The organism is Occallatibacter sp. (assembly GCF_049582745.1).
Taxonomy (GTDB): domain Bacteria; phylum Acidobacteriota; class Terriglobia; order Terriglobales; family Acidobacteriaceae; genus Telmatobacter.
The window spans coordinates 1-57,671 of sequence record NZ_JBAUUO010000181.1 but is presented as its reverse complement, the minus strand read 5'-3'; the positions used below and the strand labels follow the sequence as shown (position 1 = coordinate 57,671).

The 57,671-nt window shown below is 55.8% G+C and carries 49 protein-coding genes and 2 pseudogenes (1 of these 51 running past the window's edge); 33 read left to right on the top strand and 18 right to left on the bottom strand.

Annotated elements, in window-relative coordinates; all coding sequences use genetic code 11:
• Positions 1-83 carry the beginning of a hypothetical protein gene (locus WCA10_RS26805; protein WP_472825624.1) on the bottom strand. Its footprint begins 760 nt before the window's first position, so 83 of the gene's 843 nt are visible here — the first part of the coding sequence; it begins with the start codon at positions 81-83; its stop codon lies off the left edge, out of view.
• Positions 84-517: 434 nt separating this feature from the next.
• Here WCA10_RS26805 and WCA10_RS26800 point away from each other — a divergent pair, with 434 nt between their 5' ends.
• On the top strand, positions 518-1,330 hold the full coding sequence (locus WCA10_RS26800) for a Crp/Fnr family transcriptional regulator (RefSeq protein WP_472825623.1): 813 nt from the start codon (positions 518-520) through the stop codon (positions 1,328-1,330).
• Positions 1,331-1,475: 145 nt separating this feature from the next.
• On the opposite strand, the gene WCA10_RS26795 is transcribed toward WCA10_RS26800, so the two are convergent.
• Both WCA10_RS26795 and WCA10_RS26790 read right to left on the bottom strand, forming a co-directional pair.
• Entirely contained in the window at positions 1,476-2,153 is a 678-nt protein-coding gene (locus WCA10_RS26795) for a MarC family protein (protein WP_472825622.1), read from the bottom strand.
• 86 nt (positions 2,154-2,239) lie between these two features.
• Positions 2,240-3,468, bottom strand: a pseudogene (locus WCA10_RS26790) (oleate hydratase).
• 18 nt (positions 3,469-3,486) lie between these two features.
• Here WCA10_RS26790 and WCA10_RS26785 point away from each other — a divergent pair.
• Positions 3,487-3,687, top strand: a pseudogene (locus WCA10_RS26785) (peptidoglycan-binding protein); the annotation flags it as partial.
• 345 nt (positions 3,688-4,032) lie between these two features.
• Here WCA10_RS26785 and WCA10_RS26780 read toward each other — a convergent pair.
• Positions 4,033-4,470, bottom strand: a complete 438-nt coding sequence (locus WCA10_RS26780; protein WP_472825650.1) for a universal stress protein — start codon at positions 4,468-4,470, stop codon at positions 4,033-4,035.
• A 650-nt stretch (positions 4,471-5,120) separates the two neighbouring features.
• Between WCA10_RS26780 and WCA10_RS26775 the strand changes: the two genes are divergently transcribed.
• From WCA10_RS26775 to glgP, 5 genes are all read left to right on the top strand, one after another.
• Positions 5,121-5,285, top strand: a complete 165-nt coding sequence (locus tag WCA10_RS26775) for a hypothetical protein (protein WP_472825621.1) — start codon at positions 5,121-5,123, stop codon at positions 5,283-5,285.
• A 255-nt stretch (positions 5,286-5,540) separates the two neighbouring features.
• Positions 5,541-8,159, top strand: a complete 2,619-nt coding sequence (locus WCA10_RS26770) for a plasma-membrane proton-efflux P-type ATPase (RefSeq protein ID WP_472825620.1) — start codon at positions 5,541-5,543, stop codon at positions 8,157-8,159.
• Positions 8,160-8,178: 19 nt separating this feature from the next.
• Positions 8,179-9,048: an ADP-polyphosphate phosphotransferase gene (locus WCA10_RS26765; protein ID WP_472825619.1), complete on the top strand. Its 870-nt coding sequence runs from the start codon at positions 8,179-8,181 to the stop codon at positions 9,046-9,048.
• A 92-nt stretch (positions 9,049-9,140) separates the two neighbouring features.
• Positions 9,141-11,729, top strand: a complete 2,589-nt coding sequence (locus WCA10_RS26760) for a phosphoketolase family protein (protein WP_472825618.1) — start codon at positions 9,141-9,143, stop codon at positions 11,727-11,729.
• A 92-nt stretch (positions 11,730-11,821) separates the two neighbouring features.
• The gene (glgP, locus tag WCA10_RS26755; RefSeq protein WP_472825617.1) at positions 11,822-14,338 is read left to right on the top strand and encodes an alpha-glucan family phosphorylase; all 2,517 of its coding nucleotides are present in this window, start codon (positions 11,822-11,824) and stop codon (positions 14,336-14,338) included.
• A 4-nt stretch (positions 14,339-14,342) separates the two neighbouring features.
• Here the strand turns inward: glgP and WCA10_RS26750 are convergent, their stop codons facing one another.
• From WCA10_RS26750 to WCA10_RS26730, 5 genes are all read right to left on the bottom strand, one after another.
• A complete protein-coding gene (locus tag WCA10_RS26750; RefSeq protein ID WP_472825616.1) occupies positions 14,343-15,446 on the bottom strand; it encodes a glycoside hydrolase family 130 protein in 1,104 nt (367 codons plus the stop codon).
• 35 nt (positions 15,447-15,481) lie between these two features.
• Positions 15,482-16,231 carry an HAD-IIB family hydrolase gene (locus tag WCA10_RS26745; RefSeq protein WP_472825615.1) on the bottom strand — a complete coding sequence of 250 codons (750 nt, stop codon included), beginning with the start codon at positions 16,229-16,231 and terminating at the stop codon, positions 15,482-15,484.
• Between the two features lie 46 nt (positions 16,232-16,277).
• Positions 16,278-17,267 carry a type I phosphomannose isomerase catalytic subunit gene (locus WCA10_RS26740; protein ID WP_472825614.1) on the bottom strand — a complete coding sequence of 330 codons (990 nt, stop codon included), beginning with the start codon at positions 17,265-17,267 and terminating at the stop codon, positions 16,278-16,280.
• Between the two features lie 110 nt (positions 17,268-17,377).
• Positions 17,378-17,593, bottom strand: coding sequence for a hypothetical protein (locus WCA10_RS26735; protein ID WP_472825613.1), 216 nt, complete (start codon positions 17,591-17,593; stop codon positions 17,378-17,380).
• Complete coding sequence (locus tag WCA10_RS26730; protein ID WP_472825612.1) at positions 17,590-18,612, bottom strand: class I fructose-bisphosphate aldolase; 1,023 nt, start codon at positions 18,610-18,612, stop codon at positions 17,590-17,592. Before WCA10_RS26730 ends, WCA10_RS26735 begins: the two co-directional genes overlap by 4 nt.
• A gap of 462 nt (positions 18,613-19,074) precedes the next feature.
• Here WCA10_RS26730 and WCA10_RS26725 point away from each other — a divergent pair, with 462 nt between their 5' ends.
• The 3 genes from WCA10_RS26725 to WCA10_RS26715 all read left to right on the top strand — a co-directional run bounded on the left by WCA10_RS26725 (position 19,075) and on the right by WCA10_RS26715 (position 21,460).
• Positions 19,075-20,412 (top strand): glycosyltransferase family 4 protein, encoded by a 1,338-nt coding sequence (locus WCA10_RS26725; protein ID WP_472825611.1) that lies wholly within the window; start codon positions 19,075-19,077, stop codon positions 20,410-20,412.
• Positions 20,413-20,698: 286 nt separating this feature from the next.
• Positions 20,699-21,112, top strand: coding sequence for a Crp/Fnr family transcriptional regulator (locus WCA10_RS26720; RefSeq protein ID WP_472825610.1), 414 nt, complete (start codon positions 20,699-20,701; stop codon positions 21,110-21,112).
• A 42-nt stretch (positions 21,113-21,154) separates the two neighbouring features.
• Positions 21,155-21,460: a helix-turn-helix domain-containing protein gene (locus WCA10_RS26715; protein ID WP_472825649.1), complete on the top strand. Its 306-nt coding sequence runs from the start codon at positions 21,155-21,157 to the stop codon at positions 21,458-21,460.
• Between the two features lie 433 nt (positions 21,461-21,893).
• Here WCA10_RS26715 and WCA10_RS26710 read toward each other — a convergent pair whose 3' ends face one another.
• The 4 genes from WCA10_RS26710 to WCA10_RS26695 all read right to left on the bottom strand — a co-directional run bounded on the left by WCA10_RS26710 (position 21,894) and on the right by WCA10_RS26695 (position 25,221).
• Entirely contained in the window at positions 21,894-22,403 is a 510-nt protein-coding gene (locus WCA10_RS26710) for a response regulator (RefSeq protein WP_472825609.1), read from the bottom strand.
• Positions 22,404-22,445: 42 nt separating this feature from the next.
• Positions 22,446-23,219 carry a Crp/Fnr family transcriptional regulator gene (locus WCA10_RS26705; RefSeq protein ID WP_472825608.1) on the bottom strand — a complete coding sequence of 258 codons (774 nt, stop codon included), beginning with the start codon at positions 23,217-23,219 and terminating at the stop codon, positions 22,446-22,448.
• 825 nt (positions 23,220-24,044) lie between these two features.
• Positions 24,045-24,446, bottom strand: a complete 402-nt coding sequence (locus WCA10_RS26700; protein ID WP_472825607.1) for a hypothetical protein — start codon at positions 24,444-24,446, stop codon at positions 24,045-24,047.
• A gap of 595 nt (positions 24,447-25,041) precedes the next feature.
• A complete protein-coding gene (locus WCA10_RS26695; RefSeq protein ID WP_472825606.1) occupies positions 25,042-25,221 on the bottom strand; it encodes a hypothetical protein in 180 nt (59 codons plus the stop codon).
• A gap of 191 nt (positions 25,222-25,412) precedes the next feature.
• Here WCA10_RS26695 and WCA10_RS26690 point away from each other — a divergent pair, with 191 nt between their 5' ends.
• From WCA10_RS26690 to WCA10_RS26660, 7 genes are all read left to right on the top strand, one after another.
• The gene (locus WCA10_RS26690; RefSeq protein WP_472825605.1) at positions 25,413-25,703 is read left to right on the top strand and encodes a hypothetical protein; all 291 of its coding nucleotides are present in this window, start codon (positions 25,413-25,415) and stop codon (positions 25,701-25,703) included.
• Positions 25,704-25,836: 133 nt separating this feature from the next.
• Entirely contained in the window at positions 25,837-26,784 is a 948-nt protein-coding gene (locus WCA10_RS26685; protein WP_472825604.1) for a P-type ATPase actuator domain-containing protein, read from the top strand.
• Positions 26,781-27,131: an IS66 family insertion sequence element accessory protein TnpA gene (gene tnpA, locus WCA10_RS26680; RefSeq protein ID WP_472825603.1), complete on the top strand. Its 351-nt coding sequence runs from the start codon at positions 26,781-26,783 to the stop codon at positions 27,129-27,131. Before WCA10_RS26685 ends, tnpA (WCA10_RS26680) begins: the two co-directional genes overlap by 4 nt.
• Positions 27,132-27,134: 3 nt before the next feature.
• A complete protein-coding gene (tnpB, locus tag WCA10_RS26675; protein ID WP_472825602.1) occupies positions 27,135-27,521 on the top strand; it encodes an IS66 family insertion sequence element accessory protein TnpB in 387 nt (128 codons plus the stop codon).
• A gap of 103 nt (positions 27,522-27,624) precedes the next feature.
• Positions 27,625-29,151 (top strand): IS66 family transposase, encoded by a 1,527-nt coding sequence (tnpC, locus tag WCA10_RS26670; protein ID WP_472825601.1) that lies wholly within the window; start codon positions 27,625-27,627, stop codon positions 29,149-29,151.
• Between the two features lie 8 nt (positions 29,152-29,159).
• The gene (mgtA, locus tag WCA10_RS26665) at positions 29,160-30,974 is read left to right on the top strand and encodes a magnesium-translocating P-type ATPase (RefSeq protein WP_472825600.1); all 1,815 of its coding nucleotides are present in this window, start codon (positions 29,160-29,162) and stop codon (positions 30,972-30,974) included.
• Positions 30,965-31,783, top strand: coding sequence for a VIT1/CCC1 transporter family protein (locus WCA10_RS26660; protein ID WP_472825599.1), 819 nt, complete (start codon positions 30,965-30,967; stop codon positions 31,781-31,783). The genes mgtA and WCA10_RS26660 overlap by 10 nt, the downstream gene beginning before the upstream one ends.
• Before the next feature lie 165 nt (positions 31,784-31,948).
• On the opposite strand, the gene WCA10_RS26655 is transcribed toward WCA10_RS26660, so the two are convergent.
• On the bottom strand, positions 31,949-32,695 hold the full coding sequence (locus tag WCA10_RS26655; RefSeq protein WP_472825598.1) for a hypothetical protein: 747 nt from the start codon (positions 32,693-32,695) through the stop codon (positions 31,949-31,951).
• Positions 32,696-32,974: 279 nt separating this feature from the next.
• Here WCA10_RS26655 and WCA10_RS26650 point away from each other — a divergent pair, with 279 nt between their 5' ends.
• The 3 genes from WCA10_RS26650 to WCA10_RS26640 all read left to right on the top strand — a co-directional run bounded on the left by WCA10_RS26650 (position 32,975) and on the right by WCA10_RS26640 (position 34,470).
• The gene (locus tag WCA10_RS26650; protein WP_472825597.1) at positions 32,975-33,304 is read left to right on the top strand and encodes a hypothetical protein; all 330 of its coding nucleotides are present in this window, start codon (positions 32,975-32,977) and stop codon (positions 33,302-33,304) included.
• 202 nt (positions 33,305-33,506) lie between these two features.
• Complete coding sequence (locus WCA10_RS26645; RefSeq protein ID WP_472825596.1) at positions 33,507-34,229, top strand: hypothetical protein; 723 nt, start codon at positions 33,507-33,509, stop codon at positions 34,227-34,229.
• Positions 34,230-34,314: 85 nt separating this feature from the next.
• Positions 34,315-34,470, top strand: a complete 156-nt coding sequence (locus WCA10_RS26640; RefSeq protein ID WP_472825595.1) for a hypothetical protein — start codon at positions 34,315-34,317, stop codon at positions 34,468-34,470.
• 32 nt (positions 34,471-34,502) lie between these two features.
• On the opposite strand, the gene WCA10_RS26635 is transcribed toward WCA10_RS26640, so the two are convergent.
• Positions 34,503-35,750 carry a S41 family peptidase gene (locus WCA10_RS26635; RefSeq protein ID WP_472825594.1) on the bottom strand — a complete coding sequence of 416 codons (1,248 nt, stop codon included), beginning with the start codon at positions 35,748-35,750 and terminating at the stop codon, positions 34,503-34,505.
• A gap of 17 nt (positions 35,751-35,767) precedes the next feature.
• Entirely contained in the window at positions 35,768-38,374 is a 2,607-nt protein-coding gene (locus tag WCA10_RS26630; RefSeq protein ID WP_472825593.1) for a CHAT domain-containing protein, read from the bottom strand.
• 833 nt (positions 38,375-39,207) lie between these two features.
• Here WCA10_RS26630 and WCA10_RS26625 point away from each other — a divergent pair.
• From WCA10_RS26625 to WCA10_RS26610, 4 genes are all read left to right on the top strand, one after another.
• Complete coding sequence (locus WCA10_RS26625) at positions 39,208-39,426, top strand: hypothetical protein (protein WP_472825592.1); 219 nt, start codon at positions 39,208-39,210, stop codon at positions 39,424-39,426.
• Positions 39,427-39,812: 386 nt separating this feature from the next.
• Positions 39,813-42,821: a tellurite resistance TerB family protein gene (locus tag WCA10_RS26620; protein WP_472825591.1), complete on the top strand. Its 3,009-nt coding sequence runs from the start codon at positions 39,813-39,815 to the stop codon at positions 42,819-42,821.
• Entirely contained in the window at positions 42,818-44,149 is a 1,332-nt protein-coding gene (locus WCA10_RS26615) for an ATP-binding protein (RefSeq protein WP_472825590.1), read from the top strand. The genes WCA10_RS26620 and WCA10_RS26615 overlap by 4 nt, the downstream gene beginning before the upstream one ends.
• On the top strand, positions 44,124-46,331 hold the full coding sequence (locus tag WCA10_RS26610; protein ID WP_472825589.1) for a DEAD/DEAH box helicase: 2,208 nt from the start codon (positions 44,124-44,126) through the stop codon (positions 46,329-46,331). Before WCA10_RS26615 ends, WCA10_RS26610 begins: the two co-directional genes overlap by 26 nt.
• Positions 46,332-46,528: 197 nt before the next feature.
• Here WCA10_RS26610 and WCA10_RS26605 read toward each other — a convergent pair whose 3' ends face one another.
• Together WCA10_RS26605 and WCA10_RS26600 are read right to left on the bottom strand one after the other, a co-directional pair.
• Complete coding sequence (locus tag WCA10_RS26605; RefSeq protein ID WP_472825588.1) at positions 46,529-49,963, bottom strand: TM0106 family RecB-like putative nuclease; 3,435 nt, start codon at positions 49,961-49,963, stop codon at positions 46,529-46,531.
• Between the two features lie 348 nt (positions 49,964-50,311).
• Positions 50,312-50,515 (bottom strand): HNH endonuclease, encoded by a 204-nt coding sequence (locus tag WCA10_RS26600; RefSeq protein ID WP_472825587.1) that lies wholly within the window; start codon positions 50,513-50,515, stop codon positions 50,312-50,314.
• A gap of 303 nt (positions 50,516-50,818) precedes the next feature.
• Between WCA10_RS26600 and WCA10_RS26595 the strand changes: the two genes are divergently transcribed.
• The 9 genes from WCA10_RS26595 to tnpC (WCA10_RS26555) all read left to right on the top strand — a co-directional run.
• A complete protein-coding gene (locus WCA10_RS26595) occupies positions 50,819-51,103 on the top strand; it encodes a hypothetical protein (protein WP_472825586.1) in 285 nt (94 codons plus the stop codon).
• The gene (locus WCA10_RS26590) at positions 51,100-51,435 is read left to right on the top strand and encodes a helix-turn-helix domain-containing protein (protein WP_472825585.1); all 336 of its coding nucleotides are present in this window, start codon (positions 51,100-51,102) and stop codon (positions 51,433-51,435) included. The genes WCA10_RS26595 and WCA10_RS26590 overlap by 4 nt, the downstream gene beginning before the upstream one ends.
• Positions 51,432-52,292, top strand: a complete 861-nt coding sequence (locus WCA10_RS26585) for an ImmA/IrrE family metallo-endopeptidase (protein ID WP_472825584.1) — start codon at positions 51,432-51,434, stop codon at positions 52,290-52,292. The genes WCA10_RS26590 and WCA10_RS26585 overlap by 4 nt, the downstream gene beginning before the upstream one ends.
• A complete protein-coding gene (locus tag WCA10_RS26580) occupies positions 52,285-53,079 on the top strand; it encodes a hypothetical protein (RefSeq protein WP_472825583.1) in 795 nt (264 codons plus the stop codon). Before WCA10_RS26585 ends, WCA10_RS26580 begins: the two co-directional genes overlap by 8 nt.
• Position 53,080: 1 nt before the next feature.
• A complete protein-coding gene (locus tag WCA10_RS26575; RefSeq protein WP_472825582.1) occupies positions 53,081-54,775 on the top strand; it encodes a nucleotide kinase domain-containing protein in 1,695 nt (564 codons plus the stop codon).
• Positions 54,762-55,802, top strand: coding sequence for a thymidylate synthase (locus tag WCA10_RS26570; RefSeq protein WP_472825581.1), 1,041 nt, complete (start codon positions 54,762-54,764; stop codon positions 55,800-55,802). Before WCA10_RS26575 ends, WCA10_RS26570 begins: the two co-directional genes overlap by 14 nt.
• A 93-nt stretch (positions 55,803-55,895) precedes the next feature.
• Positions 55,896-56,231, top strand: a complete 336-nt coding sequence (gene tnpA / locus WCA10_RS26565; protein WP_472825580.1) for an IS66 family insertion sequence element accessory protein TnpA — start codon at positions 55,896-55,898, stop codon at positions 56,229-56,231.
• Positions 56,232-56,234: 3 nt separating this feature from the next.
• Positions 56,235-56,621 carry an IS66 family insertion sequence element accessory protein TnpB gene (gene tnpB, locus WCA10_RS26560; RefSeq protein WP_472825579.1) on the top strand — a complete coding sequence of 129 codons (387 nt, stop codon included), beginning with the start codon at positions 56,235-56,237 and terminating at the stop codon, positions 56,619-56,621.
• Between the two features lie 103 nt (positions 56,622-56,724).
• A partial coding sequence (tnpC, locus tag WCA10_RS26555; RefSeq protein ID WP_472825578.1) for an IS66 family transposase occupies positions 56,725-57,671 on the top strand: 947 nt, incomplete at its 3' end.

Here is a 57,671-nt window from a genome sequence, read left to right as displayed (position 1 = left end):
TCGCCAAAATACTTTCGATCGCGCGCGAGCCGGTCCTGCGACCGCCGCACCCACAACTCCAGTCTCTCTACAGATGATGTCAACACTTGCTCCATTGGGAATCCCTTCTCCCAAAAACTGCGGGCCGCGATTCGGGACTTTAGTCAATCCCTAAAGAGAGGATGGCAGTTCGGGAGCGCAATAGATGGTCACATTTGCTCCACATGCAGACCCGAAGGGCAGTCTGAGCACTATTGACCAGACGTCAACCTCCTGCGAAGGCGCATAATAGAAAGGTATTCGGTATAACTACGCTGGGAGCACGGGGTATTCTCCCAAAGCGCGACGCTTTTCTTTTTGAGCCGCTCGAGACCGCTTGCCGATGCTTTACCAAAGTTTGCCCGTGATCGCCTTTTCTAAAGCGATCATCGTGCGATCTTTCCTGGATTCGCCACAAGTTTCTAAGATTCCCAATTCGATGTGACTGTCTAGTCCTTCATCCAGCACACCGGCAAACCGTTTTGAACGGAACTGCATATTGAACAGTCAAATCACTAAGGGTAGTTTCGATTGCGCCGCTTTTCTCGCGAAGGCCGGCCTTGGTCGCAAGATTGTTGAACTGGAACCCAAAGAAACCTTCTTTTCCCAGGGACACCCGGCAGACACTGTCTTTTATCTCCAAAGAGGACGTGCGAGGCTGACCGTCGTCTCGCAAAACGGGAAAGAGGCTACAATCACTCTTCTGTCCGATGGCGATTTCGTTGGAGAGGAGTCGTTGGCGTCGATTCCTGGACTGCGGCTGGCAACAGCTTCAGCAGTCAACTCTTGCGTTGCGCTCAAAATCACACGGGAAGAGATGGCGCGCGTGATGCATGACGAGCCGAAGTTCGCCGATCTCTTCTTCAAATTCCTCCTGGCCCGCAGCATGCGCACTCAGGCAGACCTGGTTGATCAACTCTTTAATTCAAGCGAGAAGCGTCTGGCGCGGATTCTCCTTCTTATGGCGGAGTTTGGCAAGCCAGGAGAACGAGACACCTTCATTCCTCCAGTTTCCCAGGAAACATTGGCGGAAATGATCGGCACGACTCGCTCCCGTGTCAGCTTCTTTATGAACCGCTTCCGCAAACTTGGCTTCATTAATTACAACGGTCGCATTCAGGTTAATAAGTCATTGCTCAACGTTGTACTTCTCGATCAGTTGTCCGAGCATAACGCTCAGAAACCGCTCATTCCATTCCTTGGGCCAATCCTTAAGCCGGTGATTCCAATTATTGAAACGGTCCTGAAGCCGGTGGTCCCTATAGTCGGGGCGATTAAACGAAAGCTAGCAATTGGGGCATCGAGGAGTTAGTTCACCACTCGGCATGCACGTAGACCGGGGCATCGTTCTGCTTGAACTCGCATGCGGCACTTCCGACCGCTATTGCACATCACCGACAGATGCGCGGCAACGTGCGATTGAGATCGCCACTCTCCTTTGCTCATTCTGTCCGTCTTCAAGGTCTGATAACCGCGGCAATCAGAACGGCGAGTCCGTTCCAAGCGATTTGCACACCGATGCAAAGCAAAATAAATGCAACGACCCGTAGAATGCCGTGCGCAGTAGACGGGGGAATGATCTTGGTGATCGTTGGAGCATACGCGTAGCAGAAATAAACGAGCGCACTGAGAACCACCACAGCAAGAAAAACGCCAATATGGGCCTGAACATCCCTCGACATTTCACGATTCGAGATGTGTGCGGTGAGTGTCAGCAGCGCGACAAGCGTCCCAGGACCTGAGGTTACGGGAAAGGTGAATGGATAGAACGTTGCCTGCTCAAGGTACTCTGTCCTGGTTTCGGCACGTACCTCGCTCTCCTCCTCCTTGTTCTTAACAATCGCGCGTGCATCCCTCTCATTCAGTACCGACCATCCCATCGCTGCTATCACAATGCCACCGGAGAGTTGCACGATAGGCAAAGAAATCCCGAAAAAGTTGAGAATGGCCGCGCCCAGAAGTTCAATGATGGCCAAAAAGATGATGTTGTTGATTGCGATCTTGCGCGCCAAAGATCGATAGACGGCTGGCGGCGCCTCGCCGGCGAGCCCAAGAAACACGAGAGCCGACCCAAGCGGATTGATCAGCGGCAAAAGCACACTGAAGGCGATAAGAAACGACTTCCAAACGAGCAACCTCAGTCCCCTTACTTATGGCCTCAGTCTCTCGGCCGCAGCCAGAGTTGACCTGGAAATTATCGGCTCCTGCCAAGTCCCCCGGCCTAGACGCCGATTTCGTGCAAGGCTAGGAAAGCGTCTAGGAAGACGCGGGGATTGAAGGGGTCGTGAAGTGTGGTCGCAAAGGACATCCACTTCGATTGCTTAACGTGATCGGCAAAATTCGAAGGATGCCCGAATTGTGTCTCGCCAGCAGCGATTCTCTCCCAAAGAGCCCATGAACCGCCGTCGGTTTTCCCCAACAGGGTAGCGGCCGAGTCCATTGAACCCAGGCTCGATCCTTCGGTCATAGACCCGAGAGTCACGATGACTTTGTCGTCTTCGGTAACACGAATGCTTCTAACGACACCTTTTTCCTGGACCACGATCTTATCGACAGCAAAGCCGGCCCTGTCTTCGAGGAGAACAAGGTCCGTAACTGTTGTCTCGAGCATGAAATTCACACCGCGTTCTTCGAGCCACTTATGAAGTGGGCGGACCATCGAATCGTACTGGTTGTACACGGTGCGCATAATGCCGGTAAGCGTATTGAATCCGGAAACCATGTGGGTGAAGCGCACCAAATAGCGTTTGAACTCAACTGCGCTATGCCACGGTTGAAACGCAAAGGTAGTACACCACATGTGCAGAAGTCAGTCTCAAAGAAATCCGGCGCAAACTGGTCGGAGATCATGGTCCGTCCAAGCAACTCCTCCGGCTCCATCGCCAGACGCTCGAGGTTGAGAATATCTTTCTCGCTCAAGCCAAAACTGGGACTGTCGACCCTTTGACCGTCCCGAAACAGCCGCGACTTGGAGGCGGTCTTCATCGTCTCGTTCCAGTCAAATATCTCCTGCGTCACCGACTTCGCCCCATCGAGAGTTGGAATCGATGAAAAAAGATCGTAAGTGCACAGGTATTTGCTCTCGATCATGCGACCGCCGCGCATCACATAGCCGTCAGCCGCATTTCCGGCTGCATCAAGGCTGCCGCCAATCCGGGAAGACTCTTCCAGGATCGTGATCGTGTGCCCTTGGACATCTCCGTCGCGAATGAGAAAGACTGCAGCGGCAAGAGAAGCAATGCCCCCGCCAACAAGATAAATCCGAAGCCCTTGGAGTTTGGCATCGACCTCGATCAGAAACACTATGACTTGCCGCAGTTCTTGGTGCAGAAAGTTCTGGCAGAGAGCAATCTCCCCGACGTATTGAATAAGGTAGAGCCCAAATACCTGGGCTACCAACGAACCGAGACAGCGCTGCAGACATATCTGGCCTTGGAGACCCAAGACCATAGCCAGCCGTTGCCTGATATGCCAAAGACAGTGAAGAGCGGCGATGCGTATTCCAGTGTTCAGCAATTGGGTGACCGACTTCGCCTGCTTGGCGACCTGCCGCAAAGCGCTGTTGAAGATCCGAACGCAACTACCTATAGTGAGCCATTGGTAGAAGCGGTTAAGCACTTTCAAGCCCGACATGGGTTGAAGTCCGAAGGACGGCTGGACAAAGAAACGATTGCTCAGCTTAATATGCCGTTAAGTGCCCGTGTAATCCAATTGGAAGATTCTCTTGAACGATGGAGATGGCTTCCGGCGGACTACCCGCAGTTGCCTGTCGCGGTGAATATCCCTGGTTTTAAACTGCGCGTCTTTTCAGACGATCACACCATAGCGTTGCGGATGAATGTTGTGGTGGGGAAGGCGCTCAACCATCAGACGCCGGTCTTTGCCAAGGAAATGAAGTACATCATCTTCCGGCCGCTGGCGTTCTGGTTCTGCCCGACAGAGGTAAGGCCAAATGCCACAAAAACCACGAATGGCAGCGTACTCATTACAAATCCCCATGGTCCAAATCGTTCCCTAGTTCTCGACCGCTCTGCGAACGATAGCAACGGAGCATCCGGCTCGACGAGCTACCGACTCCGCAACGCTGCCCAGCAAGAAGTCATGAATGCTCCTTTGCCCATGCGAACCGACCGCTATCAGATCGGCGCGCCATTCGGCCGCCTGGCCGAGAATTGTGTTTGCCACGTCTCCAATCCGTACGCCAGTTTGTGCCGTGAATCCGGCTTTGCGCAGTTCGGCCGCAATCCGCTCAACCAGGACGCGTGCAGGCTGCTTTTCATCTTCCAATTCAGGTGCATAACCTTGAGCCATCTCAGGCGGAGGCACGGTGTCAACCGGTTGCAGGACATGTAAGACCAGGGCCTCTGCATTCTCATGCCGGACCCCGGTTACTACAGCGCGAAGCAGATCTTCAGCAAACCCCGAATCGTCAACTGCCACCAGGACTCTCATGACTCCTCTTCCTTGATCCGCAACAGCCTGCACAACCATGGGCCAGTACACGACATTTGCAGAATCGCTTGCGGGAACGTCTGCCGATGGGTCGCGCCTTCCGACCGAAGAAGATATTCTCCCGCGGCGTCCCAAGTATCGAACGGCCAGCACAGGAATGAAGGTCTCAATTGCTCACGCGAGATGTCTGTTATCTCCGCGTTGGAAGTCACAATGCGTTCAGAGAGCCTGTAGTCCGGCGGAGAGAAGGTCATCAAAGGCCGTTATGCTCGGGGAAGGCACCCCCGACAACTTAACCTGAGACATCGCTCAGAGTGGATTGAGGGGCTCCAAAACTTATCAGGGAATTCCGGGTAGATCAGCAGGGCGTTCATCGGCCACCTCTTTAGGAAGAAGGACGCATGGCGAGCATCGCAATCCGCACGCGGGTGCGGCGTTGGTTCTCGGCTCATCAGAAGCTGGCGCGGCTGCCCTCGGTGCTGCACACTGCTTCAATACCAGTTTGTTCCTGCGGTCGGCCAATAGCTGTGCAATAGGAACCACTTCTCCAGAATCAAGCCTTGAATCACCCCGCGACGTCGAAGGGCGAGCAAAACAGACCAGATGTTGCTGGGGGACACGGTTCATCGTGGTGAGAGGAGAGAACAATCATGCCGGACCAATTTGAGAATCCAAAAGTGACAAAGGTTGAAGACGAAACAATCTCGGACGCAGCAGCAAACAAACGGATAGAGCGTGTTGCCGAAAAGGCCGCAGAGAAGGCATCGCATACGGAACAGAATTACGATCAGAACCACGAAATCATTTCAAAATAGAAGGGCGTCGGGATCATCACTATCCGGCGTTCCTACTTGTCCGTGCGACATCCCTCGGCCCCGCCATCTCAGAAGGTCAAGTCTCACTGTACATTCGCACGACTGGAAGGCCTTCCAAGAACCGTGATGATTTGCCGTCTGGATTTTCGCGGACTGGCGTCTTATACCGGGCAGATTGGCTGGTTTGGGAGCTGTGCTTCCTTCTTTGTTGCAATGCGCCCAAGCTATCCGAGCAAGAACAGGAGCATATCGCAAATGGAATCGAAAACATATAAGCCCGCGCCCAAGGATGACAACGATTCCCTGAAAACGCTCGCCATGCCTGAGTTGATGAAAAAGCTTGGTGCATCGCCAGAGGGACTCACGCAGGCCGAGGCGACGAAGCGGCAGGCGCAGTATGGGCCTAACCAGATCGAGGAGAAGAAAACCAACGAATACCTGAAGTTTCTCTCCTACTTCTGGGGACCCATTCCGTGGATGATTGAAGCTGCCGTGATCCTCTCCGGGCTCGTTCGCCACTGGCTCGATTTCTTCGTGATTCTTCTGTTGCTGTGCTCCAACGCGCTGGTCGGATTCTGGGAAGAGCACCAGGCGGGGAATGCCATTGCCGCACTGAAAGCCCGTCTGGCAATCAAGGCCAAAGTCAAGCGGGATGGCAAGTGGCAGGATCCCAAGGCGAGCGAGGTCGTACCCGGCGACGTAATTCGTCTCCGGCTGGGCGACATCGTTCCCGCGGATGCGCGTCTGCTCGATGGCGATTCGATCGAAGTAGATCAGTCCGCGCTGACTGGCGAGTCACTTCCAGTATCCGAAAAGCCCGGCGGCGCAGTCTACTCAGGCTCCATCGTCCGCCAGGGTGAGATTGACGCTATAGTCTACGCCACCGGGGCGAACACTTACTTTGGCAAGACCGCGCAGCTTGTCGAAGAGGCTCATACAGTCAGCCACTTCCAAAAGGCTGTGATGAAGATCGGCGACTACCTGATCATTTTGGCGGTGGCGCTGGTCGCATTGATTCTCGCATTCGCGCTCTTTCGTGGAGACAAGGTCCTTACCACCCTGGAATTCTGCCTGGTGCTTTTGGTCGCCGCTATCCCCGTCGCCATGCCGACCGTACTGTCGGTGACCATGGCAGTTGGGGCGCGCCTGCTGGCGAAGAAGGAAGCGATTGTAACCCGCTTGTCAGCTATTGAAGAACTGGCTGGCGTAGATGTTCTCTGCTCGGACAAGACCGGCACACTCACGCAAAACAAGCTCACGCTGGGCGATCCCTTCTGCATTGACGGAATTGCTGCTACGAACATCGTTCTCTGGGCCGCGCTGGCCTCCCGCGCGGAGGACAAAGACACCATCGACCTGGCGGTAATTGGCGGTGTAAAGGATGACAAGGAACTAAAGAGCTGCCAGGTACTTCACTTTATGCCCTTCGATCCGGTGCACAAACGCACAGAAGCTACGGTCAAAGGGGCGGACGGGAAGCAGTTCTTTGTAGCCAAGGGAGCGCCGCAGGTCATTCTGCAGATGGCAACCAACGCGGCCGAAGTCAAGACAGCGGCGAACAAAGCCATCCTTGATTTTGCCGGCCGCGGCTTCCGCTCGCTGGGTGTAGCCAGGGCAGATGAGCAGGGCAAATGGAAGTTTGTCGGCATGTTGCCGTTGTTCGATCCGCCGCGAGCGGATGCCAAGGAAACCATTGCCAGCGCCGTCCAAATGGGCGTCAAGATCAAAATGGTGACGGGCGATCAAATTGCCATAGCCCGGGAAACATCGAAAGAACTGGGCCTGGGCGTCAACATCCTGGACGCCAATGCGCTCGGCGACACCAAGAAGAAAGAGTCTCCGCAGGTAGTTGAGGAGATCGAAAAGGCAGATGGGTTCGCGCAGGTGTTCCCCGAGCACAAGTTTCATATCGTAGACGTGTTGCAAACCTGCGGCCACATCGTCGGCATGACCGGCGATGGAGTGAACGACGCGCCTGCGCTGAAGAAGGCCGACTGCGGCATTGCCGTTTCCGGCGCGACCGACGCAGCCCGAGCGGCAGCTTCTATCGTCCTGCTCACTTCCGGTCTCGCCGTAATCATCGACGCGATCAAAGAAAGTCGCCGCATCTTCCAGCGCATGAACAGCTATGCTATCTACCGCATCGCGGAGACGCTGCGCGTGCTCTTCTTCATGACACTGGCCATCTTGGTCTTCAATTTCTATCCGGTGACGGCAGTCATGATCGTGATGATCGCACTGCTCAATGACGGGGCGATTCTGTCGATTGCTTATGACAATGTCTTGTATAGAAACAAGCCTGAAGCCTGGAATATGCGGCTGGTGCTCTCCATCTCCACGGTGCTGGGGGTTATTGGCGTTGTTTCTGCGTTTCTCTTGTTCTATCTGGGTGAACGCGTCTTCCACATGGACCGCTTGACCGTCCAGACCCTGATGTACCTCAAGCTTTCCGTGGCTGGCCATTTGACCATCTTCCTTACACGGACACGGGGACCATTCTGGTCGATACGCCCTGCGAAGATTCTGCTGATCGCAGTCGTGGGCACGCAGGCGATCGCGACACTCATTGCGGTGTACGGAGTCTTCATGGCGCCGCTCGGCTGGAAGTGGGCGGGATTGGTATGGGCCTATGCACTTGCCTGGGCACTCATCAACGATCGTGTGAAGCTTCTTGCCTATCGCATCTTCGATCCGATCAAGAAGGCGATCCCGCAGACGGCGGTCGCAGGCGACGATACTCAGCAGATCGCGACCCGGGCTTATGAGATTTATCAAGAGCGCATCCATGGCGAGAGCCAGCAGGACCAGGACTGGCTTGAAGCAGAGCGGGAAACGCACCTCGAAGAGGCGGCAAAGAAGAAGCCCGCCGCATAGACAACACCGAAGGGGTTTGATGACCATCGATCCGAAAGATTATAGAGTGCAGCCTGACAAAAAGGTCGACCTCGGCAAGTGGCCGACGGTCGTCGCCCCCTATGCGAAGTCGAAGAAGCAGTATAAGGAAATTCTGCAAGAACACATGGAGAAACTGAGCTCTTTGCAACAGCTTCACAACGCGTCTCACAAGTATGCTCTGTTGCTGATATTTCAAGGGATGGATGGGGCCGGCAAAGACGGCGCCATCCGTCACGTCATGTCTGGGGTCAATCCAGAAGGCTGCGAGGTTTTCAGTTTCAAACAGCCCAGTGCAGAAGAGCTCGATCACGATTTCCTTTGGCGCACGACATGCCGCCTCCCGGAGCGTGGCCGCATCGGCATCTTCAACCGTTCCTATTACGAGGAAGTGCTGGTCGTTCGAGTGCACCCGGAGATTCTCCGCAGTCAGGGGCTTCCCGAGGAACTGCGCGACGAGAAGGACATTTGGCAGCAGCGGTATGGCTCCATCGCGGATCTGGAGAAGCACCTTCATCGTAACGGCACGCAGATCGTCAAGATATTTCTGCATCTGTCTTACGAGGAGCAACGGAAGCGATTTCTAGCACGCATCGATGAACCAGACAAGAACTGGAAGTTCAGCACCTCCGACATTCACGAGCGGAAATACTGGAAGCACTACATGAAGGCATACGAGGATTGTTTTCAGGCGACAAGCTCGCGTCATGCGCCGTGGTACGTCGTACCCGCCGACGATAAAGAGAACGCACGGCTCATCGTCTCCCAGATCGTTCTTGATGCGCTCAAAGGACTCAAGATGGCGTATCCAAAAACCACTGAAAAGCGTCGCCTTGAATTGCACTCGATCAAAAGGTTGCTCGCGAAATAGCGATGAAGATCCAGCGCAAGCAGACCCAACAAACAGAAGTCAGCCCTCACCGCGCTGTTACGAATTGCGGAGAACTGGAAGGAACATTCAATATGGCAACCACCGAGCTCCCCATCAACGTTGACAAAGACGACTCGCCTCAACCCTTCAGCAAGAACTTCGATCAGTTTGGCAACTCTTCTGGTTTCATCTTTGACGTGAGCCTGTCGACCGCGATTGCGGCGGATGGCAAGACTGAAGAAAGAGCGCCGAAGCCCAAGGGACCGCTTTCGCCCGAAATGTTGGACAAGATGAATCGCTACTGGCGAGCGGCAAACTATCTTTGCATCGGCCAGATCTATCTCTTTGACAATCCCCTGCTTCGCTCGCCGCTCAAGGCGGAGCAGATCAAGCCGCGATTGCTCGGTCACTGGGGAACCTCGCCAGGCCAGAACTTCATCTACATTCATTTGAACCGTCTGATCAAAGAGCACGATGCGGACATCATCTACATCTCCGGTCCGGGGCACGGAGGTCCTTCCCTGAATGCCTGCTCCTATCTCGAAGGCTCCTATACCGAGGTTCATCCGGAGATCACACACGACGAGGACGGCCTGCGGCTTATGTTCCGCAAGTTCTCGACTCCGGGTGGCGTGCCCAGCCACTGCGGGCCGCACGTACCGAATTCAATGCACGAGGGCGGAGAACTTGGATATTCATTGGTCCATGCATTCGGCGCGGCCTTCGACAACCCGGACTTGATCGTCGCCTGCGTCATCGGAGACGGCGAATCCGAGACTTGTCCGCTCGAAGGAAGCTGGAAGTCGGTCAACTTCGTCAATCCGGTGCGCGACGGCGCTGTCCTACCTATCCTTCATCTCAATGGATACAAGATCTCCGGACCGACCGCCCAGGGACGCACCAGCGATGAAGACCTGAAGGCTCTGTATGTGGGCCGCGGATACAAGCCCTACTTTGTCGAGGGCGACGATCCCGAGGTCGTGCATCAACTCCTCGCGCAAACGCTTGAAGATTGCTATGCCGAAATTCGAAAGATTCAGCAGGATGCGCGCAAGAACGGATTCAAAAAGCAGCCCGTCTGGCCCATGATCATATTCCGCACGCCCAAGGGATGGACCTGTCCCAAGGAAGTCGATGGGATACCCATCGAAGGCACATTCCGAGCGCACCAGGTTCCACTCGCTTCGGTCAAAGACAATCCTGAACATCTCAAGATCCTTGAAGCATGGATGAAGAGTTACAAGGCCGAGGAGCTGTTCGACGCGAACGGCAAGTTCATCGACGAACTGGCGGCTCTCTCGCCCGCAGGCAACCGGCGCATGGGAGGCAATCCCCACGTAAATGGCGGGCGCGAGCTGATCACTCTCGCGCTGCCCGACTTCACGGATTACGCGCTTGAGATCCCCGGCCCCGGCCAGGTTCTGGCTGAGGCTCCGCGCAAACTGGGAGATTTCTTCCGCGACATCTTCAGAATGAATCTGACAAACTTCCGCATGTTCTGCCCCGATGAATCGAATTCCAATCGCCTCAACTCTATCTTTGAGGCAACGAAGCGGTGCTCGATGGCCGAAATTGTCTCGATCGATGATGAACTTGGTCCAGATGGCCGCGTCATGGAAGTGCTGAGCGAACATCTCTGCCAGGGATGGCTAGAAGGCTATCTGCTCACGGGCCGTCATGGGATGTGGTCCTCCTATGAAGCCTTCGCGCAGGTGGTCGATTCGATGACCACACAACATGCTAAATGGCTTGAGCAGTGCCGCGAGTATCCATGGCGCAGACCGCTTGCGTCTCTGAACGTTCTGCTCACAAGTCATGCATGGCGCAACGACCACAATGGCTTCAGCCACCAGGCAACCGGGTACGTGGACAATGCACTGGCGCGCAGGAGCGAAGTGATCCGCGTGTACTATCCACCGGACTCTAACTGCCTGCTCAGCGTCTTCGACCATTGCCTGCGGAGCCGCAATTACGTGAACGTCGTCACCTGCGGCAAACAGCCACAGCTTCAGTGGTTGAATATGGATGAGGCACTTGAGCACTGCTCAAAGGGCGCATCCACGTGGAAGTTCGCAACCAACGCTGAAGGCGGGGAGCCGGATGTAGTGCTCGCCTGCGCCGGAGATGTACCAACGATCGAGACCTGCGCGGCCTCGTGGCTGCTACAGAAACATGTCCCGGGCATCAAGGTTCGCGTTGTCAACGTTGTCGACTTGATGACTCTGATGTTTCCCGACAAGCATACGCATGGGATGGACGAAATGTCTTTTAATGCGCTCTTCACTGAAAAAGCGCCGGTGGTCTTCGCCTTCCACAACAATCGCTGGCTCATTCACACCCTGGTTCACGGGCGCGCCAACGAAGGCCGCTTCCATGTGCACGGTTACATGGACCGAGGTACGACTACAACACCATTCGACATGGTGGTTCTCAATGAAATGAGCCGCTTCCATCTTGCACTCGATGCATTGAAGCACATCCCGCGCCTCCGCCTCGAAGCCGAGAAAGCCATCAACTTCTTCAACCAGGAGTTACAACGCCACCACGACTATATTCGCGAAAACCTGGAAGACATGCCTGAGATCAGGAACTGGCAGTGGACAAAGGACTTCAGCGATGCCACCGCTCCGGCTCAGCTTGCCAAGGGGCATCCCGGCAAGGCGATGTTCACCGACAGTTAGGCTCTATTCGGTCGAAATCAAAGGGGGCCGCCGTCGCAAAGAGGTTGCGATATCAGTCTCCGCCTCTCGGACGCGCTTGACAGGGGGAGAAATTGAACGATCCGAAGTCACCATCCGATTGGTTCAAGGTCGATGGAGTAGATTCGCTGGTTGAGTTGGCGCTCAATCTTCACTGGTCCTGGAATCATACCGCGGACGAGTTGTGGGAAGCGCTCGACAAGGATCTTTGGGCAACCACGCAAAACCCATGGGTCATCCTGCGAACGGTCTCTCGGGAAAAAATCAAGGCTGCATTAGGCACGCCAGAGTTTCGAAATAAACTTGACAGTCTGCTTCAGCAGAATAGGGACTCTTATCGGGCCGACGCGTGGTTCCAGCATAAGCATCGAGACACGGCGCTCACAACAATCGCCTACTTCAGCATGGAGTTCATGCTCACCGAGGCTTTGCCGATCTATTCGGGCGGCCTGGGAAATGTAGCGGGCGACCAGATGAAGGCGGCGAGCGATCTGGGAGTTCCGGTTGTAGGGATCGGCTTGCTCTACGGCCAGGGATATTTCCGCCAGGACTTCGATTCGGAAGGCATGCAACAAGCGCTCTATCCAGTCAATGATCCGGGACAACTGCCCATCCGGCCGCTGCGTCAGTCGAATGGCGAGTGGTTGCGGTTACAAATTCAACTTCCCGGTTCGAGGATCTGGCTTCGCTGCTGGGAAGTGTCAGTGGGAAGAGCAAAGTTGTATCTTCTCGATACCAACGACTTTGCTAATACAGCGGCCCATCGGGGTATCACCAGCGAGCTCTATGGCGGGGACGCAGAGATGCGTCTGAAGCAGGAGATCGCCCTCGGCATCGGCGGATGGCGCTTGTTGCGAGCATTGGGTCTTGCGCCTGAAGTCTGTCACCTCAACGAAGGACATGCGGCATTCGCCGTTCTTGAGCGGGCACGCTGCTACATGGAGGATCACAAGAAGCCGTTCGACCTTGCCATGAACATTACGCGAGCCGGGAATTTATTCACTACACATACCGCCGTCAGTGCCGGTTTCGATCGCTTTGATCCCGCACTCATTCGCACGTACCTGAGCCACTATGCGGTCGATGAACTCGCGATCTCGGTGGACGATCTGCTCGCTTTGGGAAGACAGGACCCGGAAGACAACTCGGAACCTTTCAACATGGCTTATCTCGCGGTACGGGGCAGCGGACAGATCAATGGCGTCAGCAAGCTGCACGGACAAGTAAGCAGACAGATCTTCCAGTCCTTGTTTCCTCGCTGGCCAAGGGAGGAAGTCCCGATAGGATCCGTAACCAACGGCATCCATGTGCCGACTTGGGATTCGGCCTCGGCCGACGCACTGTGGACCTCCGCTTGTGGCGCGCAGCGCTGGCGTGGGAGTCGTCCGGAGGAACAGGACATCCGCCAAATCTCAGATCGGCAGTTGTGGCAATTGCGAACGGCCGGGCGAAAAGGCCTGATCGAACGGATGCGGAAGCGGTACCAGTGCCAACTCGCCGCTGAAGGCGCAGATCCGTCCAATGCCGCCGGCATCTTCGATGACAATGTGTTGACCCTGGGATTTGCACGCCGTTTTGCCGCCTATAAGCGCCCCAATCTTCTCCTGCACGATACCGAGCGGATGGTGCGGCTTCTCTCCAATCCGCGATGCCCCGTTCAGTTAATCCTTGCGGGGAAGGCTCATCCTCAGGATGTTCCGGGACAGGACCTGATCAAGCAATGGAAGGACTTCATCAAGCGCCCAGAGGTACAGGGACGCGTTGTCTTCCTCAACGATTACGACATGATGCTGGCCCAGGAACTGGTCCAGGGAATCGACCTCTGGATCAACACACCTCGGCGCCCATGGGAGGCCTGCGGAACCAGTGGTATGAAGGTCCTCGTCAACGGCGGCCTGAATCTTTCCGAGTTGGATGGCTGGTGGGCGGAGGCCTATACCCCAGAAGTTGGTTGGGCCATTGGAGACGGCCAGGAACATGGCGAAGACCCTGGATGGGACGCCAAAGAAGCGGACACTTTGTATTCACTCCTGGAAGCGGAAGTCATCCCGGAATTCTACGAGCGCAATAAATCCGGGATGCCAGACAAGTGGCTGGGACGCATCCGTGAGAGCATGGCGAAGCTTACTCCCGAATTCTCCGCAACGCGCGCCATCCGGGAATACACTGAGAGCCATTATCTTCCTGCGGCGTCGCGCTATCACGATCGTGCAGCGGACGATGGTGCGATCGGCACTGGCCTGCTGCAATGGAAGCAGGACCTTGAGCGGCATTGGAACACTGTGCATTTTGTCCGTGTGCGGATCAATACCCACGATGGGCAACACTTCTTTCAAGCCGACGTTACCCCTGGTTCCCTCACTCCTGATCACCTGAGAGTCGAGCTTTACGCAGATTCCGCTCAAGGAGAGTCAGCTTGTTTCGAAGCCATGATTGCAGCCGGGCCCAGTCAAGATACTCCCGGCTCATACGCTTATTCAGCTCAGGTCTCCGCAACCCGGCCCGCGAGCGACTACACCGCACGAATCGTTCCCCAACATTCCAATGCATTGGTGCCGCTCGAAGCGGGTCAAATTGTTTGGCAACGCTAGCGATTTACACCTTCGCCTCGGACGCATCGGCGGCCGCTTCCGCGGGGAGTTTCTGAGGCAAATCGAGGCGCGCCACACCAATCCGATTGTCCGCCATCCCGTAATAGACATCGAAGCGATCGGGAGTGCCAAGATCGTCGCGCCGGTCGATGCCCGTGGGGAAAACAACATTGGCAACTGTTCCATCGCGCTCCTCGGGAAGCGAGGGTGTCAACACCGGCTGCACCGAGCGATAGCGAATCAATCGCGGATGCTGTTTTGAGAGCACCATCACACCGGCCGAGTAGCACAGAGGATGATTACCACCCATGCCCGGTACTTCGCTCACGCCGTGGTAGACAATCAACCAGCCATGTTTGGTCAGGATGGGTGGGGTGCCAGCACCGATCTTGAGCCGCTCCCAAGGGGATACGGGAGTTGCCAATCGATGATGCGACGTAAACTGGCCCAGTCGGTCGGCGTCACGGCTCGTCAAGTCTGCCGGGCAGTAAGAGATCCAGATGCTCTCCCGGTCGAGATCTACCTCACGCCTTCCAGGATGGCGCGCGGTCTCCTTCGGCTGCGTACCTCGAAAAAGCGGACGATGGAGCATGCCCAGTTCCAGTTTCCCGGTCGAGTTAGGTATGGCGACAGGAAAGAGGCTAGCATCCTTATCGTCCACATTGCCCAATTCGATGCCGTGCCAATGAGCATAAGTCGCGAGTCCAAGCCTCTTCCAATGGAAAAGATCATCGGATTCGGCCATCGCAATTCTTGGTCCCACGGGCGAAAATGCCGCATAGGTCATGATGTAGCGCTTGAGCGGTTCAACGAACGTGACTCGCGGATCCTCACATCCGCCGCCTCCCGGCCGGATTTCATAGCCGGTTTCAGGCTCGAGTGCGATGCCAAGGCGCTCCACTCCTATCGGGTCTCCGGCGTCATTGAACCGCACACGCGCTATTCCGATCCTCGAAAAATTTCCTTTTGCGACCAACCGAGGGAAGAGATACAGTTCTCCATCGGGGCCTCTCACCGCTCCAGGGTTGAGAACCCCTTCCACTTCATGCGGATTGCCGGGCTCGGGCTCCATGATCATGCCCAGGCGTTGCAACTTGAAGCCGCTCATCGAATTTCCTCGCTGGCTTGGCCCATCTGCAATGTTCACTTGCCGCCCAGGCAAGCAAGGATGGCGCGGATGACCAGGTCAGTATCGTCTGGTCCCTTGACAGGGATCGACACAACACCCTCCTCTTCTGCCGGGTAATCGTTCCCTCCTGGAAACAACGCATCTCCGATGTAGACCATCTCTTTCAACGAAAGATGGAGAGTGTCTCGAAGCTTCTTTATGCCATAGGCCTTGTCGATTCCCGGCTTGGTCACATCAATGGAAGTGGCGCCGCCCAGCCGGACGGAAAACTCCGGGATAAGCGTCGCCAGGATTGCTGCGATCTTCTTCCGCTTGGCAAAATCGGCATCCCACTTTTCTTTCTCTGCCAAGGGCGCTTGCTGACCTAATGCGGAGTATGTGACCTGGCTTCCCCGGTCTTCAATCACCTCTCCCCAAACCTTCTTGGCTCGATAGCCCGCTTGCTCTGCCGCCTTATCGAGGGAGTCGATAATCTTTTTCTTTTCCGTCGCCGTAAGATCCTCCGAATAAAGCTCCTCCCATTTCCCGTTGTATTGAAAAAACTTTGTTCCACAGGTTGGAAGCAGCGACAAATTCGGAAGGAGGCTGTTCTTGGGAAGATCGGTAAGAAGCTGCTTTTCAAACTGCGACCAGGCGCCTCCAGAGATCACGGCCACTTTGATAATGCACAGGAGGTCGCGCAGCAGCCCCGCAGTCTGTGGAGCGAGTGATGACTTGCTGGGCGCGAGGGTGCCGTCCAAATCAAACACAATCAGCTTTTTCATTCATCCCCGATTCTGAGGTACTGTTGCAAGGTTGATTTCTCGGCAATCAAGGGATCGCGATCTCCAGCACGTTTACTTCTCCGCTCGGTTGAAACTGGCACTCTCCTGCCTCCGCCGGCAAGAGCCAAACATCTCCCTTGCCTATCGTGTAGGTCGTGCCATCGTAAATAAGCTGGCCTGATCCGTTAATCCCAACCAACACGCGCGGCTCTCCCTTCGCGCCAACGGTGAACCGGTCTTGCCCAAGCAACCGCCACAACCGAAAGGCATGGCAATCGAAAAGCCTCTCGCGCTCAGCAGGTGATGTGGTTTCGACACGGGGAGAGATGAGGCCGCCATTGCTCCCCCCGAACTCTATGCAGGCAAGAGCCTCGTCAACTTGCAGCGCCCTCGGCTTTTTGGTCTCGGGATCGATATGTCCCCAATCGTAAAGCCGAAATGTCGTATCGCTGTTCTGCTGAACCTCGAAGACCACGACATCGTCGCCCAAAGTGTGAACCGTTCCCCCTGGGATAAACACTGCGTCACCCGGATTCGGGGAAATGCTCACGAGATGATCAGCAATAGTACCGTCGAGCAACGACTCTTTCAGGCTGCCGGCAGTTGTGCCAGATTTCAGGCCAGCGTAGATTTGGCTTCCCTTCGCTGCGTCAATTACAACCCACGCTTCGGTCTTTGCCGTATCGCCCTCTGGAATCAGGTCCGGGTGTGCATCGCTGGGATGGACCTGCACGGAAAGCATCTCGTGCGCGTCCAAGAACTTGAGCAACAGAGGAAAGTGGGTGAAACGCGAAGACAGCTTGCCCATCAACGACTCTGGAAACCGCTTCATCACCTGGCCGAGCGTCTGGCCCTTAAGCGGACCATTCGCAATCTGGCTTTGGTGGTCGGCGCGGTCGGTCAGTACCCATGCTTCACCGATCGGTCCATCGCCCGGAAGCGGCGCCGAGAGCAAGTTGGCCAAGCGACGGCCACCCCACAAGCGGTATTGATAGATCGGTTCGAACCGCAGAGGGTACAACCTTGTTTCATCCATCGTGCCCAATCTTTCACTATCGAAACCCGCAAATTCGAGAAGGTTCTATTGCGAACGATTCGCTGTACGCAGCCGAGTACAAGCGCACTGATCCGGCAGCCGAGGCTAGCTCAATTCGCAGCAGGCGCTGGCATCGCAGACTGCCGATGGCCGCTTGGAACCCAGGCTAGGTCGCCACTAAGCACGTAGACGGACAAGGCCGCCGCCATCAGAATCGCTCCTACCCAGAAGCGCCAGTCACGATGCATGCGCCGCCAATATGGACCCGGGCCCGGCTCGCCGCTGTCGCCACTATTTCCCTCATGGTTATGCCTGTTTCCTGTCATTTTGTCTCCATCTCCTGTGAGTATTCGCCACGACGCGCAGCTTGATTGCAGCGGGCACGATGATACAGAGCTTTCTGGGCTGCCGCGACGTTGGCCTGGTGGCCATTCCAAATTTCTAATGCCGGCTGCTGGATGGCGCGGGCAAAAGAGAATGCCAATGCCCATGGCAACCGCGACTTGAATCTAGCATTCATCGCATTCAGACGGGCAGAGGCTGACTCCGCCGGTTGGCCGCCAGACAGGAACGCTATCGCCGGCACAGCAGCGGGTACTGATCGAAGGAAGCAGCTTACGGTTGCATCAGCTACCTGGTCCAACGTCGGTTGGCTGCCCGATGACATTCCGGGAAGAACCATATTTGGTTTCAGAACCATGCCTTCAACGGAAACCCTCTGTGCGAACAATTCGCTGAACACCGTTCGAAGCACTTTGTCGGTAACCTCGCGACACTGTTCCAACGTATGCTCGCCATCCATGATGACCTCAGGTTCGACAACAGGGACGAGGCCCGCTTCCTGGCAGAGCGCCGCGTAGCGAGCCAGAGCATGAGCATTGGCTTCAATACAGCCCGAACTCGGGAGCCCTTCGCCAATTGCAATCACGGCGCGCCACTTGGCAAAGCGCGCACCCATTTGAAAATATTCCTGAAGGCGATCGCGCAAGCCGTCCAGGCCTTCTGTAACCTTTTCCCCGGGATGGCCAGCCAGTTCCTTGGCGCCTGTGTCCACCTTGATGCCTGGAGTGATACCGGCTTCAATCAGGACTTTAACAAAGGGTGTGCCGTCGCTCTTCTGCTGGCGAATGGTTTCGTCGAAAAGGATTGCACCGCCTATCGACTCTCCCAACCCTGGAGTGGTCACAATCAATTCGCGATAAGCTCTTCGCGATTCGACGGTCTGCGGAATTCCGAGCTTTTCGAAGCGCTTGTTACAGGTTCCGTTGCTCTCATCCATGGCAAGCAGACCCTTGTCATCGGCGAAGATCAACGACACAGTATCTTTCAGCAATTGGAAATTCATTTGGCCTGCTCGTTTCCTGTTCCGTTCCGAATCGCTGGGCATGCCCGCTCAGGGCATTTCAGCTCGGAAGTACTCTTGCAATTGCGGTTTCTCTTTCTCAATGAGTAGCGCGCCGAGATGCGGTCGGTTATCGCAGGGGGGCCATGAGTACTATCCAAGAGAAGGCTGCCCGAAGTCCGGTCAATTGTGAGCAGAACGCACGCGGCACATTGTTTAGAAAGGCGTTGATAGCTTCACTGCTGCACCAGGAACCGAGAACTCTGAAATAAGATGTACACGATTGCTCAGCATCTTCAGATGCAACGTGGGAAACTGCAGATGCGGAAGAGTGGAGTTCAGGGGCTCGGAACTACTCAATGGCATCTTCTGAAGAATCCCTTGAAGTCGCGAAGCGAATCCACGCCCCTCTGAAGGCTTAGAGTATTTTCAATTATCACCCGACGATCATGGGAGACATACGGAATGGCCGCTCCAAATACCACTTTTAGTTCGCAATCAAACCGTCTCATTTATCCTGAAGGCCCCCACAAAATATTCGGAGGCAATTCGGCTCTATCTCTTAAGCTGGCGCCTCGTCCACAGCGCCCGATCAGGATTGCGGTAATTGGGAACCACCTTCCGAGGCAGTGTGGAATTGCGACTTTCACGACGGATTTATGCAACGCGATTGCTGCCGAATACGGAACCGCCCAACTATCTGTGGTAGCAATCAACGACGGGCAGTCATCCTACTCATACCCCGAGCGGGTGCGATTTGAGATCAGCGAAGGCGATCTCGCGTCCTACAGAGCGGCCGCAGAGTTCTTGAATGCGGAAGATCTCGATCTGGTGTGCTTACAGCATGAATACGGCATCTTCGGCGGCAAATCCGGAAACTACATTATCGAGTTGCTAAAGCACCTTAAGATGCCGGTAATCACAACGCTGCATACGGTGCTTCGCGAACCGAATCTGGACCAACGGGTTGTGATGCACAAGATTGCTGCACGATCCGACCGCCTTATCGTCATGAGCCAACACTCCTCGCGTATCCTGCAGGAGGTCTTTAGGGTCCCGGCCGAGAAGATCGAACTGATTCCCCATGGCATCCCCGACCTGCCTTTTGAGCAACCGGGCATCTATAAAAGCCGCTTCTCTTGCCAGGGCAAGAGTGTTCTTCTCACGTTTGGGCTGCTTTCTCCTAACAAAGGATTCGAAAGCGTGATCCAAGCGATGCCCAGCATCCTCGCCCGTCACAGCAATGCTGTCTATATGATTGCGGGCGCGACTCACCCGCATGTCCGAGCCCGCGAAGGGGATCGTTACCGGCTCGAGTTACAGGCCCTGGCGAAAAAGCTGGGAGTGGAACAGCAGGTTCTGTTCGTCAATCGGTTTGTTGCTCCCGAAGAGATGGCTGCGCTGGTCGGTTCGGCCGACATTTACGTTACGCCCTACTGCCACGAAGCGCAGGCGGTATCAGGGACCCTGGCATACGCCCTAGGTGCAGGCAAAGCCATCATCTCGACTCCATATTGGCACGCCGCAGAGGTACTCGATCATGGACGCGGACTTCTGGTGCCGTTTGAAAGCCCGGCGGCCATCGCAAAAGCGACGATCAAGCTGCTGGATGATGACAAGGCCCGCCAGGCAATGCGTGAGCGTGCCTACCTTTATGCTCGGCCTATGGTCTGGAAGCGGGTTGCACAGTCCTATATGGCCACCATTCTGCGAGCGCGTGTCCGTCCTGCGGAGCCGGTTCAAATCGGGTTTGCCATCCAGACGAATACCAGGGAAGCTGACCAGCGCGCTGTGAGTGCCTGAGCGATCAAGCACGCTTTTCTTCGCTGTTGCAGGAATTGTGAGCAATTCGGACCAGACACCCCCTCCCGACTTTGGGACACTGGTGCTGCAAGCGCCGCGGGATGCTCGGACAAGAGCATTCTTCCGCTTCCTGGGCTCGTGCTTCGATTTTTTCATGTGGCCTTGATTGTCGTGACCGGCGGTACATCCATTCTTCGCATTCACGCGATCTTCCCACGCTTATGCAGCCGACGTTCTCCTTGCGCCACGCAGAACCGAGCGCACAATCCTGAAAGGAGCAACTCTCATGGCTCACGCGGAGATTCACGCGCTCGCCTCAGTGCCGGCATTTGATCTTGCTCATTTTCTCGCCTGCGCTGGAGTGGGCAGAAGAATTGTCCACTACGATCCCAAAGGCGCATTATTCTCCCAGGGTGACCGGGCCGACTGTGTTTTCTATCTCCAAAGCGGGCGGTTAAGAGTCACTGCTGTCTCGGCGAATGGAAAGGAAGCTACGATCACGCTGCTTACCGCCGGCGACTTTATCGGCGAGGATTCGCTCGCCGGAATTGCCGGGCACCGATCTGCTACGGTGACTGCAATCACATCGTCAAATGCGATGAGATTCACTCGGACCGAGATGGTCCGGGTAATGCACGATGAGCAGGCATTCTCCGACCTGTTCGTGTCGCATCTTCTAGCTCGCAGCATTCGAACTTAGGCAGATCTTGTCGATCAGCTCTTCAACTCCAGCGAAAAGCGACTGGCGAGGCTCCTGCTTCTGATGGCCGACTACGGAGAACCTGGAAAACCGGCAAAATTCATTCCCCCCATTACACAGGAGACTCTGGCCGAGATGGTCGGCACCACCCGCTCACGCGTCAGCTTCTTCATGAACCGCTTTCGCAGGCTGGGATTTATTGATTACAACGGCAGAATCCAGGTGCACAAATCGCTCCTCAATGCAGTGCTCCTCGACCGCCTTCCGGAGCATGATTCTCAAACCCCACGTCTTGCGCGCGGTTCAGCCGCCCGTCCTGACCACTGCGTAGTGGAGCTTTGTGCATAGTCGAGACCACGCAATGCCGCCCTGCTTATCCGCACAATTGCGATGAATGTGGGCGTCTATCTCAGGACTTGCGATTTCGAGACGGCATCGGCGCCATTTCAGGAATGCGCGTGAGGCGAAACACGAATCAATTCAGCCTGTTGTTTCGTTGCAAGAGCCAGAAGAATGAGGGCCGCACCCACATATGCGAGAGGATCACGAGCCTGTCGGATGGCGCATGTCATTCCATTTGTTCCCGGGCCGACTGCTCCATCTCCAACTAATCGGAAACAATACCTCAGTACAAAACACCCGACAGCGGAGAGGAACAGATCCCACGCAATTGCTCTATATGTACAAATGCGGCTGACAAATGAAGTATTCATCGCCTGACCTTACTCCGGCCAAGCTGGAATGGATGTGCATTCTTGCTCGCAGAAAACACTCTCGGCCACTAGGCCCCTGTTGGAATGGGCAATGGCGGTATAGAACAAGTGTTGCCCTCAGGGGGATATCGTCCCTGGATCGGCATCGCTCGCTTGATTTCTTGCCCGTTCCTTTGGATCCAGGTAGGCTCGGGCCCTTCGCAAGATTGCCGATTTGCAAAGGGTAGACTCTCAATCGCCTTCACAAGAACCGCCACGCCGTTGCCCTTCGCATAGAATGCATCGGCCGTCACGCCATCGGGAACCTGGTGTCCGCAGAATGCGCCACTCATTGCCACCACACGAATGGCTGGAAATCGGCGGCGAACGGCCGAGAGCAATTCAAAGCCAGACATGCCCGGCATGTTGAGGTCGGAGAGCAGAATTTCTGGGACCTCTTCGTTCATCTCGACTAGGGCAGCCAAACCATCCGCCGCACACCGCACCCGATGTCCGAGCACCTCGAGAATCTCCGCGAGGGATGTTCGAATGGGTTCCTCGTCCTCGACGATCGAGATGGAGGCTTTAAGATCTGGCATTTGTAGCTCCGATAAACACAATTGATATTGGGCGCCAGTATCTCAGTGCTCGATTTTCAATACTGGTCTCTTGTGACCGCCATTTCCGGCCTTGTCGGGGTTTGACCGGCGTTTCGGGGCATCGAGGACGCCAGGCTTCACTGCGTTATCGTCAGGCATTCGATCATGGAGAACTACTTTTAGCAAAGACTTGTGCACTTGAATACGACCGTTGTAGTGAATGAATCCCATCCTGCGGAATCGATTCATGAAGAAGCTGACACGAGAACGCGTAGTCCCAATCATTTCCGCAAGCGTCTCTTGAGAGATCGGAGGAATCTGCGTTTCCGGCTCGCCCGGCTCACCATACTCGGCCATCAAGAGAAGAATTCTGGCCAAACGTTTCTCACTCGAGTTGAAAAGTTGATCGACGAGATCAGCCTGGCTTCGCATACTTCGCGCCAATAGAAACTTTACGAAAAGGTCAGAGAACTGATGTTCGCTGTGCATGACGCGGATCATCTCTTCCCGGCTTATTTTGAGTGCCGAGCAGGCGGTGATAGCGGTGGCCGTGGATAGACGCAACCCGGGAACTGCCGATAACGCTTCCTCTCCCACAAATTCGTGCGGTACTAGCAAAGTGACCGTGGCTTCCTTGCCCGCCGTCGATACAACGGTGATCTTTGCACGCCCTTTTTGTAGATAGAAAACCGAGTCGGCCGGATCGCCTTGTGAAAAGAAAGCCTGTTTGGGTTTCAGTTCAACGATCCTTCGGCCCAGTCCGGCGCTAGCGAGGAAAGTTGCAGGATCGAATGCGATTGGAGCGGCGAAGGTCATCCTCAGGCCACCTTTCAGCACTACAGCATCGAACTCGGATGTCGTAGGCTTCGGACACGGGAATCGGCTACACTCCTGTCGATGCGATTTTCCTATGAACGGCTTATCCCGTCTGTATCGTTTTATACACCGTATGTCGCCTAACGAACACATCCCCCGAATGCGTCTAGTCTAACCTTTTGCAAATAAATGGGATTATTGAACCCGAGACTCTTCAGAGTGTCCGCTATTGAGCAGATCGATTGCCGCATGCCGCGTTAACTGGATAGCAATTTGTAAAAGAGGATAATCGGGCGCAACAACCAGCAGAAAGGCAGGGGCAAGAAGATGGAAGAGCATCGCTGCAGAATGGTGGCGACTGTGGTCGAAGACTATCGTTGCAAGAGTCTCCTCGGCAGTGCACAAGTTGTGACTCAGGACCCCAGATATAAGTGCCTTCACCGCCGAGTGGATGTCGAGGTAGAAGATAGCCGGTGCAGCACCTTTTCAAGTGAAATGGAAGACCCCCGATGCAGGGGCCTCGCTTCGAAATGGTAGTTGAGACTGCTAATTCTTGAAGAACGATAAGACTTGGGACGATCTGCAGGATGTAAGCATCGCATAGGGCTCGCCGATTTTGATTTTCGAGCCGATGCTGTCGTGTTTGCCTCGAAAGCTCTCGAGGCATCCTCAGTCCTCTCCCAATGCGATCACATTTGCATAAAATTGAATACTCATGAGAGGCAGAGAGCGTGGGCACCCTCAGCCAGCATCGCTGGCGACAACCGTTCTGTAACTACTCGGAAACAGTTGTCCCAGCGATCTGACTACCCCGCGCGATTGATCTTAGCGCTTGCCCTCACCTGCGTGGCCGCGTCCATCACGAACTTCGTTGCCTTTAAAGTGGGCAACTTTATCGAGGCGCCGTGAAGGCTCCGCTTTCTCTCCACGTTGCGGCGTTGGTCCGCTATAACCGTGTTCGGGATGAAAACGATTGTTGACATGTCCTCGGAAGTCGTCTCGGCCATGAAACCATGGACCGGCGCCGACGAAAACACCACCTGTGAACCATTCCGGCCCGTAGTAGCCGTAAGGGGCACAGCCATAAGGTGCGGCGTCATAGTAACCGTATGGACACTCGGGTGCGACTCCGATCTCGATACCTATCTGGGCAGGCGCTTTGGGAACGGTTGCAAACATAGCGCATCCCACAAAAGCTGCCAGCGCAACAAACTTAAATCCTGTCATATAAATCCCTCACGATCGAGAGCCTTTGTCGAGCGCCCCCAAGGTCTTGAGGGTAAGGACTTTGATCACTGGAGTCTGAGCAGAAACGACCACTAGCCGACTGCGCAATGTCGAGTTATCTCAAAAAATGGACAGACAGAGACAGGGGTTCGCTTTCTGGCGAACCCTCTCCAGAGGCATTAAGGATAGGCAAGAGTGCGGAGGAGTGAGAAACTTTGCGGGGCTAGGAAGGGCTGCGGAGAAATCGTTACTGCGCGGAAATGATTGAGGGTGCCTCTTTGGTTGAACAGTACGAGAGTGCGCACTCCCATACTGTGCAATATCGCTCGCCGCCGTCTACTGAATTCAAGCCGTGTGGATGAGAGCATTCGATCCAAAGCCGGCTCATCTATGGTGAACTGCCTAACCGGAATAAGGAAATAACGGACTGGCGCAGCATCTACTCCATCAGGTTGAGTTCGGCTGTTTGCTCCAATGAGCGGAGTTTCGACGGTCCGTTATGACCGTACATTCGCGAGACGCGGTTATGGGATGATTTGTGAAGCCGCAAATTGCGTGTAGGTCAAAGTTGCTCAACAGATTGGGCAGTCTCAAGTCACAATAGGGCATGAACAAGTTCTGGATCGGTCTCGTTCTCCTTCTCTGCTTTGCCGCGCCTTATGCGGCGCAAGGACAGGTTGTCGTGGTCGTACACCACCATCACCATCATCGGCACCACCATCACCACCCTAATCTCAACCAGTAGTCCGCCAATGCGAAGAGGCGGATGTTCCACGCGGGTGCGGCCAAGCCGGCTCTCGGATGCATGTGCCGTATAGAGCGGGTACCGCCGGCGCCGGATTCAGAAGATGGCGGAACTCGAGAAGACTGCTTGAGGGATTCAAGAGTTGTTGGCGAGGTTGGACGAGCCTTCGAAGAATAGACAAATCATTTTGAAACTGACGGACGAGCGAGGTTAAACAGCCAATGGAACAATCAGTATTCGAACACGTGGGACAACAGATCGACGACACAACGCACAAGGCGACACGAGCGGCATCTGCCGTTGCCGATGCGCTCGAAGACAGTGTCATAGCAGCTCGGCGCGTGGCAAGAGACGGCACCGAGGCGGCAACGGAGCTTCTCTACAAAACAAAGAGACGCTTCGAACGCCACCCGTTTGAAACCGTCGCAATAACATTCGCAGTTGGCATTGCGGCTGGAACAGCAATCAGCTGGATGATGAAGCGGGGAAAGTCGCAAAAACGGTGCGAATAGCGTGGATGTGCATCCGATAGCATGGGTCGCTCTATGCGGTCATCCTGTCGACGACCTCCCGGTGGTCTTAGTCGGCGCCTGCTTTCAATCTCGGCTCCGAGTCGGGGCCTGATCCGGGAAGGGATCTGAGGAGATGGGAACACCGGATTCGAAGCCCGCGGTTGAGAACTCGTCAGCAAATGTGAAACCTGGCGCTCACAGCACTGCAGCAACCCTTCCCGCCCCTGACGAGTCTCAAATCCCCGCAAAGGCGAAGCAACATAACATTCACGTCTCCTCTGCTGTTCTCGAAGCGGCGGGTAAAGACGGAGATGACCTGCTTCGCTTATTGCAGACGACCTCTGTTGGTCTCACTCAAAGCGAGGCCGAATCGAGAGCGCGCGCAGTGGGGCCGAATGAAGTTGCTCAAGAGCGGCAGCGCGGCTGGTTCCTCAGTCTTCTGATCATCATTCGAAACCCTCTGGTCATTTTGCTGGCGGTTCTATCGTCGATCTCCTTTGCTACCGGGGATCCACGTGCCGGAAGCGTCATGGCGGGCATGATCGCACTGAGCGTTACGCTCCGATTCCTGCAGGAGGCTCGTGCAGGCGCTGCTGCAGCTAAGCTCAAGGCGATGATCCATGTGACCGCGACAGTGGTCCGGGACGGCAAGCCGCAGGAGATTCCTCTTCGCGATCTCGTTCCCGGCGACATCATCGATCTATCTGCGGGGGACATGATTCCAGGCGATGTGCGGATTCTATCCGCGAAAGATCTTTTCGTGAGCCAGGGTACGCTCACCGGAGAGTCGCTCCCTGTCGAGAAGTTTCACGATGCCGACCCACACGCCGCAAACGCCCCTGTCGAGCTAAAAAACACCTGCTTCATGGGCACCAGCGTTCAAAGCGGCACAGCGACCGCAGTCGTTGTCGTTACGGGAGTTCGTACCTATCTCGGCACCATGGCGAGTTCCATCACACAGGAAGAAACACCAACGAGCTTTGACCAGGGCCTGAGCCGCTTCACATGGCTCATGATTCGTATCCGTCTGAGCAACGCACCCTGTTCTTGCTTCGCGTTTAGTGTTGCACTGGATCAATGAGCGAAGTGGGAGTGATACACAGGCGTCGTAGTTTTGCCGAGGTCCAAGCCTTGGTAGGCGAGTTTGAATCGAGTGGACTGTTGCGTGCGGCCTTTTGCCAACAGCGAGGCTTGGCGGTAGGGACTCTGGATAAATATCGTAAACGGGTGCATGGTGGACGGCAGGCGGGTGGCCAGACTTTTGTTCCGGTCGAAGTTGTTCCCTCTGCTGCGCGGGATGTCAGCGGCGTCGCCAGCCGAGATGGTGCTCTTGTTGTTGAACTACGAAGCGGACGTCGGATCGAAGTATGCCGCGGATTCGATGCGGGAACATTGGAACGTCTGCTGACCATACTGGACAAGGTGTAGGCGGTGTTCGGGTTTGGACCGGCGACGCGGATCTATGTTGCAGCCGGCGCGACGGACATGAGGAAGAATTTCAATGGCCTCTACGGCCTGGTGCGCGACCATCTGGGTTGCGATCCGGAAAGTGGCCATGTGTTTGTTTTCACGAATGCGCGGCACAATCGCGTGAAGCTTCTCGTATATGACGGAAGCGGTCTTTGGGTATGTGCAAAGAAGTTGGACGGGGGAAGATTTCGTTGGCCGCAGAGAGACAGCGGCGTGAAGAAGATCGTACTGAGTTACGAGGAACTGGCGTTGCTTTTGGGAGGCATCGATCTGGCGCAGACCGAGCGGCGAAAGTGGTATCGCAAGGCTCCGGTTGAAGAACCAACAGAGTCACTGAAAACCGCATAAACACTGAAGATTTCGCATACATATCCACAAGAAAACCTGTTATTAAATAGACATCGTGAGCACGCCTTCTGAGCCCACTTTTCCTCCGCATTCGGAACCCTTCATGGCTGAGGTTGTCGCACAGCTGAAGGAGCAAGTTGCATCTCAGAACAGAGAGCTCGAGTACGCACGGTTGAAGATCCAGGTTCTCGAAGAGCGTCTTCGTTTGGTACGGATTCAGAAATATGGACCGAGCAGCGAGAAGCTGAGCAATTTGCAACTGGAACTACTGGAGCAAGAGCCCGGGGTTAGTCAGGAAGAAGTAGCCGTCGAAAGCGAGCGCAAAGCCCCGCCGCCTGTTACTGAACAAAAGAAGCGCAAACATCCCGGACGTCAGACTCTGCCCGCGAAACTTCCCCGCGTGGAGCGGGTGATTGCCTGCACTCCAGAGCAGTGCGTATGCGGCAACTGCGGTGCCGAGACTACCGTGATCGGTTACGAAGTCAGCGAAGTGTTGGATGTCGAGCCGGCGCGTTATTTCGTGCAGGTGACCAAGCGCGAGAAGAGGGCCTGCAAAACCTGTCCCGAGCAAGGCGTGACGGCGGCGACTCTTCCTGTCCGGATCATCGATAAGAGTCTTGTGTCGGATCGAGTGATCATCAATACGGTGGTGAACAAATACTGTGACCACAGCCCACTGTTCAGGCAAAGCGTAGCCTTGTTGCGTGACGCTGGCATCGATATCAGCAGGGCCACGATGTGCGGCTGGGTGATGACCATCGGCGAGATGTTGATGCCGGTGGCCGGAGCGATGCGGAACCAGTTGCTTGCCGGCACCTACATCCAGGCGGATGAAACTCCCGTCGATGTTCAGACACATGACGGAAGCGGCACAAACCATCAGGCTTATCTCTGGCAGTACGGGACGCCGGAGGGCATGACGGTTTTTGATTTCCGTATGAGCCGCAGGCGCGAGGGCCCGCTGAACTTCCTCGGCAACTTCGAAGGACTTCTCCAAACCGATGGCTACGCCGCATATGATCGCGTGGGCGGTCCGAACATGGTGCATGCAGTCTGTTGGGCTCACGCCAGAAGGTACTTCGTAGATGCAGTCAAACTCAATAAACAGGATGCCGCGTCCATCCGCGCAGTTGAACTGATAAACGCGCTATTTTCGATCGATGCTCAAGCGCGAAACGAAAAGATGGACGATGCCACACGCCATGCCCTACGTCACGAGAAGGCTCCGCCGCTGCTCGAAGAAATCCGCACTCACATCCTCGAGATGAGCAAGACGGTGCTGCCCAGCAGCGCCCCTGGCCACGCCTGCAGATACACGCTTGCCCTCTGGAAGAAGCTGATCCGTTTCCTCGATTACCCCGAACTGGAGCTCAGCAACAATTTTGCGGAGAACTCAATGCGGCCTATAGCAGTTGGCAGAGGCAACTGGATCCACATCGGGAGTGAAACCGCCGGACCGCGTGTGGCCGCTATCCTCTCCGTGATCGAGAGCTGCCGCCGTCTCAAAATCCCGGTGCGCGATTACCTCGCAGACATCCTGCCCGGGCTCGCGAGTGCACCGCGTCAGAGCGTCGCAGACCTTACTCCTGCAGCCTGGGCCGCAAAAACCTCGTCAATGCGTTTGGTCTGACGCTTACCATGATTCAGCTCATGGCGGTCATGGTGCCCCTGGTTTTCTTCATCAACGGGTTTACCAAGCACGATTGGAAAGGAGCATTTTTCTTCGCAATGGCTGTGGCCGTAGGCCTGACCCCGGAGATGCTGCCCATGATTGTCTCCGTTTGCCTTGCCAAAGGCGCACTCGCCATGAGCCGCAAGAAGGTAATCGTGAAGCGTCTCAACGCCATTCAGAACTTCGGCGGAATGGATGTGCTTTGCACCGATAAGACTGGCACTCTCACCGAAGATCGGGTCGTCCTGCAACGGCACTGCAATGTTGCCGGCCGGGAAACGGATGAAGTGCTCCGGGATGGCTACCTCATCAGCCATTTTCAGACTGGCCTGAAGAACCTGCTCGATACCGCGATATTGAATAGCTCCGATTTCCACGAGCAAGCCCTGATCGAGAAGTACAAAAAACTCGACGAAATCCCCTTCGACTTCACTCGGCGCATGATGTCCGTGCTTGTCGAGAGTCCTGATGGCAAGGCTATCCTCCTGACCAAGGGCGCTCCGGAAGAGATCTTCCATCAATGCTCTCAATTCGAGCTTGATGGGAAATTGTCACCCATGGACCCCGGACTAATGAAGGGGTTAAAGGACCAGTATGCAAGCCTGAGCAACGATGGATTCCGGGTTTTGGCGGTTGCGGTAAAGGAGTTGGCCGGAAAGACTTCCTGCGCAAAAGAAGATGAACACGATCTCGTGCTGAAGGGATACGTCGCATTCCTCGACCCGCCCAAGCCAACCGCTGCAACTGCCATCGAAGCGCTGCATAAACATGGCGTAGTCGTAAAGATCCTTACCGGAGACAATGACCTGATCAGCCGTAAGGTTTGTCGCGATGTCGGACTTCTTGCCGACCCAATGTTATTGGGTGATGAAGTCGAGAAGATGTCGGACACCGAACTGGCAGAAGCTGCAGAGAAGACGACGCTTTTCGCCCGCCTCTCTCCCGCACACAAGCAGCGAATCGTTCGTGTTCTGCGCAGCAAAGGTCACGTTGTGGGATTCATGGGCGATGGGATCAACGATTCTCCGGCGCTGCGCGCCGCAGACATTGGCATCTCGGTCGATACCGCAGCCGACATCGCGAAGGAGTCGGCCGACCTGATTCTGTTGCAGAAGGATCTGATGGTGCTCGAAGGTGGCGTCATCGAGGGCCGAAAAGTCTTTGCCAACATCCTCAAGTACATCCGGATGGGAGCCAGTTCCAACTTTGGAAATATGTTCAGCGTGTTGGGAGCAAGTGCCTTTCTGCCATTCCTGCCAATGGCCCCAATTCAAATTTTGACTAACAACATGCTTTACGACTTCTCTCAGGTCCCGATCCCCAACGACGCGGTGGACGACGAATTGGTCGCGCATCCGCGGCCCTGGAACATCGGCGAGATCAAGCGGTTCATTCTCTGCATCGGGCCTATCAGCTCGATCTTCGACTACACAACCTTCTTCGTCATGCTCTATCTGTTCAAGTGCTGGGATCCAACCCGCGCTCCGCTGTTTCAAACGGGCTGGTTCGTTGAGTCCATCATGACCCAGACGCTCGTCATTCATATCATTCGCACGAACAAGATCCCCTTCTTCCAGAGCCGCGCAAGCTGGCCGTTGCTGATCACAACATTGACCATCATGGTCTTCGGAGCTTGGCTGCCGTATTCTCCGCTGGCGTCTTCGCTCGGCCTCACGCACCTGCCTGCGATGTATTGGCCAATTCTCCTGCTGACGCTCCTTGCCTACACGGGCCTCACGCAAGGCGTCAAGGTTTGGCTGCTGAGGATGAAATGGATTTAGGACAGCGCAAATCAATCACGCCTTTAAGCAGTTCCATAGAAACCCACGGGCGGCCGATCAAAAAGAACGCACTTCGACGTTTTCAGAAGTTTCTCGTCCAGAAGCGCTTCAAGATGCCAGTGCGGAGCAGAAGGCTGCATCGGACCGGCGGTATCGGGCTTCTCAGGGCTGCAGTGTTGGGCGCAAACGACGGCATCGTGTCAACATCCAGTCTGCTGATCGGCGTTGCGGCGGCTCATGGCACTCACCGCAGCATTCTGGTCGCAGGGATCGCCGGCTTAGTCTCCGGAGGGATGTCCATGGCCGCTAGCGAGTATGTTTCCGTACACTCGCAGGCCGACACCGAAGAAGCCGAACTGGCCCTCGAGCGTACAAAACTCAAGCAGGACAACAAGGGCGAACGCCAGGCTCTGACGGCAATTTACGTCGCCCGCGGACTTGAACCGCTACTCGCGAATCAAGTCGCGCAGCAGTTGATTGCCTATGATGAATTGGGCGCATACGCCCGCGATGAACTCGGCATCTCAGAGAAGTTTCGTGCACGCCCATTGCAGGCTTCCCTTTCGGCTGCATGCAGCTTCGCGGTTGGAGCCATGATGCCACTCATAGTCACTGCGATTGCACCGGAGGCGCGATTAATTCCCATCGTCTCTCTGTCATCACTGGTAGTTCTCGCTCTAATGGGCGGACTGGCCGCACGCGCTGGTGGCGCAAGAGTGATGATGGGCGCAATGCGCGTGACATTCTGGGGTGGCCTCGCGATGGCTATGACTGCCGGCATCGGATGGGTAGTTGGAGCAATTGCGTAAAGGCGCACAATCGACTTTCCACCAGCTCACCGGGAGCCCATTTGAGAATTTGCACGGCTCACCAAGTTGTCCAGATCGAGTCCCAGGCCCGGATTCTGTCTTTATCAATACTGAACTCGCCATTGGTTCAAACCAAAACCCCAATTGCGAAGGAAGACTGCCAATTCAGCGGACCGTTAATGGATAGAAATACGAGGCTGGATCTCCCTCATGGGTCGTGGCGAGGAAGTAGGTGCCCGGGGGCAGGCTGCGCAGATCGAGAGCGACTGTAAGATCCGTGTGAAATCCCTGGACAATTGCAACAGCACGCCCGGCTGCTTTTTCCGATGCGCCGCTGCGATCCGCGGTGACGGAGACAACATAATTGCCACCTGGGCTGAAGTTCGGAAGGATCACATGGGTCGTATCCACGCGACGCGGAAGAATCAATGCGGGGACGGTATTTGTCTCAGTACCCCTGGTCGTGCCTGCGTGGCTGAGATCGATCGTCACAGCCACCGGGGCTGACTGGGCAACTTGGGTTTGCGAATTCTGCGAATTCGTCCGCCAGTAGATTACCCCAGCCGCAGCCACGCAACAAAGAAGAACCGACGCGAATACCGCCCATCGCCAGTTCGACGAGGCAAGGTGTTGAGGCGGAACTTCAACATTCGCATACTCGGACTGCGCATTCCGCAGATTCCGAAGTTCGATCAGCTCGCGCGTGCACTCCGCGCACTTCAGGACATGCAGATACTTGGGATCGGAAAGATCCAGCTTTTCTGGACTGAAGACCCAGGCTTCCAGAGTTGCGCGGTCGATACAGCCTATACGTTCAGGGTTAGGGTGTGCTTCGAGGACGTGCTCCTGAAGCTTTTCAAAGAGCAATGTATCGTCGTCGTCATCCTCAAGAAATGATTGATGCTCGTCCACGGAATCCTTCCCGGTCTCCTGAAGTGCCTCTGCCGGAGTTTACTGCGGAGTACTCCGAATTCCCAATTCTTGCCGGATACGTTCGAGAAACCTCTTGCATTTCATTCGAATAGCTTCACGGTTCGTCCCCGTTCTGGCCGCCACCTCCGCCCATGATTCTGCGTTGCCATATCGGAGCATCATGGCCTCGCGAACGCGGGGTGGAGCATCGGCGAGAAGTATTTCTGCATCAAGCGCAGCGTCAACAGCGGAATGAGCCAAATAAGGATCTGATGCTTCATGAGCACCAGAGAAATCGATGAAGGCGAATCGTTTGCTCTTTCTCTGTCGACGCCGGACCTCCTGCCTCGAGAATCGCACGAGGGCAGCGTTCACATCTTCCTGGCTTTTCGGGGGATGGTCGGTGAGATAGGCTACCGCCTGCCCTATTGCTGTTTCCATGATCTCAGCCGCCAGCGCCTCGTCTCCGAGCACCGACGCTGCGACCCGCTGTGTGTCGAGCCAGTGCCTCTCAACAGCAGCCCGCACTGCCGGCATCATCTGCGAAGCGTCATTCGAGTGCTGCACAACCCAGCAGCGGTCAAGTGGAGACGGGGAGGCCATGACTGAGCAACCAGCAAAACCAGTGGACACAACCCTGATCTGGCACAGGTATCGAGTCAGTAACCTCAATTTACCCGAAAACAGCCCGAATTTCCACACAGCGAGCTAAATTTCCACTGCCCTTGTTCGTTTTTGATGTTTTCCACAGCCTTTATATGTAGAGGGCTCTTTGTCCTTTTGCACGCTCCCCCTTGTTCGAGGTGCATACATGACTACTGCTCGCCAACTCACTGGCTCTGTTTCCCAGTGGGGATCCGAAGCCGTCGCTTTGGCAGAACAGGCCAGAGTGCTTTCGGGAATCAAACTTGCCCAGCTCGTTCGCAGGCTCCAGCGGCAGTCTGGTCGGACGCAGGAGGAATGCTGGCGATTCGTCATCAAGTACGGCATCAAGGCGGAAGTCGACCACCGGCGCTGGGGTGAGGAAGAACTGGACGAGGCGCGGGAACTGCTTACGAAATATTCAGTGGAGGAAGTCGCGAAGCGACTGAACAGAAGCGCAAAAGCGCTTCGCAATGCCCTGCAAAGAAGACAACTCAGTGTCCGCGAAATTCGCTGTGACAGCTTCTCCTTGGAGTCTCTGGCCCAGGTGCTGCATGTACGTCGCAGTGAAATCTTGAGCTGGATTGAGCGGGGCTGGCTACAGGCAATAATCACAAAACAGGCTGAGCGAGCCAGCTATCGCATCACCCCCGAGGCGCTGAGTGCGCTCTACAAGCACCACCTCGAAGACCTGCTGAAACGGCGGATCCCGAATCACTCGCTCTTCGAAGCGTACGTCCAATATTGCTTTTCACCCAAGCACACCACCGGCGAGCAGTTGCTCGAAGTCCGCCGCGATAAACGCGAGCGAGAGGCATTCGCAGCGCTCCACAACGGAGAGAATCTCTCTCAAGACGAGGAGGAGGATGACGATGGCACTTTCGGCGGTTGATTCGACATCTACACGGACACGAGTTCCGCATCCGGTTTGTCCTCACTGCGGGCATTGCGTTGATATGAGACCTCGGCGGTCTTTCATGGAGCCCGGCCTCCGTGTTCTGGCGGGACTGCTCCTGGCAATCATGTTGGTGCCGTTGGCAGTCACTGTCTGGAGATCGTGCGCCGATTTCCTATCCAATCGAGTCTCGCACTCGATCCTCTATCATCCGCTCGAAGACTGGACGCAATACTAGCCTCGTCCGGACATCAAATAAAAGCGAACCCATTAGACTGCGCGCAGAGCATCGATCGCGCCTTCCAATTGGCGATCAACACCTAATTGAGCCTCCTCGAAAGACCATGGGATAGGAATATCCGGGGTGATCCCGTTTCCCTCAATTTGCGTCCCTCGGGCGCTGACGTACGCTGCAATCGGAATCACCAGCCGATACCCGAAACCAAGCTTACTGGCTCTCCGGGTCACGAGACGACCAGCGGTTTTCATACCTACGACTGTGGCCAGATGGTTTTCTTGAGCAAACTGAGCGACCATTTCGGCTGCTCCAGCCGTGTGTTCATCTACGAGAATTGCGGTGCGGCCGTGCCATTCCCTCCTACCAAGCGCCTCTGTGTACAAGAAGATCGAGGTCTTCCCCAGAAACTTGAAGGCGAGGCTGGGCAACGCGAATTTCGACCGCGGCACCCTGTCGAACACGGGGAGTGTTTCAGGTGAGATCTCTTTGCGAGCCATTTCTCTGCTCTTGCTATAGCCGATCGGCCGCCGGTCGGGTGCCAGATAGCTCATCAGCGTAAGCCCACCAATTCCTCCGCCTGGGTTTCCGCGCATATCAACGACGAGTCGGTCTGCGTTCTTGAAACGGCCGTCAAAGATCGAATCCAGCTCATTTGCAAAGTCGATCCCGATCGCTCCCGGGAAGAGGCTCACGCGAAGATAGGCGATGTTCCCGGTTTGCGTTCCAGTCGTGATCGCAGCGGGCTCAGAGTAGGGATTGTCTTTATATTTCGGCGCCGCCGTCTTGAGCGATATGGTCAACTCTTCAGGTGGATCGCTGCGCAATACAGTGACAGAGAACTCTCGCTGCATTTCAAAACTCGGAGCTGCTGCTTCATCAGAAAGCGACGGACGCACGAGCTTGCCTCCAATCGACAGAAGAACATCCCCAGCCTTAATCCCTGCTCGTGAGGCTACACCTCCCGGTAGGACATCCTTGAAAACCCAATGGGGCTGATCGTCAATGGTCCGCACCGAAAAGCTCGCGTTGATTGCGTTTGGCGGTGTAATCAGTGTTCGGTCAGACAAGAGTGCGAGAGGACTTGGCGCCATCTCAGCAAGCATCGTGGCAACCGCCTTCTCAAAGCCTCCTTCGGAGTCTGCCTCAAGAATGGAGTTGCGGTGATGTTCCACAATTCCATTCCACCCTGAGTCGTCGAAATTGGGGTCAAAATATTTTTCGGCAACGAGCCTCTGAATCTTTGCCAGGATTGTTTCGCGCTGCGAGCGAGAAATCGTCATAGGGTGTCCTCGTTTCGTCAGAGTGTTCCGGATGGGTCCCCAACAATCTGGACACCTGCCCAGAAGTACGGGGAAAGCCCTTGATTTAGCAGATCCAGTTGCGCCGACCGCAGCGCATCGACCTTCCGCTGGTGCAAGGCCAGTCTGGAATAGAACAAAGTCATTAGATGCTCAGTGGACTCATCCTCGAGGTCCCACAGAGTGGAGACGACGGAATCTGCTCCAGCTTCAATAAATGCGTTGACGACATTGGCGACATCTGTTTCTCCGACGGGACCGACCCCGGTGTTGCAAGCGGAAAGAGTTACGAGCTTTGCTCTAATGTGGAGTTCGCGAATTTCGCGAGCCTGGAGGAGTCCGTCGTCGGGACCGTTCGCCTCCGGCGCGAAAATCAGCGCCGAACGGTCGGGGTAGTCGAGATCCGCATAACCATGAAGAGCAAGATGGATGACCTCCGCACTCTCAGTCGATAATTCCTTAAATCGGGTCTCCGTGGCATCGGCGCCAAGAAGAATCGTGTTGGGACTGGGCAGATCGTGGGCGATCGTTTCGACTTCAGCTTTACTGTTCGGCAGCGGTACAAATTCACTTCGTTCGGGACCGCTGACTGCACGCAGGATCGGATTGCGAGTGTCTGCTGCCTGAGTCCAGGCTGCAACCCCGATATACGGCATCTCTACCCTTTCCTTCTCTTCGGACTGCCTCCTTAGGATCTCAAACGCAGTAGAGGATGGCGCAACGTCCACGGTGTGCGACGAAAGTACATAGGCATCCTTGTTCACCAATGCGGAGAATGGAAGCAGGTGGAGCTGGCCGTCGGGAATAATCACCAGTTCCTTCTTGTTTGCGTAGTTCTGAATAGGTGCCAGAAGCTGGTTGAACAGAGTTTGCGCGAGCGTCGGATCGGTCAGCCTGGCGCGGAGTTCGGCGCGGTACTTTGCCGCATTGGCCTCAATTACTCTTCTTGACGTGAGCCGATATGCATGAACCTCCGATCTCGTAATGGCCAAGGCATACGATGTTGGCTTCGCCAGAACATACTCAATGAGCAATTGGTCCTGAGAAAGAACGCGCTGGAGTTCAGGCAACGTCACAGGATGAGCTATCGAAACGGCAGCTAGTTTGCTCGGCCCCAGATTGATCTCGGTTTGGTAGATGGCACTCATCAAAGCGTCGCGCTTCTTCGGATCGTCGGCGTTGATCAGGGCAACATTGAGCCGCGTCAATTCCTGCTCCTGTGGGGTAGGCGCATGAAGAGGCTGGGAACTGTGATGCTGCAGTGCTTCTGCCTCAAGCCGCCCACGCACATTCTCGAGGACCTCAAGCGCATCATCGTAGCGGCTCTGCCGACAGAGTGATGCGAAATAGGCTGAATAAATGTCGCTCATCTCGGCCAGAAGCTGGCGTTCCACACCCACCGTAGTTGCGCGCTGAAGCATCGAGCCGACGAGAGTGGTGCTCTTGCGGAAGAGGGCATCCGCTTCTTTCCAGTTGCCCATTTTGTCGACAATCATGGCTTTTAGAGCAAGATTGGCTGGCGCAAGGTAGAGCTCATTGGGAATGTTGGTATTCGCCTGGATGGCAGCGTTGATCGCGTCCAGTGCCTCGTGTAACTGTCCGTTATCGAAGTACGTCTGCGCGAGCGTTCCGCCAGCATCGGTCAATCCTCGGAAGTTGTGCATATGGTTGGCGAGATTTAGGGCCTCCTGCATGTCGGAGATCGCAGTGTTTCGATCACCAAGCCTTGCTTCTATCGTGCCCCGGGATAAGTAAACCTGGGTCTTTTGCCCATCGAATGGAGTGTCGCCGAGGCGGCCTAGAGTATCGTTCGCGAGTTGCAGTGCTTCCTTGTAGCGACGAAGTCCCACAAGGGCATCGATTTTGGTGCTGATCGCAAGAGTCGGATAAGCAACCTCAGGGTGAGTTCCGGCGATCTTGATTGCCTCGTTCAGCGGGATCGTGGCCTCGCCATAGCGGCCTACTGCCACAAGCCCGGCCCCATATGCGGATGCATACCGAATGCACGCTGCGGGATCCAACTCGGGCTTGGCAAACGTCCATGCAAAAACCACTTGGCGTTTGGCTGTGAGCGTATTGCCAAGAATGAAAGACGCGATTCCTTGTTCACCGATGGCGCGCGTCGCAAGTTCATAGTGATGCAGCTTTGTTGCAAGTCTCTCTACTTGTTCCCATGTTGCGAGCGCTTGCGCGGCGTCTTGATTCGTCTGAATGATTCCGCGCACGGTAAGGATGCGGAGTCGCGTCTCGGGGTCAGATGCACCCGGTTGCGTCAGATCGGTAGTCAAGGACCAGATCGTGACCGGAATATCTACGGACTGGTCAGGCGGGATCTGGCTCACGGCTGCGTACAGGGCTTTGGCCTGATTCCCTTGAGCTCGAAACAGAGACTCAGCACGCTGATAGAGCGGCGCAGCCTCTTCCCATCGGTCGTTCCACGCAAGCGAATTCGCCCGAAACAACAAGTCCTCGGCCGATCCCGCGGGAACGTGAGGTTGATGCGGCATCACGACGGCGTAGTAGTATGCTCCGCCCAGGACGACGATCAGTGCCAGGAGAACAAGAGCGGTTCGCTTGCCGATGCGGAAAAGTTGCGCTCGAGTCATTGTGTCAGATAAATGGGCTCCTTTTGAGACTTCGGTCCACAGTCATCTGCTGCGGTTCGCCGCATTGGGAACTGATCGGTCGCGTGCACAATGCTGACTTGGACCAGAAAGGATCTGAAGGCAACAGGAAATCGACCGCCGGGTCATGTCTTGTGGCGGCGACGAGGCTTCGGATCACAGAGATTAAGTGCGCCGGGTCCACCATTGCATGCGGTGCCGGGGAACGGAGATTGACTCTTTGTTCTGTTGATGGATAGGAGGGCTTGGTCAGATCGACGCGAACGAGCCGCACGAAACCGTCGGCTCGCTTCAGCAGCGCCTCTGGACCATGAGAATTCAGCCGCCGGACGACTTGATACCCGACAACTCTCAGCAGGACGGCCAAGAGCAAACCGGCAGCGATGCGAGCGTTGGGGGAAGGCACAATTCGCACAGCGAGCCGTTCACTTTGCCTCCCATAGTGCCAGAACTATATATATTGATGCAACCGGCGCCGGGTTAATTCGTTGCAATAAATACGCTTAGGCGAATCGAGGAGCTGAGCCAGGGGATTTCCTGGGTTTGCACCCTTGAAGTTTCGCCTTTTGTTCCCCTATACTCCCCCTCGTGTTCAATATTCCGCAAACCCGGAACTGCGATTTCACGGTCTGCTGCAAGAAATGCGGTGAAAACATTCCGGCGCCGGTGGGCACGATGCCGGACATCTGGATTGCCGCACAGTGCCCACTCTGCGGAACAATGAGAAGCTATCTTCCCTCCGAGATCTTTCGAGGAAAGCTCTCGTACAGACTTGGGCCTAAGCCTGTGCGATCCGTGGTGCACTGATGGGTGAAATGAAGCGAGCGATTGCGCGGGAGCGGGAGGCTTGGTCGGAGAGGATGCAAGAGCAGACGCGAATGAAGTCGACGCTGGTCATTGCCGCCGCGATCATAGCGGCCGTTCGTCTGGCGCGGGATCCGGATATAAGCCGCCCTTCTCCTCGTCTCACCTCCGTGGTGTCAGAGAGTGTGAGCCTGGCGCGCATGATTCTGGATCGAGTGGGCCGACAGTGAGGTGACGACCGGTTCATGTGCGGACGGTATGGAACGAGAGCGGCAAGCAGCGGATCGCAGAATGATCCCAAATAGGCGTCCCTATCGAGCAGCAATGTCGCGGATCAATGGAACTGACGATTGTGGGACTGATTCGGTCGCTTTCATCTGCGAGATCCTGCGTCGAATGCATATCGTTTCGTGCTCGATTTACTTCCACTCCTTTGCGCCTGCCTTAGAGAACGCATACAAGTCACATCAAAGCATTAACGATTGCATGTACCCTATTGGTACCATTTGCCTTGCCTTCCAATGAGGTTAACCTGAATCTGGCGCCTTCCGGGTCGCCTCTGCGGGAACTTCTTGCACCCATGCTCCCTGAGAACTTGGAGGGAATTAAATCTCCAATGAACTTTATCGTCGTCGTTATTTCCTTTCTCTCGATTGCCTCCGTCATAGCGTGGGTTACGTATGCGTTTTCCCCGGTTGCGCGCCTACGCCGTCGAGCCCGGAAAACCGTCCACAACTTCAGTGCTGCTGTGGAGGACCTAAGAAACCGCTCCTTGTCTCTTCGCGGAGCACTCCCGCAATCAGCTGCGAAATACAAGGATGACGTTCGCATTGCCCGACTGCGGTCGATTCCCGTTGACGAATTGCGGAACCACAGAAAAGGTCTCCTGCTCCAACCCCTGAAGCAAGCAGGTCTATACACCCTCGCCGACGTGAGAGGATGGAGCGCTGACCGCTTCGGGTCGCTGCGCGGCGTCGGGCCATCTTCCGCCATGAACATCGCGACAACAGCGACTGTCGTCATCAATGACTCTTGGAACAAGCCGATTCCCCATCCGTGTGTGCCATTCTCGACTCAAGAATGGCCAATAATTGAAGCGATCTATCGGACACGCCGATTCGAGCTCGATCTCGGCGAGAAGCTCCTGCACCATCAGAGTCAGGTCGACACTTATACGAGACGGCTCCAATCTGCCTCTGAGAAGACAACGTTCTTCCATTGGCTGACAGCAAGTCTCAATGCTGAAGCCATCAAGGCCGGAACTGAAGAGACAGAGCGCATCTGCCGGGAATTAGACAGTACTCCATCGTCATCAGGGCCCTACGATGCGGTCACCTCCTGCGTTGAGGCGTGCGCCAACTTAGCCAACAACCATATCGAGACAGAGAACCTCGTGGATGATTTCAACACCAACCGTAAGTTCTATGAGGAGACTCTGAACAACAGCCTTGGCAAAGCTGGTGCACCCTTACCAGCTAAGTCTTCTCCCGGCGCAACTGAACCCGTTTCTATACCGGTTGCAGCGCAGCCGACGGCGCCCACCATACCGATCCGTCCGCAATCCTTTCAGTCCATCAAGTTCACCGTTGAGACGACGTTCACCAGCAAGAAATTTCAAGGTTCCCACTTGTGGGTGCCTGCCGGGAAGGACGTCACAGTGCGCGGCTATACAGTTCCGGGCGGCTTGCTCTACCTGGGGCACCTCGATCTGAGCGGGTCGGCAGCGGAACCCTCAGTGATCGATCCCATCCTTCCGGTTGCCGGGCCTATCAGTTGTCACGAGCGCCTGATGGGCTATTGGCCGAGCTATAGTTCGATCTCGCCAGAAGCCCGTGCCGCCTATCTGGGCTGGCTTTCGACCGGAAAATCCGATCCGCAGGCCGATATCGGCTATGTGTTTCTCTATTTCTACGGACTCGAGAAGAGACTGTTCACCCTCCCCTCGTGCGACCCAAAAGTGGATCCGGAAGTCGATACCATCCTCAATGAAATTGAACGCCTCGCTGGCATCTACGGCGATCGCGGCACATTTGGCAGCTACTCAGGGTCGCTGTTGGACTATATCGAGGCGAAGAGCATTACTCTTCCAGTGCTGGAAAATCTCCCGGATGCACCAGATCCGAAAAGGATCCGTAGCCGTCGCCTGAGTGTCAAACTGGGTGTCGGCATATATGCCAAAGCAGACAAGCCATTACCCGCAGAATGGGCTTACTCCCTGTACGCTTTGAACAATTCTGCTGGGTTGAATGCTGGGGACGGTCCTCTCCCGGACCTTCGCCGCAAAATGTTCAACCTTATATATAAGGAGCGTTTCGGCGAGGGTATTACGTCTTCCAAAACGGGCCCCAAGATCACGGCTGACCATCACTTCGGGAATGCAAGTCTCATACAAACGACGGTTGCGCGGATTGAAATCTCCCTTCCTGACGTGACGATGAATCAGCAGACGATGGAAGAGATCCAGAAGGTTGGGAGTGAGGCCAGCGTAGTTTTTCGCAAATTCTCCACTTTTGCGACGGAAAATCCCGAAGAATGCCAGTCCCTCTCTGGATTGGGCATCTTGCCAGTGGCTTTGTGGCCATCCGACATCCGTGAGATGTACGAGGCCTTCCGCTCCGATCGTCCCAAAGTGATGAAGTTCCAGGAACTGCCAGGCTATCCTCCATCCGGAGCTACTCTGAAGCGATTTCGCTTGAACAATTTCGTGGAGAAGCTTGCGACCGTGGGCCTCGGAATGGATCCGGATTCCCGGCTGGGCGTGGAACTTCCCGGTCCGGATGATCCTGTCGTCGTCTTCGCTGCGCGCGATCTTGAAACGCGCAACACTGTCTCCAAGCACTTCAATGGAGCCGCGCTTCTTCTTCAACTTGCATCGATCGTCGCGTCCTCGAGCGAGGGTTTCTCCGACACGGAAGCTTCAACGATCCTCAACTATCTGGATTCTGAAATCGATCTACCCGAATGCGAGAAGCGAAGGCTGGCCGCCAGACTGGCCGTTTACCGACAGTACCCGCCGTCCCTTGCTCGCTTAAAAAAGCAGATCAACGGAATGGCCAGCGACATTCGCGAAACCATTGGGAACTTCCTTGTGCAGGTGGCGGCCGCCGACGGCACAGTCGATCCAAGTGAAGTCCGCACGCTGGAAGACCTTTTTCGTCTGCTCGGTCTGGAGAAGGCGGGACTCTATAGCAAGATTCACTCGGTTCAAACGCAGGGCAAAATCGCCTCTCCCGGAAGGACGATAGGAATTCCCGGTGCAGGCGGCATCCAGTTCGACGTAGATCGAATCGCCGCGCTGCGCTCTGAGTCTGCGAAGATTTCGACCATCCTCGATAAAGTTTTTGAGTCGACTGAGGAACACGTCGACATCGCTGCTGTTACGGAGAAGCAAGATACTCTTCTCGGGCTCGATCCTGAGCACGCTGACCTGCTCAAAGCATTACTATCAAGATCACAGTGGACCAAGTCCGAAGCAGAGCAGTTATGCTCGAAGCGGGGTCTCATGATTGATGGCGCGATTGAGAGAATTAACGATGCCGCCTTCAATCACTTCGACGCTGCGATCCTCGAGGGAGATGAACCGATCGAGGTCAATTGCGACCTGATTGTTAAGGAGACCGCATGAATATTCGGCCCAAGGACCGCGATGCGTTGATACAGGCGTTGCGGGCCGGTGTTGTACCCAACGTTGGTCAGCATCTGATCCAGGTTGGCCGCTCCAACGAAATCGAGAGCCTCCTGAAAGACCTTGAGCGGGTTGCCGTCGGCGGCACAGCATTTCGGCTGATCATCGGCGAGTACGGAAGCGGCAAAACTTTCTTCCTGAATTTGATCCGGTCGATCGGCCTCGAAAAAAAACTAGTTGCTACCTCGGCAGATCTCAACCCCGACCGCCGCCTCCACGGAAGCGGCGGCCAGGCACGTTCCCTCTACGCCGAACTTGCCAAGAACCTCTCCACCAAGTCCAAGCCGGAAGGCGGTGCGCTTGCCGGAATCGTCGAGAAGTTTATCTATACAGCCGAAGGCGATGCGAGGACCAGAAACGTGGGGGTCGACGTCGCCATCCATGAAAAGCTGGAACGCCTATCGGAAATGGTGAATGGCTACGACTTCGCGCATGTGATCGAGACCTACTGGAAGGCCTCACGCGACAATAATCAGGACCTCAAAGCCAATGCGATTCGCTGGCTCCGTGGGGAATATACGACCAAGACCGACGCACGCAATGCGCTTGGCGTCCGGACCTTTGTTGATGACGCATCTTTCTATGACCAGCTCAAACTGATGAGCCTATTCGTCCGGCTTTCCGGCTTCACAGGGCTGCTCGTCTGTCTTGACGAGATGGTCAACCTCTACAAGCTTTCCAGCCGGCAGGCTCGAGAATCCAATTACGAACAGATCCTCCGCATGCTCAACGATACCCTCCAGGGAAATGTGGAAGGGCTCGGGTTCCTTCTCGGGGGGACTCCTGAGTTTCTGAACGACACTCGACGCGGTTTGTTTTCCTACAGTGCACTGCAATCGCGGCTTGCTGAGAACATGTTCGCCAAGAGCGCCGGGGTCATTGACTTCAATCATCCTGTTTTGAAACTTTCAAGCCTCACACCCGAAGATTTCTTCGTACTCCTGGGGAAGATTCAAACGGTCTATGTCTATGGCGATGAAGCCCGCAGTCTCATCCCCGAAGACGGGCAGAAGGGCTTCATGGACCACTGCTACCAGCGGATAGGAGAGGCGTATTTTCGTACGCCCCGGACCACAATCACCTCGTGGGTCAACCTCCTCTCCGTGATCGAACAGAATCCCAGCCTCGACTGGCAGCAGTTGACCGGCCAAATCGAGGTCAAGAAAGACATGGGTGGCAGCGCTGACCTGGAAGTAGCGGATGTAGACCCAGGCATGCTTGGCACCTCCGGTATCGGAGATGATGAATTCACCGGTTTCAAACTCTGAACTGCCGAACAGCTTCGAGTTACTCGACAGTCGCATTAAGCAATGGATTTGGGCCTCGAATTGGACCGAACTTCGCGACGCCCAGGCGCGGGCTATCCCGCTCATCCTTGACGGAAGCGACGATGTGATCATTGCGGCGACAACGGCCTCGGGTAAAACCGAGGCCGCGTTCTTTCCGATCCTCACCCGCATGGGAGCGCCCTCCCCACAAGAACCATTAGCTATCTATATTTCTCCCCTCAAAGCCCTCATCAATGACCAGTGGCGCCGACTCGATGAATTGACCGAAAAGATGGAGATCGACGTCACACCCTGGCACGGAGACATCGGCCAACAGCGCAAGGAGCGCTTTCTCAAGAATCCTAAAGGCTGCCTGCTGATCACCCCCGAGTCGCTCGAGGCTCTGCTTTGCCGCCGCGGCCACGGCTTAGCTGGCCTGCTCCGTTCTCTCGCCTACGTTGTCGTTGACGAGTTACATGCCTTCATCGGTACAGAACGCGGAAAGCAGCTCCAGTCTCTCCTGCACCGAATCGAGACTTCCCTCGCTCGGCCTGTTATGCGTATCGGGCTCTCGGCAACGCTTGGGGACATGAGTGGTGCAGCAACCTTCCTGCGACCGGACCAGAGCCGCAAAGTGAGCATCGTCGACTCGAAGGGCGATGGACACGATCTGAAAGTTCTCATCAAGGGTTATCTTCAGTCAACAGCCGGACCCGGCAATGCGTCCGTCGATACCGCAAGATCTTCCATAGCTAAGGACCTGTTTAAGGTGCTTCGCGGAACTAGCAATCTTGTGTTTCCGAACGCTCGAAGCGAGGTCGAATACTACGCTGATTCGCTCCGCAACTCCTGCGAACAGATGGGACTTCCGAACGAGTTCTGGCCGCATCACGGCAATCTCTCCAAAGAAGTTCGCGAAGATGCCGAAGAAGCGCTCAAGAAGACGGATCGACCAGCTACGGCGATCTGCACGTCAACTCTCGAGCTTGGCATCGATATCGGTCCGGTCAAGAGCGTTGTCCAGGTCGGCCCCCCACCGTCGGTTGCCAGTCTGCGTCAGAGGCTGGGTAGATCAGGTCGCCGCAAGGGCGAGCCAATGATACTGCGCGGCTACTGTATCGAGGAAGAGTCGGACAACCCAGGAATCTCGGAGTTGCTATGTGAAAATCTTCTAACCACCGCCGCCATGGTGCGGCTGCTAGCTGATGGATGGTACGAACCCATTCGAGCCAATAAGCTTCACGCCTCCACACTGGTCCAGCAGATTCTTTCTACCATCTCTCAATATGGTGGCGTGAACGCGGCTAAGCTCTGGAATGTGCTCTGCGCGAAAGGGCCCTTCAGCGCCGTGACCTCGGACCAATTCGCGTCACTTCTGCGGGAACTTGGCAAGCGGGAGATCATCTTCCAAGACTCAACTGGTCTGATTCTCCTCGCGCCCTACGGAGAGCGCATCACCGAACATTACTCTTTCTATGCTGCATTTGCTTCCGAGGAAGAGTACAGCATCGTAAACGGCAACCAAACGCTCGGCTCAATGCCGATCTCGCGCCCGCTTTCGCCAGATTCTTATTTGATCTTCGCAGGTAGGCGTTGGCAGGTCGTTTCGGTTGCCGCGGAAGACAAGGTGGTTCAAGTCAAGCCGGCAACTGGCGGTACGATTCCGAAATTCAATGACACCATGGGAGCCGACATTCACGACCGGGTGCGGGAGGAGATACGAAACATTCTCCGCTCGACTTTTCCGGTCCCTTTCCTCGACCCTGAGGGCAAGGAACTGCTGGAAGCTGCTCGCGCGAACTACAAGCACATGGAACTCGATCGTAAATGGATCCTGCAGAGCGGCAGCGAAGTTCAAATCGTTCCGTGGTGCGGAGACGTCATCAAAGACACGCTGACTCTCATGCTTCAGGTCAGGGGGAAGCGGACCGTCTTCGATGGCGGTCTTTCCATCTCGGTGAAGGATTCTTCTGTTTCATCTATCAGGGAAATGCTTCAAGACATCGCGGTTGGGTCTGCTGAGGACCCGATCCAACTCGCCGCGACGGTACCAAACAAAACGATTGAGAAGTGGGACGGAATGCTTCCAGACGATTTGCTGAGTGCGAGTTTTGCCTCTGCAAAGCTCGATGTGGAAGGTGTTCAGAACTTTCTTAAGCTTCGATTGACATCTGAACCATAAAAGGTGAACCGGTAAATCGCGTCCTACAACCTTACATAAACACCACCAGATCAAGCAGAGGCGGCGGTCTGCCGCTAAGGGATATTCTTTCCATAACGCTACCGTTTGCAATTCATCCGGATCGGCGCAGGGATCAAGTCGTCTCACACGAACTTCTTCGCCCGTAGGAATTGGGCAATCTCCCACGGTACCGCTGTTCAAGGCCGTGCAAAGGGGATGTCTTCATCGACGAACTGTGCCAGCTCAACATAGCGGCAGAGCGCGTTTGCGAGCTGCATCTGCCTCGGGCTGCGACATTCCGGTTCCAGCAGGAGAGGGCTTCCGACAATAATCACGATCGCCTGCGCCCGGGAGGTTGCCACGTTGAGGCGATTCAGGCTGTATAGGAACTCCATTCCGCGCGGCGCATCCTCCGGTGATGAGGTCGTGAGCGAATAGATCACCACGGGCGCCTGCTGCCCCTGGAATTTATCTACCGTACCAATTCTTGCATGCGGCATTCGCGTCATGAGATCCGACACCTGCGCGTTGTACGGAGCAACGACGAGAATATCCTCCATTTGCAATGCGCGGCTCTGTCCTTGATCATCGACCCAGTCGACCCCACGCTCGAGAAGCGATTCGATCAGTGTTGCAATGCACTCCACCTCTTCGGATGCAGAATTCTGGTTTCCTTCGTGTTCGACAGCGACGAACCAGAGATTGGAGCCGCTGAGCCACGGGTGCCCCGAGACGCCCTGCCGCTCCAGCCCGTCTCGGGAGTTCAGACGCCCTTCATAGAAGACCTCGGAAGTGAACTTGCAAATGGCCGGGTGAAGCCGCCATGTTCGCTCTAGGAAGAGTCCTTTGTCTGGTGGAATCGTTCTGGCTCCATCGAGCAGGTGCTCAAGCGCCGACACTTCCGCCCCGTCGGGATGGCTGCCCTTCTGGGGCTGGTCTAGTTGCTGGGGATCACCAAGCAATACTAGGCTCTTTGCGGCCTGTGCTATCGCAAGTACGTTCGCGAGGGACATTTGCCCGGCCTCATCCACGAAAAGTACGTCCACCGCCTCGAAATAATCCTCGCGCGACCACAGCCAGGCTGTACCCGCACCTACCTGAGCACCGGATCGGAGTGCCGCAAGCGGCTCTGCGTTGTCGATGGCGAAGGTGATGCCGGGCGCAATCTCCTCGGGCTTCTCGCTTACCCTCTGAACGCACCGCAGGTCCGCAATGCCGCTCTCCTCGGCCGATGAGACGACTTCATCGAGGAGGTTGCGAATTACCTTATGGCTCGCGGCGGTAATGCCGACTTTCTTGCCTTGCCTTATCAGTTCACACATCATCCGTGCACCGGTAAATGTCTTCCCGGCACCAGGGGGCCCCTGAATTGCAAGCACCGAATCGTTGAGAAGGCCAGCGAAACGCTTGGCAGCATCTACAGTTGATTCGCCCGCCTGCAGGAGCGTTGAACCGTCGCCAGCGAGCCGAGGCGACCGGCGCAGCAGCAAGTCCCGTGCCGCCCTGAATGGCCCGGGAGCATCCACACCGTTAAACTCAATCCAGGAACCCAGGCGGTAAAGAGCGTCAGCCAACACATCGGTATTCGGGCCGGTCTTATCGACGAACACGGCACTCGGGTGCACGCCCGCGGTCTTCTTCATCTTTTTGATATCGACGGTGCGTGCAACGACGTCAATCGCAACGACTTCGCCAATCTTCTCGCCGCGCTGGCAGACGGTATCGCCCGCCCTGACGTCTGTCTCCTGCTTATCGAAGGAATAGCGATCCCTCGGAATCTTGCGTACTACTTCGAGCGTGGAAATGAACCTGAGCCCCGCGATCGCCGATCGCTCGTCGAGGAGGTCTTCATCGGTTAGGTCTTTCAGCCGAAAATACTCCCACCAGTCGGCTTTTGCCTCGCGCCGGTGCCAGTCCAGCAGATTGGCAAGCAGCCAGGATGCCGCCTGATCATCGCTGCGCTGATCCGGCTCAGCAGGAATGTTCCGGGTCATAGCCTCGGACAGCGTCGCCGTTCGCTGCTGGCGCTCGCTCACCTCGTCGCCGGCCGTTCCGTCCGATGGAACCGGACGCGTCAGTCGGTGCCCTGCATTTTCCAGCTGAATTCGCTCGCATTCCAGCCAGTCGCGTAAGGAACTGGTGGAGAAGCAGTCGTCGCAGTTATAGAGGACAATCGCCTGTTTGACGGTATCACCCACCTGCGGACTACGCTCCGCTTCAAGGGCATGCTGCATGGCCCGCATCGCCGAGCCTGCCTCGTTCAGGGGTATTCTCCGCTCAAATCCGTGAAACGCTTCGAGTGCTTTCAGGGAATATTGCTCGACACTGGCGCGGACCGACCGCCTGACCACCGTGTGCATGTCAATGAATAGCTTTGCACGCAGCATCTGGTCGATTTCATCCTCGCGTACGCCATATCGGCCCATCAGCCGCTTCAATGCGGAGGGTTCGTACGGAGCAAAATGGTAGATGTGCATCGACGGGTATTGCGCCCACCTAGCCATCACCAAATCCACGAACCACGTGAACGCATCTTTCTCGTCAGCCGCACTCAGAGCCCAACGGCACTCATAAAGCGGCGGGGCCGCGTCCATTAAGAGCACGCCGAACAGGTACTCCCTGCCGTTCAGGCCGACAAAGGGATCTCCCTCGAGGTCGAAGAAAACGTCTCCGGGCGAAGGCGCCGGCAGGAGGTTGAGTCCGTGTTCATCGCTCACCTGCAACACTTCATGGACCGGGCTTCCCGACTCGCGCCCCGCAACCTGGACGCGTGCCTGTTCGCGGACGCGTACATAGCTTTCGCGGGAGCCGTGATCGGGACGGTGCGGAATTGGTACCGGAAATCCCGCGAGGGCTGAGACAGTGTTTGTGTCCCAGATGCCAAGTTGCTTGCGCTGGAGCCTGCTGATGCCTGCGACAAGGGACAGGTGGTCATCGTCTCGCCGCTCCTGGTCGCATTCCTGCTGCCACCTGCAGACCTCGCAGTGCGCGGTTGGTTCGGGGTACGTTTCACCTGTGCCGTCTTCCGCATTGACAACCGTTTGCAGCCGGGACTTCACATATCGGTAGTAGGCCGCGTAATCAAGGACCCGGTATTTCTCAGGTTCGAAGGTTTCACCGGGCGGGACCACATACATCAACTCAGGAAGCATCCCCTGAGCGGCCTCCAAAAGGTGGGAGTAGAGTGACAACTGAAGAATGGTGGCTGCTTTGGTCTCACGAGCGAGCTTGCAATCATAGGCCTCGTAGGACCAGTCGCCGAGTCTGCTTGCGCGCTCCACTTTCCGCAGCACATCAGCTCGCCCGAACCAGTTCCCTACACTGAACGCGGCCTGAACAATAATGTCCACTCCCGCTTGCATGGCCAGAATCGTTTCGTCGACGGCCTGCTCATCATTGCCAAGATCCCTGAAGCTCACGACAGCAAGGTCGCTGGACCGCAGATGCTCGACATAGGCGTTTTCATGAGCGATGCCACGCTCCCGCAGGATTTGTGCATCCGGCGAATTCCAGTCAGGTGCTGGGCGTTCTCCGTCCGCCACCTCCAAGTCCAGCGCAGTGAGGTGAAGGCAGGCTAGGTGATTGCTCAAATCACTCGCAGACAGCCGGATGCTCGTAGCGCTCTTGTTCATTGCTTGGCTCTTTTCAGTTGCCTCCATTGTAAGAGGATCGTCGCGCGCTTCGGCACAAAAGATCGTTGAGCTCTATGTTGTGTCGTTATCGTTGAGCTGGAACGCAACCGGGTCTATGAGCGATTGCTAGCACCGGCTGAGCCATCGCATCTGCCGATTGATCTGGTTCGGACGTATCCGGCAGAAGAAATTGAAAGCTCGGCGCGTGGGCGAAATTGCAAGGAGACAGTCCACATCTTCTGGAGCTTCTGACCGATTCATCGAAACCGACCAAGGCACCCTTGCTGGGTAGCGCGTCTCAATGTGCCTTACCGTTCGGCGAAGATGCCCGACGAACTCGTGCCGACTTCACCCTCTGCTCGACCCCTTTTCTCCGTTGCACCACCAGTGGACGGCCTGAATGTTCTCCGGATGGTCGTCTCTCCATGCCCCTCCCATGCCGCGGGGATTGATGTGATCGGGTACGATGTCGCTATAGTTGCTGAACTTTTCATTGCAGAGAGCGCACTCGCCGTTTTGGACAACAATCTTCTTGTCCAACAGTTTGCGCATTTCCGCATTCGAGCGGATCTCCCGGTAGCCTCGCGGGTGTTGGGAATCGTCGATGCGATGGACTCCCATCTGACGCTGCCATCTTTCTCTCGGAATCGCTTCCCTGCCGCAGCAGAACAGGGAACGGTGAATCGGACAGAGTTGATTCCGACGGAGTCTCATAGTTTCCTCCAGATTGTTGTTGCGGCTCGAAGAGAGTAAGCGCTGCCTAGGAACCCATCCTGTTTGTTTCGTCAGACACATGTGCTGTTGACTCACCGGGGACTTGTGGTAAGATTTTCTTACCATCGGTAAGGAGGACATATGAGCCGAGACGAAGCGCTCCAAATGGTCTGCCACGCCATTGCCCAGATTCAGGAACAGAGCGGCAGGAAGGTCGATGTGCTCGACGAACACTGGCGTCCATTCGTCGATGTCGATGGCTTCGACAGCCTGAATGGCGAGGAGGTCACTGCACTCCTGCTGGAAGATCTTTCCTTTGGACCGGACTTCAATCCGTTTACCCCTGCTGACGACGGCGATCTCACGATCGGCGAAATTGCAGATCGCCTCGCAGTCAATGCCACGGTAAAGCAGGAGGTCGCATGACGATCGAGCAGCGGAATGCAATCGCGTCGCGACTACGCCTTGCTCGGGAGAGAGCCGGTTTGAGTCAAGGCCAAGTTGCCAAGCTCGTAGAGATGCATCGCCCGTCGGTCTCCGAAATCGAAGCAGGACGCCGGAGCGTAGCGGCTGAAGAGTTGACGAAGTTCGCCAAGATATATTCCGTCACCGTCGGTTGGCTCACCGGCGAACCGCGCGATCCTGCCACCGATAGACTCGCGCTCGCCGCGCGCGAATTGTCGAAGTTGAAGCCCGGCGACGTTGACCTTTTGATGGACTTGCTGACGTCGTTACGGAGCAAGCCGGAGGGTGAATGAATAACCGGCAGGCCTTGGCAAAATCGGCGGCGACGCGTGCGCTTCGGATTCGAGCGGAGGTGCACGCCAAGCCTTGGGATGCGATTGACGTCTTCGACGTGGCGCAGCAGCTCGGGGTTGAGGTGCGCTTCACCAAAATATCGAGCATGGAGGGCATGTATCTGCGGCAGGAGGCACCCGTCATCTTGATCGCTTCAGAGCGACCCGCCGGACGGCAGCGGTTTTCATGCGCTCATGAACTTGGCCACCATGCATTCGGAGACGGTACTCGGGTTGACGAATTATTCGATCCCAATTCCGGGACGGTCCGACAGGACGACGAAGTGCGTGCTGATATGTTCGCCGGAATGCTGCTCATGCCGAAGTCTGCGGTGGACCACGCGTTTTCGGTGAGGAAACTGCATCCCGCTACCGCGAATCCCCTCGATTTCTACCGTGTTGCGTGCTGGCTCGGCGTTGGGTACTCGACGCTCGCCGGGCATCTTCATTACGCGCTTCGTTCGATCATCCAAGAACGGTTTGCCGCCATGGACCGATTCACGCCGAAAGAGATCCGGGAATCCGTCTTGGGCCAACCGACGTCCGAGGAACTCGTCATCGTCGACGAGCAGTGGAGCGGAAGGCCGGTCGATGCGTCGGTCGGAGACCTACTGCTGCTTCCTCCGGGCACCGCAACTGAGGGACCATTTTGCGCGAAACGCGCCGTACTCGCGCATGGGGTGCTGTACCAAGCGGTCACCACCGGCATTGGCCGATTCGAGTCGCCGAGCGGTTGGGCTGCATTCGGAAGAGTCACGCGGAAACATTACGAAGGCCGCAGCTTGTTCCGTCACCTTGAGCAGGTCGAGTATGACTAGAGGACCAGTGGTCATTGAGAGCGAGAGCGTATCAACGGCATGGGCTTTGGCATTCAGCGAGATCGCCGATGCGCCAAAGCATGAGATTGTTCCCTTGGTTGTATGCGTCACGGGATTCGATGAGAACGTCGTTCGCGAGGACCAGCGGATTCGGGCGCTCCTGGACGCAGAACTTCGGGGTCACGGGATGCAGTCAATCCGCACTGTCGCGAGCACGATCTTTCCCTCCTCGCTGTGGAACCCCAACAACCCGCCCCAGGTTCTCTTTGAACGCTACGCGCGCGTATTACCACGGCTTCACAAGTGCCGACTCAACCATAACGGGATCTACTTCGAACGGATGATTCGGTTCCATCCGAAAGGTGCGCTCGCTCCCGTCAATCAGCTTGCGCATGTCCTCGCGACGCGGGAGGCCGGAAATCATCGGCGGAGCGCCTACCAGTTGTCCGTCATCGACCCCACGCGGGACCATACGAATCAGCGCCAGCGCGGCTTTCCCTGCCTCCAACAGGTTTCGATCAGCCCCATCAACGAAAGCGAATTGTCGGTGACAGGCTTTTATGCCACTCAAACACTTTTTGAGCGTGCCTACGGAAACTACATCGGTTTGTGCGAACTCGGGAGGTTCTTCGCCCATGAATGGGGTCGGGAACTTACCCGCGTGACGTGCGTGGCATCGATTGCAGAACTCGACATCGGTGCGAGAGAGGGGCAAGCCATCGCCAGCCGCGCGCTCGCGCTTATCGCAGACGCACCAGAAGCGATCTTGGCGACGAATGAAGGATAGAATGCCCGGCCAATTACTCATCTTCGAAGGTCCCGATGGGACCGGAAAGACGACGCTGAGCCTCCGGCTTGTTGAGTGGCTCACTTCGCAAGGACATCATGCACGCTACGTCAGCTCTCCAGGACACATCGAAGGGTCACTCGGAGAACTTATATACAACATCCATCATTCCCCGGAGCGGTACGGACTCCATGGCATCACTCCTGCGGCAAAACAGTTGCTCCATGTAGCCGCGCATATCGACGCAATTCACACGACCATCAGTCCGGCACTTGAATCCGGCGAGATCGTCGTGATGGATCGTTTCTGGTGGTCTACCGTCGCGTATGGGAAAGTTTCTGGCATGGACCCAGAGTCGCTCAGACTTATGATCGATCTTGAGCTTCACCATTGGTCACATCACCGCCCGACAGCCATTTTTCTCCTTGTGCGATCAACACCGGCGCGGATGGAGCATTCGTCTGCAGTGCACAATCTCCTCGAAGACGCGTATGCGGAACTCGAGGAGATTGAAAAGGAGAAGTATGCCGTTCATCGCATTTCGACCGCTAGAACAATCGAGGAGTCGCTCTACGACATTTTGTCCTTAGTAAAGGTCGGGACATCCCTGGCATCCCACCGTCGTGCGATTCCTCCACGGCAACGGACGCTCCCGCTTCATTCAGAACCTCCGTCATCGCGTTGGCAGGCACCAGTCGTCTTTACGAAGCTTTCCCCGGCTATTCCATCGGAAGTCTACGATACCTATTGGCGCTTTGCGGCGAAGCGCCAAGACGTGTTCTTCAAGCGCGCATCTCGCGCGTTGCCGCCGTGGACCGATGACCCAATCCTATCGCATTTCAAATTCACTAATGCCTATCGTGCATCGGATCGGGTCAGTCAGTTCTTGATTCGGAACGTTATCTACCAGGGCGATCAACGCGCCGACGAGGTGTTCTTCAGGACCATCTTGTTCAAGCTCTTCAACAAGATCGAAACGTGGCAACTCTTGGAAAACGCCCTCGGGCCGTTGAGCACCCGAACATTCGACCTCAATTCCTTTGATGACGTCTTGACTGCAGCAATGGCCCGCAAGCAGACCATTTACTCCGCCGCGTACATCATGCCCTCCGGGGGAAAGCATGGCGAACCTAAGAAGCATCGCAATCACCTTGCGCTCTTGCGCAATATGCTGGCCGAGGGTGTTCCGGAACGAATCACGCATGTGAAGCGAATGCGCGATGTGTTCGAGGTATTGCTTTCCTATCCGATGATCGGCGATTTCTTGGCATATCAATACGCCACCGACCTCAATTACAGTGAGCTGACTTCATTTAGCGAAATGGAGTTCGTCGTTCCTGGTCCCGGCGCGCGGGACGGAATTCGGAAGTGCTTCAAGGACCTCGGCGGACTCAATGAGGCAGACATTATCAAATTGGTGGCCGACCGGCAGGAAAAAGAATTCGAACGCCTAGGGATCGAATTCAAATCGTTATGGGGTCGATCTCTCCAACTAATCGACTGTCAAAACCTGTTCTGCGAGGTTGACAAATACGCCCGGCACGCACATCCGGATATCGTCGGAATCACCGGGAGAACCCGCATCAAACAGGTCTTTCGAAGTACACCGTCGCCGATTGAGTATTGGTATCCACCCAAATGGGGCCTCAATGAATTGATCGAGCGCGAGAAGGAGGCACCACATGCGGTCATTTGATGCTGCGTCCGCCGATGAGGCATGGCGACTTGCCGTTGATGCGATCAAGGATGGGACAGACGTACTGCGGCAGAACGGGAGAGGGGGATATACCTCTGAATTGCTGCATGTAACGATTCACGTTCATGATTCGCGCCAACGGTGGGTGGTATCACGCGCTCCGGCACTGAGCGTGGCTTTTGCCATCGTCGAAGTCATCGGCATTCTGAACGGCCGTCGCGACTCCTCATACCTCAACTTTTTCAATCCTCTCTTGCCGAAATATGCGGGCACCGGGGCGGAGTATCACGGTGCATATGGCCACAGGCTGCGCAACAACCTCGGATTCGACCAACTGGACCGTGCGAGCAATGCGCTCAAGACGAATGGGGATGGGCGTCAGGTTGTATTGCAGATTTGGGACGCGACGCTCGATTTTCCCTCGGATGGCGGAACGCCGGTCGCAGACGACATCCCGTGCAACATCTGCTCCATGCTCAAGGTGCGGAACGGGAGGCTGGAGTGGTCGCAGATCATGCGCAGCAACGACATTTTCCTGGGTCTCCCGCATAACTTTGTGCAGTTCATGACATTGCAAGAGGTACTCGCAGGGTGGATCGGCATCGAGCCCGGGACTTATACGCATTTTGCCGACAGTCTACATCTCTACGAAAAGAATGCAGACGATGTTTTTTCATCCATCCCGGTGCCCATGACCCCGACCTCGGACTCGTTAGCACTTCCCAAGCATGAGGCCGATCCGATTTGGCGTGAGATGAATAAAAGGGTGGACGCACTGGTGCAGAAAGAACTCACGCCGAAGGAATATAGGACCGTCGCTCGACTTGATGATGCACCGCAGGCCTTCGGAAACTTGATGGCTGTTGTGGCCGCCGATGCTGCCCGGCGCAGGAAGAGCATCAATGGCGTCCACGAGGCCATTGCTCTCTGCGAGAACCCTATTCTGATGCAGCTTTGGGAGCGTTGGGCGGAAAGAAAGGGGCCTCATCGACCTGAGGCGCCAGTTAATGATTCAACTCAGGGATAAAGATGAGACGTCGAGGAAGTGTATCCGTCCGAGCAACGCACTCTGTTCCTGCGCCGCGTTTAGTGGTGCACTGAAGCTATGAGCGAAGTGGGAGTGAAGCACAGACGACGTAGTTTGGCCGAGGTTGAGGTCCTTGTTGCGGAGTTTGAATCGAGTGGATTGGCGCGGGCGTCGTTTTGCCAGCAGCGTGGCCTGGCTGTAGGGACGCTGGATAAATATCGTCAACGCGTGCATGGTGGGCGCCAGTCGAAGGGCAGGGCTTTTGTTCCCGTCGAAGTGGTTCCCTCCACGGCGCGAGATGTCCACAGCGTCACCGGGCGCGACGGTGTTCTGGTCGTTGAATTGGGAAGCGGACGTCGGATCGAAGTATGTCGTGGATTCGATGCGGAAACATTGGAACGTCTGCTGACCGTAATGGGCCGGGCGTAGTCGGTGTTCGGGTTTGGACCGGCGACGCGGATCTATGTTGCCTCCGGCGCTACGGACATGAGGAAGAATTTCAATGGCCTCTACGGGCTAGTACGCGAACATCTGGGCTGCGATCCAGAAAGCGGCCATGTGTTTGTTTTCACGAATGCGCGACGCAATCGCCTGAAGCTTCTCGTATACGACGGAAGCGGACTTTGGGTGTGTGCGAAAAAGTTGGACGGAGGAAGGTTTCGGTGGCCGGATGCGGACAGTACGGTAAAGAAAATCGTTCTGAGTTCCGAGGAACTGGCGCTGCTTTTAGGTGGGATTGATCTGACTCAGACGCGGCCCCGCAAGTGGTATCGCAAACCTCGGGAGGAAGAACCAACAGAGTCACTTAACACCGCATAAACACTGGATATTTCGCTCATTTATCCACAAGAACTTATGTTATCAAAAAGACATCGTGAGCACCCCTTCTGAGCCTACTCTTCCTCCGCATTCGGAACCCTTCTTGGCTGAGGTTGTCGCGCAGCTGAAGGAGCAGGTTGCGTCGCAGAACAGAGAGCTCGAGTATGCACGGTTGAAGATCCAGGTGCTCGAAGAGCGTCTTCGTTTGGTGCGGATTCAGAAATATGGACCGAGCAGCGAGAAGCTAAGCAATTTGCAACTGGAACTACTGGAGCAAGAGCCCGGGGTTAGTCAGGAAGAAGTAGTTGCCGAGAGCGAGCGCAAAGCACCGCCGCCTGTTACGGAACAAAAGAAACGCAAGCATCCCGGACGTCAGACTCTGCCCGCGAATCTTCCCCGTGTGGAACGGATGATTGCCTGCACGCCGGAGCAGTGCTTATGCGGTAACTGCGGCGCTGAGACTCGAGTGATCGGCTACGAAGTCAGCGAAGTGCTGGATGTCGAGCCGGCGCGTTATTTCGTGCAGGTGACCAAGCGCGAGAAGCGAGCCTGCAAATCCTGTCCCGAGCAAGGCGTGACGGCGGCGGCGCTTCCCATCCGGATCATCGATAAAAGCCTGGTATCGGACAGAGTGATCATCAACACGGTGGTGACGAAATACTGTGATCACAACCCACTTTTTCGGCAAAGCGTAGCCTTGTTGCGTGACGCGGACATCGATATCAGCAGGGCTACGATGTGCGGCTGGGTGATGACCATCGGAGAGATGTTGATGCCGGTAGCCGGAGCGATGCGGAACCAGTTGCTCGCCGGCACCTACATCCAGGCGGATGAAACTCCGGTCGATGTACAAACGCATGACGGAAGCGGCACCAATCATCAGGCGTATCTCTGGCAGTATGGGACGCCGTGCGGCATGGCGGTTTTTGATTTCCGCATGAGCCGCAAACGCGAGGGCCCGCTGAACTTCCTCGGCAACTTCGAAGGACTTCTCCAAACGGATGGCTACGCCGCATATGATCGCGTGGGCGGGCCGAAGATGGTGCATGC

Coding starts and splice junctions, on each gene's coding strand:
- WCA10_RS26780 (WP_472825650.1), bottom strand. CDS start 4,470: ATGAGAGTCCTGGTGGCAGTTGACGATTCGGGGTTTGCTGAAGATCTG.
- WCA10_RS26775 (WP_472825621.1), top strand. CDS start 5,121: ATGCCGGACCAATTTGAGAATCCAAAAGTGACAAAGGTTGAAGACGAA.
- WCA10_RS26770 (WP_472825620.1), top strand. CDS start 5,541: ATGGAATCGAAAACATATAAGCCCGCGCCCAAGGATGACAACGATTCC.
- WCA10_RS26765 (WP_472825619.1), top strand. CDS start 8,179: ATGACCATCGATCCGAAAGATTATAGAGTGCAGCCTGACAAAAAGGTC.
- WCA10_RS26760 (WP_472825618.1), top strand. CDS start 9,141: ATGGCAACCACCGAGCTCCCCATCAACGTTGACAAAGACGACTCGCCT.
- WCA10_RS26750 (WP_472825616.1), bottom strand. CDS start 15,446: ATGAGCGGCTTCAAGTTGCAACGCCTGGGCATGATCATGGAGCCCGAG.
- WCA10_RS26745 (WP_472825615.1), bottom strand. CDS start 16,231: ATGAAAAAGCTGATTGTGTTTGATTTGGACGGCACCCTCGCGCCCAGC.
- WCA10_RS26740 (WP_472825614.1), bottom strand. CDS start 17,267: ATGGATGAAACAAGGTTGTACCCTCTGCGGTTCGAACCGATCTATCAA.
- WCA10_RS26735 (WP_472825613.1), bottom strand. CDS start 17,593: ATGACAGGAAACAGGCATAACCATGAGGGAAATAGTGGCGACAGCGGC.
- WCA10_RS26730 (WP_472825612.1), bottom strand. CDS start 18,612: ATGAATTTCCAATTGCTGAAAGATACTGTGTCGTTGATCTTCGCCGAT.
- WCA10_RS26725 (WP_472825611.1), top strand. CDS start 19,075: ATGGCCGCTCCAAATACCACTTTTAGTTCGCAATCAAACCGTCTCATT.
- WCA10_RS26720 (WP_472825610.1), top strand. CDS start 20,699: ATGGCTCACGCGGAGATTCACGCGCTCGCCTCAGTGCCGGCATTTGAT.
- WCA10_RS26710 (WP_472825609.1), bottom strand. CDS start 22,403: ATGCCAGATCTTAAAGCCTCCATCTCGATCGTCGAGGACGAGGAACCC.
- WCA10_RS26705 (WP_472825608.1), bottom strand. CDS start 23,219: ATGACCTTCGCCGCTCCAATCGCATTCGATCCTGCAACTTTCCTCGCT.
- WCA10_RS26700 (WP_472825607.1), bottom strand. CDS start 24,446: ATGACAGGATTTAAGTTTGTTGCGCTGGCAGCTTTTGTGGGATGCGCT.
- WCA10_RS26690 (WP_472825605.1), top strand. CDS start 25,413: ATGGAACAATCAGTATTCGAACACGTGGGACAACAGATCGACGACACA.
- WCA10_RS26685 (WP_472825604.1), top strand. CDS start 25,837: ATGGGAACACCGGATTCGAAGCCCGCGGTTGAGAACTCGTCAGCAAAT.
- tnpA (WP_472825603.1), top strand. CDS start 26,781: ATGAGCGAAGTGGGAGTGATACACAGGCGTCGTAGTTTTGCCGAGGTC.
- tnpC (WP_472825601.1), top strand. CDS start 27,625: ATGGCTGAGGTTGTCGCACAGCTGAAGGAGCAAGTTGCATCTCAGAAC.
- mgtA (WP_472825600.1), top strand. CDS start 29,160: ATGATTCAGCTCATGGCGGTCATGGTGCCCCTGGTTTTCTTCATCAAC.
- WCA10_RS26660 (WP_472825599.1), top strand. CDS start 30,965: ATGGATTTAGGACAGCGCAAATCAATCACGCCTTTAAGCAGTTCCATA.
- WCA10_RS26650 (WP_472825597.1), top strand. CDS start 32,975: ATGAGCACCAGAGAAATCGATGAAGGCGAATCGTTTGCTCTTTCTCTG.
- WCA10_RS26645 (WP_472825596.1), top strand. CDS start 33,507: ATGACTACTGCTCGCCAACTCACTGGCTCTGTTTCCCAGTGGGGATCC.
- WCA10_RS26640 (WP_472825595.1), top strand. CDS start 34,315: ATGGAGCCCGGCCTCCGTGTTCTGGCGGGACTGCTCCTGGCAATCATG.
- WCA10_RS26635 (WP_472825594.1), bottom strand. CDS start 35,750: ATGACGATTTCTCGCTCGCAGCGCGAAACAATCCTGGCAAAGATTCAG.
- WCA10_RS26630 (WP_472825593.1), bottom strand. CDS start 38,374: ATGACTCGAGCGCAACTTTTCCGCATCGGCAAGCGAACCGCTCTTGTT.
- WCA10_RS26625 (WP_472825592.1), top strand. CDS start 39,208: ATGAAGCGAGCGATTGCGCGGGAGCGGGAGGCTTGGTCGGAGAGGATG.
- WCA10_RS26620 (WP_472825591.1), top strand. CDS start 39,813: ATGAACTTTATCGTCGTCGTTATTTCCTTTCTCTCGATTGCCTCCGTC.
- WCA10_RS26615 (WP_472825590.1), top strand. CDS start 42,818: ATGAATATTCGGCCCAAGGACCGCGATGCGTTGATACAGGCGTTGCGG.
- WCA10_RS26610 (WP_472825589.1), top strand. CDS start 44,124: ATGAATTCACCGGTTTCAAACTCTGAACTGCCGAACAGCTTCGAGTTA.
- WCA10_RS26605 (WP_472825588.1), bottom strand. CDS start 49,963: ATGAACAAGAGCGCTACGAGCATCCGGCTGTCTGCGAGTGATTTGAGC.
- WCA10_RS26600 (WP_472825587.1), bottom strand. CDS start 50,515: ATGCGCAAACTGTTGGACAAGAAGATTGTTGTCCAAAACGGCGAGTGC.
- WCA10_RS26595 (WP_472825586.1), top strand. CDS start 50,819: ATGAGCCGAGACGAAGCGCTCCAAATGGTCTGCCACGCCATTGCCCAG.
- WCA10_RS26590 (WP_472825585.1), top strand. CDS start 51,100: ATGACGATCGAGCAGCGGAATGCAATCGCGTCGCGACTACGCCTTGCT.
- WCA10_RS26585 (WP_472825584.1), top strand. CDS start 51,432: ATGAATAACCGGCAGGCCTTGGCAAAATCGGCGGCGACGCGTGCGCTT.
- WCA10_RS26580 (WP_472825583.1), top strand. CDS start 52,285: ATGACTAGAGGACCAGTGGTCATTGAGAGCGAGAGCGTATCAACGGCA.
- WCA10_RS26575 (WP_472825582.1), top strand. CDS start 53,081: ATGCCCGGCCAATTACTCATCTTCGAAGGTCCCGATGGGACCGGAAAG.
- WCA10_RS26570 (WP_472825581.1), top strand. CDS start 54,762: ATGCGGTCATTTGATGCTGCGTCCGCCGATGAGGCATGGCGACTTGCC.